This is a genomic window from Mycobacterium sp. E735, from assembly GCF_001666955.1.
Taxonomy (GTDB): domain Bacteria; phylum Actinomycetota; class Actinomycetes; order Mycobacteriales; family Mycobacteriaceae; genus Mycobacterium.
Genome location: NZ_LZIX01000229.1, coordinates 1 through 55,475 on the forward strand (window position 1 = coordinate 1; position 55,475 = coordinate 55,475).

The 55,475-nt window shown below is 68.7% G+C and carries 60 protein-coding genes (1 of these 60 running past the window's edge); 33 read left to right on the forward strand and 27 right to left on the reverse strand.

The window, feature by feature from the left end:
* From A5704_RS18475 to A5704_RS18490, 4 genes are all read left to right on the forward strand, one after another.
* Window positions 1-1,379 (forward strand): glycoside hydrolase family 57 protein (locus A5704_RS18475; RefSeq protein WP_067890373.1); only part of this gene is annotated, 1,379 nt, incomplete at its 5' end.
* Window positions 1,380-1,392: 13 nt separating this feature from the next.
* Complete coding sequence (locus A5704_RS18480) at window positions 1,393-2,637, forward strand: glycosyltransferase family 4 protein (protein WP_067890376.1); 1,245 nt, start codon at window positions 1,393-1,395, stop codon at window positions 2,635-2,637.
* A gap of 9 nt (window positions 2,638-2,646) precedes the next feature.
* Entirely contained in the window at window positions 2,647-4,002 is a 1,356-nt protein-coding gene (locus A5704_RS18485) for a TIGR01777 family oxidoreductase (RefSeq protein ID WP_067890380.1), read from the forward strand.
* 66 nt (window positions 4,003-4,068) lie between these two features.
* Window positions 4,069-5,055, forward strand: a complete 987-nt coding sequence (locus A5704_RS18490) for a hypothetical protein (protein WP_067890383.1) — start codon at window positions 4,069-4,071, stop codon at window positions 5,053-5,055.
* 97 nt (window positions 5,056-5,152) lie between these two features.
* Here A5704_RS18490 and A5704_RS18495 read toward each other — a convergent pair whose 3' ends face one another.
* From A5704_RS18495 to A5704_RS18505, 3 genes are all read right to left on the reverse strand, one after another.
* Window positions 5,153-5,830, reverse strand: a complete 678-nt coding sequence (locus A5704_RS18495; RefSeq protein ID WP_067751062.1) for a phosphodiesterase — start codon at window positions 5,828-5,830, stop codon at window positions 5,153-5,155.
* 114 nt (window positions 5,831-5,944) lie between these two features.
* Window positions 5,945-6,676 carry a hypothetical protein gene (locus A5704_RS18500; RefSeq protein WP_067751066.1) on the reverse strand — a complete coding sequence of 244 codons (732 nt, stop codon included), beginning with the start codon at window positions 6,674-6,676 and terminating at the stop codon, window positions 5,945-5,947.
* 127 nt (window positions 6,677-6,803) lie between these two features.
* On the reverse strand, window positions 6,804-7,298 hold the full coding sequence (locus A5704_RS18505) for a MarR family winged helix-turn-helix transcriptional regulator (protein WP_067751072.1): 495 nt from the start codon (window positions 7,296-7,298) through the stop codon (window positions 6,804-6,806).
* Window positions 7,299-7,559: 261 nt separating this feature from the next.
* Here A5704_RS18505 and A5704_RS18510 point away from each other — a divergent pair, with 261 nt between their 5' ends.
* The 9 genes from A5704_RS18510 to A5704_RS18550 are packed head-to-tail and all read left to right on the forward strand — an operon-like array spanning window position 7,560 to window position 15,506.
* Window positions 7,560-8,741 (forward strand): polyprenyl synthetase family protein, encoded by a 1,182-nt coding sequence (locus A5704_RS18510; protein WP_067890386.1) that lies wholly within the window; start codon window positions 7,560-7,562, stop codon window positions 8,739-8,741.
* A gap of 27 nt (window positions 8,742-8,768) precedes the next feature.
* Window positions 8,769-10,301 (forward strand): phytoene desaturase family protein, encoded by a 1,533-nt coding sequence (gene crtI / locus A5704_RS18515; RefSeq protein WP_067890388.1) that lies wholly within the window; start codon window positions 8,769-8,771, stop codon window positions 10,299-10,301.
* A complete protein-coding gene (locus A5704_RS18520) occupies window positions 10,298-11,254 on the forward strand; it encodes a phytoene/squalene synthase family protein (RefSeq protein ID WP_067751087.1) in 957 nt (318 codons plus the stop codon). The genes crtI and A5704_RS18520 overlap by 4 nt, the downstream gene beginning before the upstream one ends.
* Window positions 11,251-11,574, forward strand: a complete 324-nt coding sequence (locus tag A5704_RS18525) for a lycopene cyclase domain-containing protein (RefSeq protein ID WP_067751090.1) — start codon at window positions 11,251-11,253, stop codon at window positions 11,572-11,574. The genes A5704_RS18520 and A5704_RS18525 overlap by 4 nt, the downstream gene beginning before the upstream one ends.
* Complete coding sequence (locus A5704_RS18530; protein ID WP_067751093.1) at window positions 11,571-11,882, forward strand: lycopene cyclase domain-containing protein; 312 nt, start codon at window positions 11,571-11,573, stop codon at window positions 11,880-11,882. Before A5704_RS18525 ends, A5704_RS18530 begins: the two co-directional genes overlap by 4 nt.
* The gene (locus tag A5704_RS18535) at window positions 11,869-12,594 is read left to right on the forward strand and encodes a class I SAM-dependent methyltransferase (protein WP_067751096.1); all 726 of its coding nucleotides are present in this window, start codon (window positions 11,869-11,871) and stop codon (window positions 12,592-12,594) included. The genes A5704_RS18530 and A5704_RS18535 overlap by 14 nt, the downstream gene beginning before the upstream one ends.
* A complete protein-coding gene (locus tag A5704_RS18540; protein ID WP_067751101.1) occupies window positions 12,591-14,126 on the forward strand; it encodes an FAD-dependent oxidoreductase in 1,536 nt (511 codons plus the stop codon). The genes A5704_RS18535 and A5704_RS18540 overlap by 4 nt, the downstream gene beginning before the upstream one ends.
* The gene (locus A5704_RS18545) at window positions 14,123-15,133 is read left to right on the forward strand and encodes a DUF5914 domain-containing protein (RefSeq protein WP_067751104.1); all 1,011 of its coding nucleotides are present in this window, start codon (window positions 14,123-14,125) and stop codon (window positions 15,131-15,133) included. Before A5704_RS18540 ends, A5704_RS18545 begins: the two co-directional genes overlap by 4 nt.
* 13 nt (window positions 15,134-15,146) lie before the next feature.
* Window positions 15,147-15,506: a DUF2784 domain-containing protein gene (locus tag A5704_RS18550; protein WP_231969175.1), complete on the forward strand. Its 360-nt coding sequence runs from the start codon at window positions 15,147-15,149 to the stop codon at window positions 15,504-15,506.
* Here A5704_RS18550 and A5704_RS18555 read toward each other — a convergent pair.
* The gene (locus tag A5704_RS18555) at window positions 15,496-15,744 is read right to left on the reverse strand and encodes a hypothetical protein (RefSeq protein ID WP_067751107.1); all 249 of its coding nucleotides are present in this window, start codon (window positions 15,742-15,744) and stop codon (window positions 15,496-15,498) included. The two genes, A5704_RS18550 and A5704_RS18555, sit on opposite strands and share 11 nt — an antisense overlap.
* A 102-nt stretch (window positions 15,745-15,846) precedes the next feature.
* On the opposite strand from A5704_RS18555, the gene A5704_RS18560 reads away from it, so the two are divergent.
* The 6 genes from A5704_RS18560 (at window position 15,847) to A5704_RS18585 (ending at window position 19,517) form a co-directional block, all read left to right on the forward strand.
* On the forward strand, window positions 15,847-16,140 hold the full coding sequence (locus tag A5704_RS18560) for a lipopolysaccharide assembly LapA domain-containing protein (protein WP_067751110.1): 294 nt from the start codon (window positions 15,847-15,849) through the stop codon (window positions 16,138-16,140).
* Window positions 16,141-16,315: 175 nt separating this feature from the next.
* Window positions 16,316-16,738 carry a hypothetical protein gene (locus A5704_RS18565; RefSeq protein ID WP_067751113.1) on the forward strand — a complete coding sequence of 141 codons (423 nt, stop codon included), beginning with the start codon at window positions 16,316-16,318 and terminating at the stop codon, window positions 16,736-16,738.
* Between the two features lie 4 nt (window positions 16,739-16,742).
* Window positions 16,743-18,227: a DUF2867 domain-containing protein gene (locus tag A5704_RS18570; protein ID WP_067751272.1), complete on the forward strand. Its 1,485-nt coding sequence runs from the start codon at window positions 16,743-16,745 to the stop codon at window positions 18,225-18,227.
* Window positions 18,228-18,239: 12 nt separating this feature from the next.
* Complete coding sequence (locus A5704_RS18575) at window positions 18,240-18,455, forward strand: DUF2945 domain-containing protein (protein WP_067751116.1); 216 nt, start codon at window positions 18,240-18,242, stop codon at window positions 18,453-18,455.
* 3 nt (window positions 18,456-18,458) lie between these two features.
* Complete coding sequence (locus A5704_RS18580; protein WP_067751119.1) at window positions 18,459-18,794, forward strand: DUF3140 domain-containing protein; 336 nt, start codon at window positions 18,459-18,461, stop codon at window positions 18,792-18,794.
* A 141-nt stretch (window positions 18,795-18,935) separates the two neighbouring features.
* On the forward strand, window positions 18,936-19,517 hold the full coding sequence (locus A5704_RS18585; protein WP_067890390.1) for a MarR family winged helix-turn-helix transcriptional regulator: 582 nt from the start codon (window positions 18,936-18,938) through the stop codon (window positions 19,515-19,517).
* On the opposite strand, the gene A5704_RS18590 is transcribed toward A5704_RS18585, so the two are convergent.
* Together A5704_RS18590 and fni are read right to left on the reverse strand one after the other, a co-directional pair.
* Window positions 19,514-20,764, reverse strand: coding sequence for a glycosyltransferase (locus A5704_RS18590; protein ID WP_067890392.1), 1,251 nt, complete (start codon window positions 20,762-20,764; stop codon window positions 19,514-19,516). The two genes, A5704_RS18585 and A5704_RS18590, sit on opposite strands and share 4 nt — an antisense overlap.
* 11 nt (window positions 20,765-20,775) lie before the next feature.
* Complete coding sequence (fni, locus tag A5704_RS18595; RefSeq protein ID WP_197508506.1) at window positions 20,776-21,801, reverse strand: type 2 isopentenyl-diphosphate Delta-isomerase; 1,026 nt, start codon at window positions 21,799-21,801, stop codon at window positions 20,776-20,778.
* Window positions 21,802-21,959: 158 nt separating this feature from the next.
* On the opposite strand from fni, the gene A5704_RS18600 reads away from it, so the two are divergent.
* The 4 genes from A5704_RS18600 (at window position 21,960) to A5704_RS18615 (ending at window position 26,552) form a co-directional block, all read left to right on the forward strand.
* A complete protein-coding gene (locus tag A5704_RS18600) occupies window positions 21,960-24,059 on the forward strand; it encodes an MMPL family transporter (RefSeq protein WP_067890400.1) in 2,100 nt (699 codons plus the stop codon).
* The gene (locus tag A5704_RS18605) at window positions 24,056-24,535 is read left to right on the forward strand and encodes a TspO/MBR family protein (protein WP_067751149.1); all 480 of its coding nucleotides are present in this window, start codon (window positions 24,056-24,058) and stop codon (window positions 24,533-24,535) included. The genes A5704_RS18600 and A5704_RS18605 overlap by 4 nt, the downstream gene beginning before the upstream one ends.
* 3 nt (window positions 24,536-24,538) lie before the next feature.
* A complete protein-coding gene (locus tag A5704_RS18610) occupies window positions 24,539-25,867 on the forward strand; it encodes a deoxyribodipyrimidine photo-lyase (protein ID WP_067783215.1) in 1,329 nt (442 codons plus the stop codon).
* Between the two features lie 133 nt (window positions 25,868-26,000).
* Window positions 26,001-26,552, forward strand: coding sequence for a DUF4333 domain-containing protein (locus tag A5704_RS18615; RefSeq protein WP_067751161.1), 552 nt, complete (start codon window positions 26,001-26,003; stop codon window positions 26,550-26,552).
* Window positions 26,553-26,589: 37 nt separating this feature from the next.
* Here A5704_RS18615 and A5704_RS18620 read toward each other — a convergent pair whose 3' ends face one another.
* Window positions 26,590-27,327 carry an acyltransferase gene (locus A5704_RS18620; protein WP_067751167.1) on the reverse strand — a complete coding sequence of 246 codons (738 nt, stop codon included), beginning with the start codon at window positions 27,325-27,327 and terminating at the stop codon, window positions 26,590-26,592.
* A 102-nt stretch (window positions 27,328-27,429) separates the two neighbouring features.
* Between A5704_RS18620 and A5704_RS18625 the strand changes: the two genes are divergently transcribed.
* Together A5704_RS18625 and A5704_RS18630 are read left to right on the forward strand one after the other, a co-directional pair.
* Window positions 27,430-28,788: a PQQ-binding-like beta-propeller repeat protein gene (locus A5704_RS18625; protein WP_369827070.1), complete on the forward strand. Its 1,359-nt coding sequence runs from the start codon at window positions 27,430-27,432 to the stop codon at window positions 28,786-28,788.
* Between the two features lie 18 nt (window positions 28,789-28,806).
* Window positions 28,807-29,193 (forward strand): DUF6264 family protein, encoded by a 387-nt coding sequence (locus tag A5704_RS18630; RefSeq protein WP_067890403.1) that lies wholly within the window; start codon window positions 28,807-28,809, stop codon window positions 29,191-29,193.
* A 99-nt stretch (window positions 29,194-29,292) separates the two neighbouring features.
* On the opposite strand, the gene A5704_RS18635 is transcribed toward A5704_RS18630, so the two are convergent.
* The 8 genes from A5704_RS18635 to ctaD all read right to left on the reverse strand — a co-directional run bounded on the left by A5704_RS18635 (window position 29,293) and on the right by ctaD (window position 37,874).
* A complete protein-coding gene (locus A5704_RS18635) occupies window positions 29,293-29,976 on the reverse strand; it encodes an esterase (RefSeq protein WP_067783209.1) in 684 nt (227 codons plus the stop codon).
* Window positions 29,977-30,046: 70 nt separating this feature from the next.
* The gene (locus A5704_RS18640; RefSeq protein ID WP_082950398.1) at window positions 30,047-31,288 is read right to left on the reverse strand and encodes an SAM-dependent methyltransferase; all 1,242 of its coding nucleotides are present in this window, start codon (window positions 31,286-31,288) and stop codon (window positions 30,047-30,049) included.
* A complete protein-coding gene (locus tag A5704_RS18645) occupies window positions 31,246-32,220 on the reverse strand; it encodes a class I SAM-dependent methyltransferase (RefSeq protein ID WP_067751187.1) in 975 nt (324 codons plus the stop codon). The genes A5704_RS18640 and A5704_RS18645 overlap by 43 nt, the downstream gene beginning before the upstream one ends.
* A 10-nt stretch (window positions 32,221-32,230) precedes the next feature.
* Entirely contained in the window at window positions 32,231-32,995 is a 765-nt protein-coding gene (locus tag A5704_RS18650; RefSeq protein ID WP_156669996.1) for an enoyl-CoA hydratase, read from the reverse strand.
* Window positions 32,992-33,825: an NUDIX hydrolase gene (locus A5704_RS18655; RefSeq protein WP_067751202.1), complete on the reverse strand. Its 834-nt coding sequence runs from the start codon at window positions 33,823-33,825 to the stop codon at window positions 32,992-32,994. Before A5704_RS18655 ends, A5704_RS18650 begins: the two co-directional genes overlap by 4 nt.
* Window positions 33,822-34,697 carry an ABC transporter ATP-binding protein gene (locus A5704_RS18660; protein WP_369807400.1) on the reverse strand — a complete coding sequence of 292 codons (876 nt, stop codon included), beginning with the start codon at window positions 34,695-34,697 and terminating at the stop codon, window positions 33,822-33,824. Before A5704_RS18660 ends, A5704_RS18655 begins: the two co-directional genes overlap by 4 nt.
* Before the next feature lie 162 nt (window positions 34,698-34,859).
* A complete protein-coding gene (gene serB, locus A5704_RS18665; protein ID WP_067751206.1) occupies window positions 34,860-36,098 on the reverse strand; it encodes a phosphoserine phosphatase SerB in 1,239 nt (412 codons plus the stop codon).
* Between the two features lie 15 nt (window positions 36,099-36,113).
* Complete coding sequence (gene ctaD / locus A5704_RS18670; protein WP_067751283.1) at window positions 36,114-37,874, reverse strand: cytochrome c oxidase subunit I; 1,761 nt, start codon at window positions 37,872-37,874, stop codon at window positions 36,114-36,116.
* A 204-nt stretch (window positions 37,875-38,078) separates the two neighbouring features.
* Between ctaD and A5704_RS18675 the strand changes: the two genes are divergently transcribed.
* Together A5704_RS18675 and A5704_RS18680 are read left to right on the forward strand one after the other, a co-directional pair.
* Window positions 38,079-39,155, forward strand: a complete 1,077-nt coding sequence (locus A5704_RS18675) for an iron-siderophore ABC transporter substrate-binding protein (RefSeq protein ID WP_197499118.1) — start codon at window positions 38,079-38,081, stop codon at window positions 39,153-39,155.
* Between the two features lie 78 nt (window positions 39,156-39,233).
* The gene (locus A5704_RS18680; RefSeq protein ID WP_067751216.1) at window positions 39,234-40,274 is read left to right on the forward strand and encodes an NAD(P)-dependent alcohol dehydrogenase; all 1,041 of its coding nucleotides are present in this window, start codon (window positions 39,234-39,236) and stop codon (window positions 40,272-40,274) included.
* Here A5704_RS18680 and A5704_RS18685 read toward each other — a convergent pair.
* The gene (locus A5704_RS18685) at window positions 40,269-40,706 is read right to left on the reverse strand and encodes a DUF3349 domain-containing protein (RefSeq protein WP_067751288.1); all 438 of its coding nucleotides are present in this window, start codon (window positions 40,704-40,706) and stop codon (window positions 40,269-40,271) included. The genes A5704_RS18680 and A5704_RS18685 overlap by 6 nt on opposite strands.
* A gap of 156 nt (window positions 40,707-40,862) precedes the next feature.
* On the opposite strand from A5704_RS18685, the gene A5704_RS18690 reads away from it, so the two are divergent.
* Window positions 40,863-41,441: a restriction endonuclease gene (locus tag A5704_RS18690; RefSeq protein WP_067890407.1), complete on the forward strand. Its 579-nt coding sequence runs from the start codon at window positions 40,863-40,865 to the stop codon at window positions 41,439-41,441.
* A 58-nt stretch (window positions 41,442-41,499) separates the two neighbouring features.
* Here A5704_RS18690 and nrdF read toward each other — a convergent pair whose 3' ends face one another.
* Window positions 41,500-42,474, reverse strand: a complete 975-nt coding sequence (nrdF, locus tag A5704_RS18695) for a class 1b ribonucleoside-diphosphate reductase subunit beta (RefSeq protein ID WP_197501105.1) — start codon at window positions 42,472-42,474, stop codon at window positions 41,500-41,502.
* Window positions 42,475-42,687: 213 nt separating this feature from the next.
* Here nrdF and A5704_RS18700 point away from each other — a divergent pair, with 213 nt between their 5' ends.
* Window positions 42,688-43,131 carry an SRPBCC family protein gene (locus A5704_RS18700; protein WP_067756558.1) on the forward strand — a complete coding sequence of 148 codons (444 nt, stop codon included), beginning with the start codon at window positions 42,688-42,690 and terminating at the stop codon, window positions 43,129-43,131.
* On the forward strand, window positions 43,118-43,654 hold the full coding sequence (locus A5704_RS18705; RefSeq protein ID WP_067756561.1) for a TetR/AcrR family transcriptional regulator: 537 nt from the start codon (window positions 43,118-43,120) through the stop codon (window positions 43,652-43,654). The genes A5704_RS18700 and A5704_RS18705 overlap by 14 nt, the downstream gene beginning before the upstream one ends.
* Before the next feature lies 1 nt (window position 43,655).
* Here the strand turns inward: A5704_RS18705 and A5704_RS18710 are convergent, their stop codons facing one another.
* A complete protein-coding gene (locus A5704_RS18710) occupies window positions 43,656-44,228 on the reverse strand; it encodes a TetR/AcrR family transcriptional regulator (protein ID WP_067756571.1) in 573 nt (190 codons plus the stop codon).
* Between the two features lie 103 nt (window positions 44,229-44,331).
* Between A5704_RS18710 and A5704_RS18715 the strand changes: the two genes are divergently transcribed.
* Complete coding sequence (locus A5704_RS18715; RefSeq protein ID WP_067756633.1) at window positions 44,332-45,252, forward strand: SDR family NAD(P)-dependent oxidoreductase; 921 nt, start codon at window positions 44,332-44,334, stop codon at window positions 45,250-45,252.
* Window positions 45,253-45,273: 21 nt separating this feature from the next.
* Here A5704_RS18715 and A5704_RS18720 read toward each other — a convergent pair whose 3' ends face one another.
* From A5704_RS18720 to A5704_RS18750, 7 genes are all read right to left on the reverse strand, one after another.
* Window positions 45,274-45,732, reverse strand: coding sequence for a universal stress protein (locus A5704_RS18720; protein ID WP_067756574.1), 459 nt, complete (start codon window positions 45,730-45,732; stop codon window positions 45,274-45,276).
* 60 nt (window positions 45,733-45,792) lie between these two features.
* Window positions 45,793-47,337, reverse strand: coding sequence for an NAD(P)/FAD-dependent oxidoreductase (locus A5704_RS18725; protein ID WP_067756577.1), 1,545 nt, complete (start codon window positions 47,335-47,337; stop codon window positions 45,793-45,795).
* A 97-nt stretch (window positions 47,338-47,434) separates the two neighbouring features.
* A complete protein-coding gene (locus tag A5704_RS18730) occupies window positions 47,435-48,178 on the reverse strand; it encodes a TetR/AcrR family transcriptional regulator (protein ID WP_156737701.1) in 744 nt (247 codons plus the stop codon).
* Between the two features lie 79 nt (window positions 48,179-48,257).
* A complete protein-coding gene (gene nrdE, locus A5704_RS18735) occupies window positions 48,258-50,423 on the reverse strand; it encodes a class 1b ribonucleoside-diphosphate reductase subunit alpha (RefSeq protein ID WP_067756580.1) in 2,166 nt (721 codons plus the stop codon).
* Window positions 50,393-50,836, reverse strand: coding sequence for a class Ib ribonucleoside-diphosphate reductase assembly flavoprotein NrdI (gene nrdI, locus A5704_RS18740; RefSeq protein WP_231969176.1), 444 nt, complete (start codon window positions 50,834-50,836; stop codon window positions 50,393-50,395). The genes nrdE and nrdI overlap by 31 nt, the downstream gene beginning before the upstream one ends.
* Before the next feature lie 88 nt (window positions 50,837-50,924).
* Window positions 50,925-51,164, reverse strand: a complete 240-nt coding sequence (locus A5704_RS18745) for a redoxin NrdH (RefSeq protein WP_067274703.1) — start codon at window positions 51,162-51,164, stop codon at window positions 50,925-50,927.
* A gap of 527 nt (window positions 51,165-51,691) precedes the next feature.
* Window positions 51,692-52,252 (reverse strand): NAD(P)H-dependent oxidoreductase, encoded by a 561-nt coding sequence (locus A5704_RS18750; RefSeq protein ID WP_231969177.1) that lies wholly within the window; start codon window positions 52,250-52,252, stop codon window positions 51,692-51,694.
* An 89-nt stretch (window positions 52,253-52,341) separates the two neighbouring features.
* Between A5704_RS18750 and A5704_RS18755 the strand changes: the two genes are divergently transcribed.
* Window positions 52,342-52,956 (forward strand): TetR/AcrR family transcriptional regulator, encoded by a 615-nt coding sequence (locus A5704_RS18755; protein ID WP_067890413.1) that lies wholly within the window; start codon window positions 52,342-52,344, stop codon window positions 52,954-52,956.
* Window positions 52,957-52,960: 4 nt separating this feature from the next.
* On the forward strand, window positions 52,961-54,007 hold the full coding sequence (locus tag A5704_RS18760) for a DNA polymerase IV (RefSeq protein ID WP_067890417.1): 1,047 nt from the start codon (window positions 52,961-52,963) through the stop codon (window positions 54,005-54,007).
* On the opposite strand, the gene A5704_RS18765 is transcribed toward A5704_RS18760, so the two are convergent.
* Window positions 53,942-54,865, reverse strand: coding sequence for an SDR family oxidoreductase (locus A5704_RS18765; RefSeq protein ID WP_067890420.1), 924 nt, complete (start codon window positions 54,863-54,865; stop codon window positions 53,942-53,944). The genes A5704_RS18760 and A5704_RS18765 overlap by 66 nt on opposite strands.
* Before the next feature lie 27 nt (window positions 54,866-54,892).
* Window positions 54,893-55,475, reverse strand: the 3' portion of a protein-coding gene (locus A5704_RS18770; protein WP_067756598.1) for a TetR/AcrR family transcriptional regulator. It continues 53 nt past the right edge of the window; 583 of the gene's 636 nt are visible here — the last part of the coding sequence; the start codon falls outside the window, past its right edge; it ends in the stop codon at window positions 54,893-54,895.

Here is a 55,475-nt window from a genome sequence, read left to right on the forward strand (position 1 = left end):
ACGCGCAGCTCGACGACCCGTACTGCCTGGACGGCATGCACCATTGGCTCGCCAACTGGCGGCTGCGGGCCGCCGAGGCGGCCAGCGTCCGGTCCGCCGCGCGCTCGAAGTCGGCCGAATACCAATCTTGCACGCCGGAAGCGTTGCGCGCCTTGGGGATTCGGGAATGCGCCGAGGCGGACGGGGCGCTGGAAGATTTCGCCACCCGATGGCGGCACGGCGCCAGCCCGCTGCTGCGCGGCCTGCTCGACGCCGGCACCGTGGAGTTGCTCGGCGGCCCGCTGGCCCACCCCTTCCAGCCGCTGCTCGCGCCGCGGCTGCGCGAGTTCGCCCTGCGCGAGGGGCTGGCCGACGCGCAGTCGCGGCTGGGGACGCGAAAAGGGCAGGGCCCCAGCGGGATCTGGGCGCCCGAATGTGCCTATGCCCCGGGCATGGAGCACGACTACGCCGCCGCCGGTGTCACCCACTTCATGGTCGACGGCCCGTCGCTGCACGGCGACACCGCGCTGGGCCGGCCCGTCGGCGACACCGACGTCGTCGCGTTCGGACGCGACCTGCAGGTCAGCTACCGGGTGTGGTCACCCAAGTCCGGCTACCCCGGGCACGCCGCCTACCGCGACTTCCACACCTACGACCACCTCACCGGGCTGAAGCCGGCACGGGTGACCGGCCGCAACGTGGCGTCGGAGGCCAAGGCCCCCTATGACCCCGAGCGCGCCGACCACGCCGTCGACGTCCACGTCGCCGACTTCGTCGAGGTGGTCCGCAACCGGCTGACCAGCGAATCCGACCGCATCGGGCGCCCCGCGCACGTGGTCGCCGCCTTCGACACCGAACTTTTCGGCCACTGGTGGTACGAGGGGCCGACGTGGCTGCAGCGGCTGCTGCGCGCCCTGCCCGCCGCCGGAGTGCGGGTGGGGACGCTGAACGACGCCATCGACGGCGGATTCGTCGGGCGCCCGGTCGCGTTGCCGCCCAGTTCGTGGGGTTCGGGCAAGGACTGGCAGGTCTGGGCGGGCGAGAAGGTGGCCGACCTGGTCCAGCTCAACAACGAAGTGGTCGACACGGCGCTGAGCACAGTGGATAAGGCGCTCGCGCAACGGGCCTCGCTGGATGGGCCGCTGCCCCGCGACCACGTCGCCGACCAGATCCTGCGCGAGACCCTGCTCACCGTGTCCAGCGACTGGCCGTTCATGGTGAGCAAGGACTCGGCCGCCGACTACGCTCGCTACCGCGCCCACCTGCACGCCCACGCGACCCGCGAGATCGCCGGGGCGCTCGCGTCCGGGCGCCGGGACGCCGCTGGGCGCCTGGCCGAAGGCTGGAACCGCGCCGACGGTCTGTTCGGCGCCCTGGACGCGCGCAGGCTGCCCCGATGAGCTTGGCGGCCGCGTGAAGATCCTGATGGTCTCGTGGGAGTACCCGCCGGTGGTGATCGGCGGGCTCGGCCGGCACGTGCATCACCTGTCGACGGCGCTGGCCGCGGCCGGGCACGAGGTCGTCGTGCTGTCCCGCCGCCCCACGGGCACCGACCCCAGCACGCACCCGTCGTCCGACGAGGTGGTCGACGGAGTCCGGGTGATCGCCGCAGCCCAAGACCCGCACGAGTTCTCGTTCAGCACCGACATGATGGCGTGGACGCTGGCCATGGGCCATTCCATGACGCGCGAGGGCCTGTCGTTGAAGAAGCGGGGCACGAACCGGCCGTGGCGTCCCGACGTCGTGCACGCGCACGACTGGCTGGTGGCCCATCCGGCGATCACGCTCGCGCAGTTCTACGACGTGCCAATGGTTTCCACCATCCACGCCACCGAGGCCGGACGGCACTCCGGCTGGGTGTCCGGCGCTATCAGTCGTCAGGTGCACGCCGTGGAGTCGTGGTTGGTGCGCGAATCCGATTCGCTGATCACCTGTTCGGCGTCGATGTCCGACGAGATCACCGAACTGTTCGGGCCCGGCCTGGCCGCAATCACGGTCATCCGCAACGGAATCGACGCCGCGCGCTGGCCGTTCGCCGAGCGCCGGCCGCGCACCGGTCCCGCCGAACTGCTCTTCCTCGGGCGGCTGGAATACGAAAAGGGTGTGCATGACGTCATCGCCGCCCTGCCCCGCATCCGGCGCGCCCACCCCGGGACCACCCTGACCATCGCCGGGGAGGGCACGCAGCAGGAGTGGCTCGTCGAGCAGGCCCGAAAACATCGGGTGCTCAAGGCAACTCGGTTCGTCGGCCACCTCGGCCATGCCGAGCTGCTCGCGGTGCTGCACCGGGCCGACGCCGCGGTGCTGCCCAGCCACTACGAGCCGTTCGGGATCGTCGCGCTGGAAGCCGCCGCGGCGGGGACGCCGCTCGTCACGTCGAACATCGGGGGCCTGGGCGAGGCGGTGATCAACGGCCAGACCGGGGTCTCCTGCCCACCCCGCGACGTCGCTCGGCTCGCCTCGGCCGTGCGGGTCGTGCTCGACGATCCATTCGCCGCGCAGCAGCGCGCCCGCGCCGCCCGCGAACGGCTCACCTCGGCCTTCGACTGGAAGACCGTGGCCCGGGAGACCGCGCAGGTATATCTCGCCGCCAAGCGCGGCGAGCGGCAGCCCCAGCCGCGCATGCCCATCGTGGAGCACGCGCTGCCCAACCGCTAGCCTGCAGCGATGGGGCTGGAATTTTCGAGCGTGGTCGACGCGCCGATCGGCGACGTGTTCGCCTGGCACGCCAGGCCGGGCGCGTTCGCCCGGCTCTCACCGCCGTGGCAACCCATGCGCCTGGTCTCCGAGGCCGCCTCACTCAAGGACGGGCGGGCGACGCTGGCGCTACCGGGCGGCCTGCGCTGGGTCGCCGTCCACCAGCCGGCAGACTACGACCCGCCGCGGCGCTTCGTGGACGCCATCGGCGGCGACGGCCTGGCCACGCTGCCCACCCGAATCGCCGTGCGCTGGCGGCACACCCATGACTTCGAGGCCGTCGGCGACGGCCGCACCCGGGTCATCGACCGGGTGGACACACCGGTGCCCGGGTCGCTGCTGCGGCCCATGTTCACCTACCGGCACCGTCAGCTCGCCGACGATCTGGCCGCCCACCGGCTGGCCGCCGACAACGGGCTGGCTCCGCTGACCGTCGCGGTCACCGGTGCGTCCGGGCTGGTGGGTTCGGCGTTGACGGCGTTTCTGAGCACGGGCGGCCATCGCGTCATCCGGTTGGTGCGCCGCCCTGCGCGCGGAGACGACGAGCGCGAGTGGGATCCCGACGACCCCGACCCGGGACTGTTCGATCGCGTGGACGCCGTCATCCATCTGGCGGGGGCCTCGATCGCCGGCCGGTTCACCGACAAACATCGACATGCCATCCGCGACAGCAGGATTGGCCCTACCCGCCGCCTCGCCGAGGCGCTCGGCCGCGCCACCGACCGCCCGGCGGTGCTCATCTCGGCGTCGGCGATCGGATATTACGGATCCGACCGGGGCGACGAGGTCCTCACCGAGGACAGCGACCGGGGCGGCGGTTTCCTCGCCGACGTGGTCGCCGACTGGGAGGCCGCAACCGAGCCCGCCGAGCAGTCCGGGGTGCGCGTGGTACGGGTGCGCACCGGGATCGTGCAATCCCCGCGCGGGGGCACGCTGAAGCTGATGCGCCCGTTGTTCAGCGCCGGGTTGGGCGGGCGACTGGGCGACGGCCGGCAATGGTTGTCGTGGATCGGGATCGACGACCTGGTCGACATCTACCACCGCGCTCTATGGGACCGGGCGCTGTCGGGAGCCGTGAACGCCGTTGCCCCGCAGCCGGTTCGCAACAGCGAGTACACGACGACGCTGGCGCGCGTCGTGCACCGGCCCGCGGTGTTGCCGGTGCCGTCGCTGGGGCCGCGGGTGCTGCTCGGCGAGCAGGGCGCACGCGAATTGGCGTGCGCCAGCCAGCGGGTTCTTCCGCACAAGCTGAGCGCGCAAGGGCACCGGTTCCGCCAACCCGACCTCGATCAGGCGCTCCGCCACCTGCTCGGGCACGCCCGCTGAATCGCACATAGCGGGATTCGGGGCCGATGAGGCCCCATTTAATTAACTTAATGGTTCAATCCCTTAATGAAGTTCGGTGCGCCGGCCTGGCGTGCCCGTCGGACCAGCGCGACCGTGATCGGCATCGTCGCGCTGGCCGCGATCGCGTTCGCCCCGTGCCCGGCCCGGGCCGAAGCCACGGAGGCCGACAGCACGACCGACGTCACCTGCGCAAGCGCAACGCAGGCGGTACCCACGACGTGGTATTTCCCCAGCACGCCCCCGCTCGGGCTGGTCTGGTTGCAGCACGGCTTCGTGGAAGGCAAGAAGGTGTGGTCCGCGTTCGGCCCCGAGCTCGCGGGCAGCGGTTACCTGGTGGTGGCCACCACCCTGTCCACCCTCAACATCTTCGGCTGCACCGTGGAGCACCTGATCGACAACAGAGGGTTCCTGGACAACATCGCGGAAGTCTTCGCGCACAAAGACGACCCGCGCGGCGCGTTGGCGACGTCGTTCGCGACGGCGGCCGAGAAGGCCGGCCGCCCCGTCGCGCCGCTACCCGACAACATGGTGTTCGTCGGCCACTCGGCGGGCTCCGAGGCCGTCGAATACGTCGCCGAGCGCCTGCACAGCTCCTACCCGGCCGCCTTCACCCAGCTGCGCGGCGTGGTCAGCGAGGACGGCGTCAAGTCGTTCCTCGGCTCCAATACCGACGACGCGCTCGCGGGCCTCGCGGGTACGACGCTGCCGATCTACGCCACGGCGTCGCCGCATCTGCTGTGCAACTTCTTTCAACGCGGCACCAAGGCGATCGAGCGGTACTTCCCGGACCGCACGTTTCACGGGGTGAAAATCACGACCGGCGCCCACGGCGACGCACTCGGCCCGTCGTCGCCGGGTTACGAGAACCTTGTGTGTGGGCGCCCGAAGGCCGACAACGTCGCCGCGGTCTGGGGTCTGACCCGGGGCTGGATCGCCGACATGATCGCGGGAACGACCACACCCGATTTCTACCCTGGCGGAAGCTATTACACCGATCTCTTGACGGCCGGGACCATCACCACGCTGCCGTGACGAGTCTGCGCACCGGTCGAGCGGTGAGCGATCCGTCCGGCCGACGCGTCGCGGGTGACCACCTCGACGAACGACCGTGAATCCACTGCCCGGTCTCCTATTCCGCGTCCCTGCCATGCCGGCTTCGCCGGTAGGCGCGGGCGCGCAGATCGGCGAGCCAGCGCGGGCGCAGGCTCACGCCGGGTGGCGTGTTGATCACGGGATCGAATGACACGTCGGCCGCCGGTTCGGGATCGACGGCCCCGGTCAGCGTGAGCCGGCCCAGCGGCGTGAAATCCCCACTGCCACAGGCTTGGTCGAGCGAGACCTCGATGCTGTCGTGCTCGAGGCGGTCGCGCACGCCGTCCAGCGACAGGCCGGGACCGTCGATCTTGCTGACGATCCGGGCCCTGAGCCACCAATTGGCTCCCCGGTAGTGCAGCGGCATCAGGGTGGTCAGCGTCTGATCGCTCCACGAGATGGCAGGGCGCAGCGCGAGTGCCCGGGACAGCAGCCCCGAGCCCGAGGAGACGACCAGGATGTCCCACGGCCCGGTCCCCTGCGGCGGTGTGACCCGGAAAGCCAGGCCGATGAAGTCAGGCAAGGCCCCGGGCGTGCCACTGGCCTTCGACACCCGGGCGACAACCTCGGACGACGAAATGGGCAGCCCCTGGCCGGCCGGGGCGACCCGTTCGATGAAGCCCTCCGCCAGAACCCCGATCGGATGAAACAACCGTTTGCCCCGGATGGCGGAGCCCCACTGGAAGGGCAGTGCGACAAGATCGGAAACGCTCACCGGCGGCGGGTTCCCCTTTCCCCGCGTCGGAAACGCGCCGGTGCGACGTCGATTCCCCAGGGCTCCGCCCGGGCGTTTGGGTTTCAGCGGCGCGTCGGCAGATGCCGGACCGGTTTACGCGGGCACCCGCAGGCCGACCATGTGCGGTTCCCCGGGTGGTTGCGGCTGCTGGTTTTGCGCCCGGCCGTCGATGTAGACCTGCTGCATGACCGCCTGCCACGACTCCATCTCGGGCACCGATCCCCACATCCCTTCGAAAAGCCCGACGATCACGGCCGCGTTGTCGTCGGTCAGGGCATAGACCGGTCCACCGAAGTCACGACTGTCGACGGCCACGTCGGCGATGATGAACCGCCCTTCGCTGACGGAGGTGATCGATCCGCACCGCTGGCCGACCGATCGACGAAACTGGCACACCGGCAGCCCCGGCTGCGCACGCAGGCCCGGGGAAGACTTCAGTTGCCGGCCGGTCGGCAACTGGTCCGAGGCGGTCACGTCGGGGCCGAGCGCGATGACTTCGTACTCGACGGGCGACATCGCGCGACTCGCCGCCACGTCGTCGGCGGCCTGGCGACGGGCGAGCACGACCTTGCCCACCGGGTTTCCGTCGTGGTCGGTGACGTCCGACTCCCCGTTACCGCATTGACCGCTGGTCACCGCGACCCGCAGCCGGGGCTCGACCAACCCCACCATGCACACGGCCCCGCCTTGGCGGATCTCCATACCGGGAAAGGCCGTGACGGCCGGGGTGGCCGTCGCGGGGGCCGGGTAGCCGACCACCGTTATCGCAATCGTGAAGGCGAAGGCGATCGCCACGCGAGTGTTTCGCCCGCTGGCCATTTCCATTGGGCCCCACCACCCCTCATGTCCGTCCGAGGGATTTTTGTCGGACACTTGAGTTGAGTCGCGTATACCCGCGGGCAACGGCGCCAAACGGCCCCAAGCGCCCGGGCGGACGCGGCGAAGTCGCCGATCACTCCTGGGGCACTGCGAGTTCGCCCTGGAATCGTTGCATGGCGTCGATGACCGCACCGAGCACACGATGCGCTGCCATCAGGTCGGCGTCGGGTAACTCTTCGAGGGCGACCCGGCTGTGGGCATCGAGCGGACTGAAGAACGACCGGGCGGTGGCCAGGCCGGATTCCCCGTGGCGCAGGATGACCTTGCGGCGGTCATCGGGGTGGGAATCGCGCCGGATGTGGCCCGAGTCGATCAACCGGTCCACCAGGTAGGTGATCGCCGAACCGGACAGCCCCATCCGATGACTGAGGTCGCCCGAGGTCATCGGCCGCCCCGCGGCTTCTGCCACCATGATGTACATCAATGCACGGAAGTCATTGGGCCGCAGACGATGTAACATCGCGAATTGCCGACCGATCTGGTCGGATTCGGTCGATATCTCCCGCAGATCGGCCGAGATCAGCGACTCCAGCACATCGCGGCGCAGGCGCTGCTCTTCAGCTTCCATAACAAAGTGAGCATATCCCTGAACCGGCACACAGTTCAGTTCGTTAATGGTTAATTGATTGAAATGGACCTCCGGCGACGATGGCACAGGGGACGAGACGTGACCACGACTGGCGAACCGAGGACAATTTCAGTAAGTTAATGTTTAAGTTATTGAAGGTGATGGGTAAGTCGTCCGAGGTTGGGACGGGCTGATCGGAGCGGGATCGCGGCGACGGCATGGGCCGGTTTCTTCGCGTCCGAACAGCGGAGATGGCGGCGCGTGTTTGAGCCGTCCCGACCTGGGAATGCCAAGCCGTCCAGGAGGGAGCGCGTGGCCAAGATGGGTGCTTTGTCGTTGACACCCGCCACCGAGTCGCCGGCAGCTGCGGCGGACTGGCCGGGCACCGCCCCCTTCGACGAGTGGCGCTCGAGCGTGCGGAACGGCGTGCTCGCCGTCCTCTGCGACTTCGTCGAACCCCGGCGCTCCCAGTTGGACGACACCCGCGTCGACGCCGCCGGCGACATCCTGATGGCGTTCGCGTCTGGCGGCAAGTGTCTGCGGTCGACCTTCATGTACTTGGGGTGGCTCTGCGGTGCCGCGCCCGACCGGGCGGCGCTGCGGGCGGCGGCCAGTTTCGAGCTGCTGCACGTATTCGCGCTGCTGCAGGACGACGTCATGGACGGTTCGGCCGAACGGCGGGGGCGCCCGTCGGCACACCTGCAATTTTCCCAATGGCACCGCGCGCGCGGGCTGTCCGGCTCGTCGGCGCGGTTCGGCGAATCGGCCGCCATCCTGCTGGGTGACCTCTGCCTGATCTGGTCGGAGCAGATGCTGCGCGAGAGCGGTGTCGATGCCCGTCGGTTGCAGCGCGCCTGGCCGCGCTACGACACGATGCGCACCGAGCTTGCGGTGGGCCAGTTCGCCGACCTGGTGAGCGATGTCCGGCGCATGCCTACCCTGGATGCCGTGCTGGACGTGGCCCGCCGCAAGTCGGGCAACTACACCGTGCGGCGGCCGTTGGAGATCGGCGCGGCGATGTCCGATTGCGACGATCGGACGCTGAGCCGACTCGGCCGGTACGGCGCCGCCATCGGGGAAGCCTTTCAGCTTCGCGACGACGTGCTCGGCGTCTTCGGCTCGCCGGCGATCACCGGGAAGCCGGCCGCCGGAGACCTGTTGGAGCGCAAGGCAACCAGCCTCGTGGTGACCGCTCACCAGCTCGCCGATGCGTCCACCCGGGCCGAACTGAACGAACTGATGAACGGCCACGCCCTCGACGGTGAAGCGCTCGATCGATGCAAAAAGCTGATCGTGGGGACGGGGGCGGTCCAGCTGATCGAGCAGATGATCAGCGACCGGGTCGCGGCCGCGCGCGAACACCTCGACGACGCCTCGATCGACGGACCCGTTCGCACCGCGCTGGAGGAAATGGCGACCGCCTGCACGGATCGCGCCGAATGAGCGACGCAAGTTTGGGAGCATGCTGACATGCGGACCATCGAAGGACGCAGCGAGCGCGTCGTGGTGATCGGGGCCGGCCTGGCCGGTCTGTCCGCCGCGCTGCATCTGGCCGGCCGTGGACGCGCGGTCACGGTGGTGGAACGCCACCCCTGGCCGGGGGGGCGCGCCGGCCGCCTCGACGTCGACGGCTATCGAATCGACACGGGGCCGACGGTGCTCACGATGCCGGACATCATCGACGAGACTTTCGCGGCCGCCGGCCAGAGCCGGTCGGGCCGGCTGGAATTGCTGCCGCTTGACCCGGCCTACCGGGCGGTGTTCGCCGACGGCAGCGCGCTCGACGTGCACACCGACCCCGACCGGATGACCACCGCCATTGCAGAGTTCGCCGGATCCGGGCAGGCAGCGGGCTACCGGCGGCTGCGCGAGTGGCTGCAGCGGTTGTACCGGATCGAATTCGACGGGTTCATCGCCGCCAACTTCGACTCCCCGCTGTCGTTGCTCACGCCGCAGTTGGCGCGGCTGACGGCGATCGGCGGCTTCCGCAAGTGGGATCGCGTGGTGAAGCGGCATATCAGCGACCCCCGGCTGCAACGGGTCTTCACGTTCCAATCCCTGTACGCGGGCGTGGCGCCGCGGAACGCCCTGGCCGTGTACGCGGTCATCGCCTACATGGACACCGTCGCGGGCGTGTTCTTCCCGCGCGGCGGGGTTCGCGCGCTTCCCGACGCACTGGCCGCGGCCGCCGCCGATGCGGGGGTCGAATTCCGTTACAACGCCACGGTTACCGGGCTCGACCGCGCCGCCGGACGGGTCAGGGCCGTGCTGACGGATCGCCTGGACCCCATCGCGTGCGACGCGGTGGTGCTGACCACCGAACTGCCCCAGACCTATGAACTGTTGGGCCGCACACCGCGCCGCCCCGTGCGGCTGCGGCCGGCGCCTTCGGCGGTCGTGGCCCACCTGGGCTCCCGCCGCGTCGCCTCCGACGCGGCCCATCACACGATCCTGTTCGGCGATTCCTGGGATCAGACCTTCACCGACATCATCCGCGACGGCCGCGTGATGCGGGATCCCTCGCTGCTGGTCACCCGCCCGACGGCGAGCGACCCCGCCCTGGCCCCGGACGGGCACGACCTGCTGTACGTGCTCGCCCCCGCGCCGAACCTGGATCGCGGGCCCATCGACTGGGACACCGTCGGGGCGCGTTATGTCGACACCCTGATCGACGAGGTCGCGGCGCGGCTACTGCCCGGGTTGGCCGAGGACGCAACGGTATTGGACACCGTCACGCCCGCGGACTGGGCGCGTCAGGGCATGGCGGCGGGCAGCCCCTTCGCGCTGGCCCACACCTTCGGGCAGACGGGCCCCTTCCGGCCGGCCAACATGGTGCGCGGCGTCGAAAACGCGGTGCTGGCCGGCTCGTCAACCGTGCCCGGCGTCGGCGTCCCCACCACGCTGATCTCGGGTCGGCTAGCCGCCGACCGCGTCACCGGCCCCAGCGCCGGCCGAGCCAACCGGATGACGACGCACCACGACATGAGGGCCGGGCTGACATGATTCGCAGCGAATTGGACGCGGCCGGGATCGACGATCCGCGCCTGCGCGAGGGTTATCGGCGCTGCCGCGAACTCAACGCCGCGCACGGCCGCACCTTCTTCTTGGCCACCCGCCTGCTGGCACCCGACCAACGTCCGGCCGTGCACGCCCTCTACGGTTTCGCGCGCTATGCCGACGACATCCTCGACGACCTCGACCCCGGGCTGAGCGCCGACGTCCGCGGCATGCGGTTGCAGCAACTCGCCGACCAATTCTTCTCCGGCGGAGACCATCTCGACGACCCCGTGCTCGCCGCGGTCACCCACACCGCCCGCCGCTACCGCATCGGCACCGAGCTGTTCGACGACTTCCTGGCGTCGATGCGGATGGACCTGACGGTCACCGATTATCCCGACCGCGGTGCGCTCAACCTATACATGCGTGGATCCGCCGAAGCCATTGGCCTGCAGGTTCTTCCGGTCCTGGGCACCGTGGCGCCGGTCGAGGAGACCGCGCCCTACGCCGCGGCGCTGGGTAGGGCGTTTCAGCTCACCAACTTCCTGCGCGACGTCGACGAAGATCTGTTGCGGCAGCGGGTCTACCTGCCGGCCGACGAGCTCGCCGCACACGGTGTGGATCGCGAGCTGCTGACCTGGTGTCACCGCAAGCGCCGCACCGACCCGCGGGTGCGCGAAGCGCTCGCCGCCCAGCACGAGATCACCCGCGAGACTTACCGATTCGCGGCCGCCGGCATCGGCATGCTGAGCCCGCGGTCGCGACCGTGCGTGGCGACCGCGGCGGCGCTGTACTCCGAAATCCTGGACCGCATCGAAGAGAGCGATTTCGCGGTGTTCAATCACCGGGCCACGGTCGGCAGAGCCCGACGGCTGCAGGTCGCCGGCATCGGGCTGATACGGTCGTGGCGGGCGCGCAGTAGTTCGCCCGGCGTTGCCGATGCCCCGGGGGCCGCATGACCGATCGCTGGCAGTATCTTCTGGTCCTCGCCGCATGCCTGGCGATCACCGCGCCCCTGGAGTTCTTCGGCCCCGGCGTCTACCGGCAATGGCGGCGGCTGGTGAAGGCCGTTCTGCCCGTGGCCGTGGCGTTTTTGGTCTGGGACGAGATCGCCATCGCCGCGCACGTGTGGACGTACAACGGCGAATACATCACCGGCCTGGACATCCCGTTCCGGGTGCCGATCGAAGAGGTGCTGTTCTTCATCGTCATTCCGATCTGCGCGCTGCTCACCTACAACGCCGTGAGCACCATCCTGGGCAGGGTCAACCGGCGGTGAGCGGCCTGGGTTATACCGTTCCGGCCGTCGCATCGGTATTCGCCGTGTGCGCACTGGAATTGGCGGTGTTGCGCACCGGGCTCTTCCGACGGCCGGCGTACTGGCTGTCGATGCTGATCATTCTCGGGTTCCAGGTTCCGGTCGACGGATGGCTGACCAAGCTCAGTTCCCCCATCGTCAGCTACGACCCCCGCCACATCACCGGCCTGCGCGTCCCTTTCGACATCCCGGTCGAGGATTTCTTGTTCGGCTTCGCACTCGCCACCGCGGTGCTGCTGGGATGGGAACGCCAACGTGCGCGTCGGTGAAGCCGGCCCGACCCCCGGCGAACTGTCGGCCGCCTTCGACGCCGGAGCGGCGGCGTACGACGGGCTGGTGGGTGCCAGCCCCGGCTATCACAACCAATTGCTTCTCTCCGCCCGCCGCATGCGAATACGTGACCGCGGCAAGGGCTTACGCCTGCTCGACGCCGGCTGTGGCACGGGCGCGTCGACGGCCGCGCTGCTGGCCGTCGCCCCGGAGGCCGAGATCGTCGCCGTCGACGCGTCGCGGGGCATGCTCGACGCTGCGGCCGCGAAGGCCTGGCCCCGGTCGGTGCGATTCGTGCACACCCCCGTCGAGCAACTGGCCGAGCACGGGATCACCGGGCCGTTCGACGGAATTCTGGCCGCCTACCTGATCCGCAACCTCGCCGACCGGGACGGCCAATTGCGGAAACTCCGGGCCCTTCTGCGACCCGGTGCCACACTCGCGGTGCACGAGTACTCGGTGCGCGACTCCCCCGCCGCCACCGGAATCTGGCACGCCGTGTGCTGGGGCATCATCATTCCCGCCGGATGGTGGCGCACCCGCGACGCGGCGCTGTACCGCTACCTGTGGCGCAGCGTGCTCGAGTTCGACGGCGCGGCCCGATTCCGGGACCGCCTCGCCGACGCGGGCTTCACCGCCGTGCACAGCGAAACGATGCCGGGCTGGGAGGCCAACATCGTGCACACCTTCCTGGCGGACGCGCCGCTATGACGGCCCTCGGCACCGATCGCCGGCGCGAAACATTCGCCGCACCAACCGGATTCCCGGATGCCGGAGCGCTGGCGTCACGACCCCGAGTGGTCGTCGTGGGCGGCGGCATCGCGGGGCTGGCCGCTGCCACCGGCCTGGCCGAACGCGGCGTCGCCGTCGAAGTGATCGAGCGCGAACACTACCTCGGCGGCCGGGTCGGCGGCTGGACCGAACGCGAAAACGGGACCGACCTCGCCATGAATCGGGGCTTCCACGCGTTCTTTCGGCAGTACTACAACCTGCGCGCCCTGCTCCGCCGCATCGAACCGCAACTGCGGATGCTCACACCCGTCGACGACTATCCGCTCATCGACGGCGCGGGGCGGCGCGACACATTCCGGGGGCTACCACGCACCCCACCCTGGAACGCGGTGGCCTTCGCCGCCCGCAGCCCGACCTTCCGGCTTCGCGACTTCCTGCAGATCGACGCTCGCGCGGCCGCGCCGCTGGCCGCGGTGTCGGTGCCCGGGATCTACGAGCGCCTCGACCACTTCGATGCCGCGACGTTCCTCAAGAGCATCCGATTCCCCGAAGCAGCAAGGCATCTGGCGTTCGAGGTGTTCTCCCGCAGCTTCTTCGCCGACCCTTCGAAGCTGTCCGCGGCCGAGTTGGCGGCGATGTTTCACATCTACTTCCTCGGCTCGTCCGAAGGCCTGATCTTCGATGTGCCCACGTCGAACTACGACACCGCCCTCTGGCAGCCGCTGCGCCGATACCTCGAGGCGCGGGGCGTCGGGTTTCGCCTCGGCACCAGCGCCGCTCGCATCGAGGCCGGCTCGGCGGAGCCGTTTCGGGTGTGGACGGATTCGGGTGAGCGCCTGGACGCGGACGCCGTCGTGCTGGCCACCGATGTGGCCGGCCTGCAGCGTGTCGTGGGTGCATCGACCGGGCTGGCCACGGACGACTGGCGCGCACAGATCGCGCGGCTGCGGACGGCGCCGCCCTTCGCGGTCCACCGGCTGTGGCTCGATCGCCCCGTCGAGGCGCAGCGGCAGGCGTTTTTGGGCACGGCCGGCCACGAGCCACTGGACAACATCAGCGTGCTGGAGCGCTACGAACGCCAGGCCGCCGAGTGGTCGCGTGCGCACCACGGTTCTGTCGTCGAACTGCATTCCTACGCCCTCGACGCCGCGCCGTCCCGCGCGGCGGCGCTGCGGCAGCTGCGCAAGGTGTACCCGGAAACCGCGGCGGCGCAGGTCGTTTGCGAGCGACTGCTGCACCGCAGCGATTGCCCGCTGTTTGCGCCCGGCTCCTATGCGGACCGCCCGGCGGTGGTCAGCCCCCAGCCGGGCCTGCTGTTGGCCGGCGACGCCGTCCGCATCGACTTGCCGGTCGCGCTGATGGAGCGCGCCGCCACGACCGGTTGGTGCGCCGCGAACCATTTGCTGAGAAGATGGGGACTGGCCGGGCACCCGTTGGTCACCGTACCCACCCGAGGCCGGTCAGCCCTGTTGCGATGGCTCGCCACCCGCGAAGGATCCACTCAACGATGAATATTCGCGAACAGCTCCAGCACCTATGGCCGGGCGTGCGGACCAAAGATTGGCCGCTGCAAGTGATTCCGCGCACCCCGTGGGCCGACCAGCGCCCGACCTACCGCGAGGCGCAGCCCGCCATCATCGACGGCGCGCTGAAACGGGCCCAGGGCAGGCCCACCGGGAACTGGTTCGCGTTCGCCGGCAGCGCCGATGTTCGCCCCGGGCGGCCGTTCGGCGCCCGGATCGCCGGGGTTGACATCGTCGCCTGGCGCGATGACGAGCGCCGGCTCCGCGTCGGTCCGCGCGGTTGCCCCCACCTGGGGGCGGATCTGGCCACCGGGACGGTGCACGACGGCACGCTGATCTGCCGATGGCACGGACTTGCCCTGGACGGCCGGGCGCGCGAATTCGGCTGGAGCCCGTTGCCCGGCCACGACGACGGTGTCCTGGTGTGGGTTCGGCTCGACAAGGCGGGCGGCGAAGAGCCGTCGGCCGAACCGGTGATACCGGCCCGGCCGACCGGCGACACTCTGGCCGCCGTCGCCCGGATGGCGGGCGTGTGCGAGCCCGCCGACATCATCGCCAACCGGCTGGATCCCTGGCACGGTGCCTGGTTCCACCCCTATTCGTTCACCCGGCTCGAAGTGCTCACCACCCCAACCGAAACCGTCGATCGCTTCTTGGTGGCGGTGACCTTCAGGATGGGCCGCCTCGGCGTTCCGGTCGTCGCGGAATTCAGCTGCCCGGAGGCCCGCACGATCGTCATGCGCATCGTGGACGGCGAGGGAACCGGCAGTACTGTCGAAACCCACGCCACGCCAATCGGATCGGGCCCCGACGGCCTCCCCCGCACCGCCGTGCTGGAAGCCACCATCGCCCATTCGGACCGGCCGGGGTTCGCGCGCGCGTCGCGGGCCGCCCCCGTGGTCGCCCCTCTTATGCGCTTCGCGGCCAACAGGCTCTGGCGCGACGACCTCGCCTACGCCGAGCGCCGCTACCAGGTACGCGCCGGCCTCGGCTGACGGGGAAATCGCCGTGCGGAAAGGGTATGTCGCCGCCGTCGTCCTGACCGTTGCCGTGCACCTCGCCTACCTGGCCTACGTGCCGGTCGGCGGCTTCCTCGCGCTGCGCTGGCCGCGCACCATCGTGCTGCACCGGGCGGCCGTCGTCTGGGGCGTCGCCGTTGTCGCGCTCAAGCTGCCCTGCCCGTTGACGTCGGCGGAATCGTGGGCGCGTCGCCGCGCCGGGATGGATCCCCTGCCCACCACCGGGTTCGTCGACCGCTATGTCGCGGGCCTGCTGGTGCCGTCCGGCCGCGTCGGTGTCGCGCAGGCATTCGCGTTTCTATGGGCCGCCATCTCCTGGGGCCTGTTCGAGCGGCGCGTCAGCCGCTGAGGCCGGGCTGTGCCGCGGGACCGCCGGCGGCCGCCGAATCCGTGACGGGCGGCGCCGCTTCGTGCTGAGGCCGACGGGATTTGCGCTGCCACAACGCCCACGTGGCAACCGAAACCGCGACGGCCGAGAGGATCAAGGTCGGCCAGAGGGCCAGCTGCGCCAGCCACAAGTCGCGCTGCAGGCGCACCACGGTGCGCCGGCCACGCCAGACGCGCCTCGGCATCTCTTTGACAGTCATCGCAGCTCTCATACCCCGGAGCGGGCGAATCAAACGCCACCGCGCGAGAGGATTTCGCGCTTCAACGGGTTTGGCTCACCGCGCTGGGGGCTAGTCACCAGCATGAGCACTGAATCGCGCGATCCCGCCGAGCCGTCATCGCGATCGTTCACCCGGCTAGCGGCCGCATGGTGGGCCCTCGTGGTCGGCCTGCTGATCCTGATCGTGCTGCTCATCTTCGTCGCGCAGAACACGGACTCGATAACCGTGCACTTCCTCGCTTTCCACTGGAACCTGCCGGTCGGAGTTGGCTACCTGCTGTCGGCGGTGGCCGGCGCCACAACGACGGTGCTCGTCGGCGCCGCCCGGATGATCCAACTGCGCAGGGCGGCCAAAAAGCAGCTCAAGGCGCTTTGATTCTCGCGGCGCGCAAAACCCTTCCTCAGCAAAGCGTTCCCCAATGCGGCCTGCTGGCGCGTCCGCAGTCTGACCACTAATTTAAATATTAATTAAATTAAGCGGCTAGACCCCCTCGCGGCGATTCGGTTCAGGTTTCACCGGGAATGCCACAGCGACAGGGCGGGAGGAACTCATGGGCCACAACGGAACAAGTGATGCGGTCGCGCAGGCGGTGGGCAAAGTCACCGAGGCTCTGGAGACCGTCGAGCGCGCCCGCGGACACCTATATTCGTTCCATCAGCTGACCGGGCGCGCCGACCTGCAACTCGACGACGCGGTGGCCCGGCTGAACGAGATCGGACACGCCGAGCTGGCCCAGCACATCAGCCGGGAACTCGTCGGGCGCAACGTGTTACCGGGTCGGTGGACCTTCCAGGTGGTCGACGACTACGACGACGGCTACTACCGCTGTTTCCGCGAGATCGAGCGGCTGGTGCGCGACCGGCTCACCGAAGGACGTCGCCATGTCCACGAAGCGCAGCTCAAGGAACGCCGGCGCACGGCGGGACATCCCGCCCACACCGCCACCCCCGACGACCACTCGGCGAAGGAGTGAATTGATGCATTGCGTCGTGTTCGGCGCCACGGGATACCTGGGGACGCGGCTCATCCCGCAGCTGCTCGCGAGCGGGCACTCCGTGCGCGTGCTGGCGCGCGACCCGGCCAAGCTCGACGACGTTGCATGGCGGGCAGATGTCGAGGTCGTTCAGGGCGACGTCATCGACGCCGGCGCCGTGCGGCGGGCACTCGACGGTCAGCAGGTCCTGTACTACCTCGTGCATTCGCTGATGCGCTCCGATTTCGTCGACTTCGACCAGCGCGCCGCACGCAACGTGGCGGAGTGCGCAAACCAGGCGGGCCTGTCGCGCATCGTCTACGTCGGCGGCATCACGCCCGACGGGCAGCGGCTCTCCGACCATCTGGCCTCACGCGCCCAAGTGGGGCTGCTCCTGCGGGTTTCGGGCGTGCCGACCGTCGAGTTGCGCGCGGCCGCCATCATCGGGGCGGGCTCGGCCAGCTTTGAAATGCTGCGGTACCTCACCGAGCGCCTGCCGCTGATCGTCGCCCCACGCTGGCTGAGGACCTGCGTCCAACCCATCGCCGTGCGCGACGCGCTTTACTACCTGCTGCACGCGGCCGAGTTGCCCTGCGACGTGAACCGGCCTTTCGACATCGGCGGACCCGACCGCTTCACCTACACGGAGATGATCCGCAAATACGCCGTGATCGCGGGCCTGCCCCGGCGGCCCGCGGTCCCGGTGCCGCTGTTGAGCCCGCGGCTGTCGGCGCCGTTCGTGGACCTGCTCACCCCACTCCCCCGTCAGCTGGCCGTTTCGTTGATGGAGTCGCTGGAAAACGACGTGGTGTGCGCCAATCACGACATCGCCCGCTACATCCCCGATCCCGAGGGCGGGCTGACGCACTACGAAGAGGCCGTCGAACTTGCCCTGGCGCACGTGCGCGAACAGGACCTGCGCACCCGGTGGTCCCGCGCCGACACCAACGGTGCGCCTTCCCGACCGCTGCCGACCGACCCGCAATGGTCGGGCGGATCGCTGTACGAGGATGTGCGTCAACGCAATAGCCGCACGGACGCCGAGACGCTCTGGCGTGCCATCCAAACCGCCGTCGCCGAGCGCAACTGGTCGGCGTTCCCCCTGGAATGGCCCTTGCGCGGATGGATCAACGGCACGCTCGGGGCCCTCCGGCCGCGGCGCCGGACGCTCGACGGGCAGAAGTTGCACGAGGGCGAGGCCCTGGACTGGTGGCGGGTGGAGCGCATCGACACCCCTCGGCTGCTGCGATTGCGCGCCGACCTCCCCCTGCCCGGGCGCCTGTGGCTCGAGCTGTCGGCGAGCGCTGACGACAACGGCGGCTCCCGGTACCACCAACGGGCCCTCTTCCAGCCCTACGGGCTTGCGGGGCAACTTTTTTGGAACACGTCGGCACCGTATCGCGACGTGGTGTTCGGCGGCATTGCGCGCGACGTCACGGCCACGGCACGCGGCGGCGTGACCCGGGAGGCGGCTCCGTCGCACTGTTGAAAGGAGAGCGAGATGACCGACAAGGAATTCCACAAGGGCGACAAGGTCGAGTGGAAGAGCCACGGCAGCACCGTTCGCGGGACGGTGGAGGCCGAAATCACCTCCGACGCCGAAGCCGCCGGACGCACCGTGCGGGCGTCCAAGGACGAGCCTCAGTACCGGGTGCGCAGCGACAAGACGGGTGCTGACGCGGTGCACAAGCCGGGCGCGCTACGCCGAGCGGACTGATCGATGGCCGACGAGGACGAGAAAGCCACCTGGGACCGCTTCGAGAAGACGGTCAACATGACCGCTCGCGAGCTGGAAAAATGGCTCGCCACCGAGGAATCACAGCGCGTGGGACAGAGGCAGGGCGGCGACGAGTCGACCGGGCACGCCAGTGGGCGCCGCATTGTCGCGATACTCAAGACCAAACGGAGCGACCTCGGGCCCGACGAGTACGCGCACATGCGCAAGGTCGTCGGCTACGCCAATCGCCACCTGGCCCAACGCCCCCAGGGCGACATCCGCGAAAGCGCATGGCGGTACTCCCTGATGAACTGGGGGCACGACCCGACGAAGTCCTGAGCGCGCACGGCGGTCCCCTCGGCGTCCGCGTGTTCGCCGACCAATCCGGTGCAAATGCGAGACACTTATCGGGGTTCGCGGCGCGCGTGTGGCGGTCGCCGATACGCTGGTCGGCGAATCTCGCAAGAAGGACACCGATAAGTGACCAAGCGCGGCGCCGCAGACCGGCGAATGGACCGAGCCGAACTCGAGAAGTTGATGTCGGCCGACATGCGCGCACTCACGGCGCAATCGGACCGCATCGGCCGACACTTCGCCCGCCAGAACGACGTCGGTGGCACCGACTTACACGCCTTGTTGCACATCATGGTCGCCGAGACGGCCGGAACGCCGCTGACGCCGGCGCAGTTGCGGCAGCGCCTGGACGTGTCGCCCGCCGCCATCACGTACCTGGTGGACCGGATGATCGACTCCGGCCACCTGCGGCGCGAGCCGGATCCCGACGACCGGCGCAAGACGCTGCTGCGCTACGAGGAATCGGGCATGGCGCTGGCCCGCTCGTTCTTCACCCCCCTCGGCGCGCACCTGCACGAGGCCCTCGCCGACGTGCCCGACCGCGATCTGACCGTCGCACACCGAGTTTTCCAGGCGATGATGGCGGCGATGTCCACCTTCGAAGCGCAACTCGCCACCCCAGGCTCCGAACCCCCGGAGACGGACGGAAAGCGCGGCCCCAGCAGGGCCCGCCGCCGTCCGGTGCACACCGGCGACAAACCCGCCTAGGACACCGGCCGACGGGCCGCGGAGCCAAGCACCCGCTGCTCGATCAGCTCGGCCCCGCGCCGCACCCCGCCCGTTGCGGCGAATCCGGCGGCCACCCGGCGGGCGCCGTCCGTCATCGTGGTCGCCTCGCGCACCTTCGCCCTCAGCCGCGCCGGCGTGAGGCTTTTGGCCGCCAGCCGGGTGCCGCAGCGAGCGACCTCCACACGCCGGGCGACTTCCGCCTGGTCGCGCGCGAACGGCACGACGCAGACGGGCACGCCGCGGTCGAGGGCCTTCAGCGTCGTGCCCATCCCGCCGTGGGTGATGGCGCAGCTGGCCCGCCGCAACAGGGCCGCGTGCGGGACGAAGCGGCAGACGGTCGCATTCGCCGGCCTGGGGAGGTTCGGCGGGATGCCGGCCGGAAACGTCGCCACCACGTGGACGGGCTCGTCGGCCAGCGCCCGCAACGCGATCCGTCCGAGGGCGGCGTCGGGCTGCCTGATCGATGACGTGTTCACCAGCACCACCGGCCGGTTGATGTCAGCGACCCACTCCGGTGTGGTTGCCTGCGCGGGTTCGAACACGCACGCGCCGATGTGGTGAACCAAACCGGCCCATCCCGGGTGGGGATACTCGAAGGGCTCGCCGCCGACGGCCAGCAACAGCGGTGCCCGCCGCACGAAGTCGTCGACCGACACGACCGGCGACAGCCCCAGCCCGGCGCGAATCTCGTTGACCCGCGGCAGCATTGGGCGGTCGAAAAGATACCGGACGATCGGCCGCACCGAGGCGTCGCGCAGTTCGCCGAGAATGCCCGGCAGTGGGCGCAGCCCGGGACCGAACGGCGGCACGCCGCGAGACCGCAGGTAGGGCGTGAACGGCGAGAACACCAGCCACGGCGTATCGCCTGCCTCCGCGGCCGACATGGCCCCCCAGCAGTTCGCGTCGACAATGACCGCATCCGGCCGGACGGCGGACACGGCCCGTCGCAAATCCTCGACTTCGAGTGCCGCGCGCCGGCACAACACATCGATGGTCAGCTTCAGCACTCCCAGTGCGTTTCGGGCGCGCCAGTCCTCACCGACGATCGACTCGATCGCGGGATCGACCGGCTCGGCGTGGACGCCGACCGCGCGCATCATCGCGACGCCACCCGCCATGGTGCGTGCATGCACCTCATGACCGCGGCCGGCGAGTTCGGTCAGCAGGGCGCCGGCCGGCAACAGGTGGCCCAGGGCCGGCGATCCATAGGCCAGTATCACCGCCATGTCGCACCCAGCTATGGGACGGGAGTCAGGTCGACCGCGCGCAGGGCGGAAAGGGTTGCTGCGCCACAGCCGTGCAGGCAGACGCGAAGTTCATCGATGAACGGCTGCAGCCAATCGACAACGGCCGCAGTGGAATCGATCGCGGCCGGCAGCAAAGGTCGTGCCACCGCCACGACATCGGCTCCCAATGCGAGCGCCTTGGCCGCGTCCATGCCGGTGCGGATCCCGCCGGAAGCCACCAGCGGGATGTCCGGCAGCACCTCACGCACCTCCACGATCGCCCGCGCCGTCGGGATGCCCCAGTCGGCCAGGTGGGGATAACGCAGCTCGCCGTAGCGGACGAACTGCTCAACCCGCGACCACGAGGTGCCACCGGCGCCCGCGACGTCTATGCCGGCGACCGGCAAATTCCCCTCGACCCCAACCAATTCCGCGGCGGCCGTCCCGCCGATGCCGTGACCGACCTCCTTGAGCAGCACCGGGCATTCTATCGCGTCGGCAGCGTCCCGCAGCCGGGCCAACGAGCCGGAGAAGTCGGTGTCACCGTTGCGCTGGATCGCCTCCTGCAACGGATTAGTGTGCACCGCAAGCGCATCGGCGCCCACCCGCTCCAAAGCCTTTGCCAGGTCGGGCACGGCGGCCTTCGTCAGTTGGGCCAGGCCGATGTTGCCGAACAGCAAGACATCCGGAGCCACGTCGCGGACGTTGAAGCTGGCCGCGGCCCGTTCGCCCAGCGCGCTGTCCAGCATGATCCGCTGGGAGCCGAGCATCATCCCGATGCCGAGTTGCTGAGCGGCCGCGGCCAGATTCCTGTTGATGGTCCCCGACAACTCGGCACCGCCGGTCATCGCGCCGATCAGGACCGGGAAGCGCAGGTCCGCGCCGAAGAATTCGGTCGACAGGTCGATGTCGTCGAGGCTCGTCTGGGTCAGGGCGTTGTACGGCAACTGGTACCGCTCCAGCCCGGTGGTGACGTGCTCGTAGTTGACCGGCTCCGCGAGGCAGACGTCGATGTGCCGCCGCTTGCGGTTGGTCATCGGCGCCCGATCTGCCGTCAAGGCAGGCACCCCGGCGCGACAACGCCGCGCCCGCTCGCATCCATAATGTCCATAGTGCCCCTTGTTGCGTACCGGCAATGTGCAACGGTGCGTAATTTCAGTTGATTAATGTTTAACACACTGAAAGACTTCACATCGTGGTGTGGGATGGCGTGGCCGCGGCCGTGACGGGACGGCGCTCGTGGTTGCTCGCGCTTGCCGCCGTCCTCCTCGGTGGCGTTTTCATGGCGCTGGTCGGCGCCAACGCGGCGGCGGGGCAGGCGCCGCTGTCGGTGCCGACCGGCTCGGACTCGGCGAAAGTCGACGCCATGGCCCGCCAGTTCCCCGGGGGAGACCGGGTCCCGCTGATCCTGGTGGTCAGCCGCGCCGATGGCGCCGCGCTTGATCCCGCCGAAGTCACCGCCGCCCAAGCCGCTCGGGAGCGGATGCAGGCCGCCGCCCCGCCGGGCGGGGCCACCCCAGCGACGCCAGCGCGGGTGTCGGCCGACGGCAAGGCGGCCATCTCGGTGGTGCCGGTCAGCGCCGACCTCTCGGGGCTCGCCCTGACCGATGCGGTCGCCAAGCTGCGCAAGGCCGCCGCCACCGGCCTGCCGGAGCAGCTGGCGGCCCACGTCACCGGCGGCCCGGCGTTCGGCGCCGACATCGCCGGCGCCTTCACCAATGCCAACGTCACCCTGCTCGCCGTGACGGCATCGGTGGTCGCGTTGCTGCTGATCGCGACCTACCGCTCCCCCGTGCTGTGGCTGGTGCCGCTGCTGGTGGTCGGCTTCGCCGACCGGGTCGCGGCGGCGGTGGGCACCGCGGTGGCGCCGCTGACCGGGCTGAGCTTTGACGGGGCCACGTCCGGGATCACCAGCGTGCTGGTCTTCGGGGCGGGCACCAACTACGCGCTGCTGCTGATTTCCCGATACCGGCAGGAGCTTCGGCGCCATCGCGACCATCGAGATGCGCTGCGCCGCGCCGTGCGGATGGCCGGTCCGGCGATCGTCGCCAGCAACGCCACGGTGGTGCTGGCATTGCTCACGTTGCTGTTCGCCTCGACCCCGAGCACCCGCAGCCTGGGCGCGCTTGCGGCCTGCGGGCTGGTGGTCGCGGCGGTGTCCGCCCTGGTGATACTCCCGCCCCTGCTGGCGCTGAGCGGACGGCGATTGTTCTGGCCTTTCATCCCCCGGCCCGAAGGCACCGCCACCGCGGATTCGACGTCCTGGCAACGCATCGGCGAATGGGTGAACCGGCGCCCGGCGCTGGTCGCGGCCGTCGCGATCGCGGGCCTGGTGGCGCTGGCCACCGGCCTGCTCGGCACACGAATCGGCTTGTCGCAGACCGAGCAGTTCCGCGTCCACGCGGATTCGGTGTCCGGTTATGACATCGTCGCGGCGCATTTTCCGGCCGGCCTGGCGAACCCCACGCTCGTCATCGCCCCCACCGACTCGCCGGTCGCGCAGGCCATCGGGGCGACCCCCGGCGTGGTGTCGGCGAACGAATCGGGCCGCTCCCCGTCGGGCCTGACGAAATGGTCGGTGGTGATCGACGCCCCACCGTCCTCCGACAGGGCATTCGAAATCATTGCCGCACTTCGTGATACGACGAAGTCGGCAAGCCCGTCCGCGCTGGTGGGTGGGGCGGACGCGCAGGCGCTCGACATCCGCGACGCGGCCACCCATGACCGGCATCTGCTGATTCCGGCGATACTCGCGGTCATCCTGGTCGTGCTCTATGCCCTGCTGCGGTCCGCGCTCGCCCCTCCCACACTGCTGACGGCGACGATCCTCGGGGCGCTCGCCGCGCTCGGCATGGGCGGCTGGGCCAGCAGCCACATCTTCGGCTTCCCGGCGCTGGACAACAGCACACCCCTGTTCGCCTTCCTGTTCCTGGCCGCACTCGGCGTGGACTACACCATCTTTCTCGTCACCCGCGCCCGCGAAGAGTCCGCGGAACGTGGCGCACGCGCCGGCATGGTCGCAGCGGTGTCGGCCACCGGCGGCGTCATCACCAGTGCGGGAATAGTTTTGGCCGCCGTCTTCTGCGTGCTCGGCGTGCTGCCGCTGATCGTGCTGACCCAGTTGGGCATCATCGTCGGCCTGGGCATCCTGCTGGACACGTTCGTGGTCCGCACACTGGTTATTCCCGCGCTGTTCGCCCTCCTCGGCGACCGCATCTGGTGGCCCTCGGCCCCCAGACCCGCCAAAGCCACTGCAGCACAGGCAGAAAACCAACCGGAACGGAGCATCCCTTGAAAACGTCAACCCTCGCCGCCACCAGCCTCGCCGTCGCCGCCGCCGCGGTGACCGGCAGCGTCGCCAACGCCAAGGCCGCTCCGTCCTGGTATGCGCGGCTGCGCAAGCCGCCGTACCAGCCCCCCAACGTGGCCTTTCCGGTGGCATGGACCTCCCTCTACACCGACATCGCGGTCACATCGGCGGAGGCCATCGACCGGTTGCGGGCGGCGGGACGGGAGGACGAGGCGCGCCGCTACGCCGCGGCGCTCGGCGTGAACCTGGTTCTCAACGCCGGATGGAGTTGGCTCTTCTTCGGTTTCCACAAACTGGGCGCGTCGGCGGTCGGCGCCGCCGTGCTGACGGCCAGCAGCGCAGACCTCGCACGGCGGGCGGCGCAGGCCGACGCGCGGGCCGGCCTGGCCCTGTCGGCGTACCCGCTGTGGTGTTCCTTCGCGACCGTCCTGGCCACCCACGTTTGGCGACTGAACCGCTGAATCATGCCGACGCTTTTGTGGTTTCGTCGCGACCTGCGGTTGGGTGACCATCCCGCGCTCAACGCCGCGGCCGACGACGGCGAGGTGCTCGCCTGCTTCGTGCTGGACCCGAAACTCGAGGCGTCCTCGGGCCGGCGCCGGCTGCAGTTTCTCGGTGACTCGCTGCGGCGATTGCACGACGACCTGGACGGCCGGCTGTTGGTGACCCGCGGGCGGCCCGACGAGGTGATCCCGCGCATCGCCAAGGAGATCGCCGCATCGGCGGTGCACATCTCCGACGATTTCGCGCCGTACGGCAAGCGCCGTGACGAAAAGGTCCGTGCGGCACTGGATTCGGTCCCACTGGTGGCCACGGGTTCGCCGTATCTGGTCTCGCCGGGCCGCGTCGCGAAGAAGGACGGCTCGCCCTACCAAGTCTTCACACCGTTCCTGCGTCAATGGCGCGAGTCCGGCTGGCGGCCGCCGGCGAAATCGGGTGCCGCGTCGGCCCGCTGGCTCGATCCGGCGCGACTGCGGATCGACCGGGCCGAGATCCCCGATCCCGGCGCCACGCTCGATCTCGAAGCGGGCGAGACCGCGGCGCGCAAGCAATGGAAGTCGTTTGTCGACAACGGGTTACAGCGTTACGCCGAAGAGCGGAACCGCCCCGACCTACCCGGCACCAGCCGCATGTCGGCATACCTGAAGTTCGGCAGCATCCACCCCCGAACCATGGTCGCCAACCTCGATCTCCGTCACGGCGGGGCCCAGGCGTACCTGCGCGAGTTGGCGTTTCGCGATTTCTACGCCGACGTGTTACACCACTGGCCGGCCAGCGCCTGGCACAACTGGAACCGTCAATTCGACGGCATCCCCACCGACAGCGGCGCCGAGGCGAAACGCCGCTTCGAAACCTGGAAGGCCGGCGAGACCGGCTTCCCGATGGTGGACGCGGGAATGCGTCAGCTTCGGGAGACCGGATACATGCACAACCGGGTGCGGATGATCGTCGCCTCCTTCCTGGTGAAAGACCTGCACCTGCCGTGGCAGTGGGGCGCCGAGTGGTTCTTGGATCAATTGGTCGATGGCGACATGGCGAACAACCAGCACGGCTGGCAGTGGTGCGCGGGCTGCGGCACCGACGCCGCGCCGTACTTCCGGGTGTTCAACCCGACCACCCAGGGCGAGAAGTTCGATCCGTCCGGGGATTACATCCGGCGGTGGGTGCCCGAGTTGCGCTCCGTGGACGACGCGCACCTGCGCAAGGGCCGACGGCCGGCGGGCTACCCCGCCGAGATCGTCGACCACGGCGCCGAGCGCGCCGAGGCGCTGCGGCGTTATCAGAGCATCTGACCCGCGGGCTAGGACGCGGGCGCGGCACGGAATTGTCGCGTGCGTGAATGTTTGCTCAATCGCCCGCCCCGAAGCTGGTTGGCATGCAATTATCAGCCGATTCACAGTTGTCAAGCCGCTCGGGAGGCGCTACATGACACCCTTCATCGTTCGGACGTTGCTGGCCTCCGGTGCCGCCGCGGGCTTGCTGGCCGGCGTGACCGCCTGTTCGTGTTCCGTCGGTTCGTCGCACTCGGTCAGCAAGAGCGATGTCGCCGGTCAGATCACCTCGAAGTTGACCGACGCCGCCGGCAACAAGCCCGACTCGGTGAACTGTCCGAACGACCTGCCGGCGAAGGTTGGGGCGCAACTCAATTGCGAGATGAAGGTCAAGAACCAGACGTTCAACGTCAACGTGACCGTGACGAGCGTGGACGGCAAGGACGTCAAGTTCGACATGGTCGAGACGGTCGACAAGAACCAGGTCGCCAGCATCATCAGTAACAAGCTGGCCCAGCAGGTGGGCAGAAAGCCCGACTCGGTGACCTGCCCCGACAACCTGAAGGGCGTTCAGGGCGCGACGCTGCGGTGCCAACTCGTCGACGGCACCGACAAATACGGCATCGCGGTGACCGTCACCAACGTCGACGCCGGCGACGTCAACTTCGACTTCAAGGTCGATGACCACCCGGAACCGGCGTCCTAGCGGCGAAGCCGGGCACTGCGGGGTCACCGCCGTCTGATCAGCGAGCGGCCTTCTTGCGCTCGATGTCGGCCAGCGCGGCCGCCAGTTCGGCCCGCTGGGCCGCCGAGCTCTCCCAGGCGAGCTGGCGATTCTTGACCACCTTGGCCGGCGCGCCGACCGCGATGGAGTAGTCGGGGATCACGCCGCGGACCACCGCGTGTGACCCCAGCACGCAGCCGCGCCCGACCGCGGTGCCGCGCAGCACCGTCACCTTCACACCCACCCAGGTGTCGGGCCCGATCCGCACCGGTGACTTCACGATGCCCTGATCCTTGATCGGCAGGGTGATGTCGTCCATCCGGTGGTCGAAGTCGCAGACGTAGCACCAGTCCGCCATCAGCACCGAGTCGCCGAGCTCGATGTCGAGGTAGGCGTTGATGACGTTGTCGCGGCCCAGCACCACCTTGTCGCCGAACCGCAGCGAGCCTTCGTGGGCCCGAATGGTGTTCTTGTCGCCGATGTGCACCCACCGGCCGATCTCCAGCTGCGCCAGTTCGGGCGTGGCATGAATCTCCACGCCCTTGCCCAGGAACACCATCCCGCGGGTGATGATGTGCGGGTTGGCCAGCTTGAACTTCAGCAGCCGCCAGTAGCGCACCAGGTACCACGGTGTGTATGCGCGGTTGCGCAGCACCCATCGCAGCGAGGCCATCGTGAGGAACTTGGCCTGGCGCGGGTCCCGCAGGTTCGATCCCCGCCAGCGGCGGTGGACCGGTGCGCCCCACATGCTCGTCATGGCCGGACAGCCTAGCGCGCGCTTGCGGCGGCCGAGAACGGCGGGCAATCCGCCGGAGCCGAGTCCGCACGGGTTACCCTCACCTGTACTCACTGGCCGCTCATGCCGAACGCCGTGGAAAAGGATCTGGGATTCGAGGTGCTTGACCGACATCTCCCGCGTGGGCTTCGGCGTTGGTCATCCGCGCTGCTGGCGGCCGGGATCACGGTTGGACTCGGCGGGTGCGCCAACACCGACTCCTGGGTGGAGGCGTCAGCGTCGGCTGGCTGGCCCGCGCAATACGCCGACGCCGCCAACAGCGGCTACACCGGCACCGACGGCGCCTCCAAGCTTTCGTTGCGGTGGACGCGCTCGGTCAAGGGCAGCCTGGCGGCGGGTCCGGCGCTGAGCGCGCGCGGTTACCTGGCGCTCAACGCGCAGACCCCGGCCGGATGCTCGCTGATGGAATGGGAGAACGACAACAACGGCCGGCAGCGCTGGTGCGTGCGGCTGTTCCAGGGCGGGGGCTTTGCGGGCCCGCTCTTCGACGGGTTCGACAACCTCTACGTCGGCCAGCCCGGCGCCTTCCTTTCCTTTCCGGTGACGCAGTGGACGCGGTGGCGGCAGCCGGTGATCGGAATGCCAACCACCCCAAGGTTTCTCGGGCACGGGCAGCTGCTGGTCGCGACGCACCTGGGCCAAGTGCTGGTTTTCGAGGCCCACCGCGGCGCGGTGGTCGGCAGCCCGATGGATTTGGTGGACGGCGTCGATCCCACCGACGCGACGCGCGGGTTGGCCGATTGCGCGCCGGCCCGGCAGGGCTGCCCGGTGGCCGCCGCGCCCGCCTTCTCGGCGGCCAGCCAGATGGCGGTGCTGGGCGTCTGGCAGCCCGGCGCCCCGGCCGCGGGGCTGGTTGGGCTCAAATACCACGCCGGGCAGACGCCGCTGGTGTCCCGCGAGTGGACGAGCGACGCCGTCGGCGCCGGCGTCATCGCCAGCCCGGTGTTGTCCGCCGACGGGGCGACCGTTTATGTCAACGGTCGGGACCAGCGACTGTGGGCGTTGCGCGCCGCCGACGGAAAGGTGAAATGGTCGGCGCCGCTGGGGTTTCTGGCGCAGACACCGCCCGCGGTCACCCCGGCGGGCCTGATCGTGTCGGGCGGCGGCCCGGACACCCGGTTGGTGGCGTTCAAGGACGCGGGGGACCACGCGGATCAGGCGTGGCGCCGCGATGACGTCGTCCCGCTGTCGTCGTCGAGCCTGGCCGGCGCCGGCGTCGGCTACACCGTCGTCAGCGCACCCACGACGAACGGCGCACCCGGCATGTCGCTGCTGGTGTTCGACCCCGGCAACGGCCACACGCAGGGCAGTTACCCGCTTCCGGCCGCCACCGGCTATCCGGTCGGTGTGTCTGTCGGCACCGATCGCCGCGTGGCGGCCGCCACCAGCGACGGCCAGGTGTACGGTTTCGCGCCGGCGTGACCGGGACATACTGAGCCCATGTCCGACGACAACGAGATGCAGTCCGCGGTCGCCGCGTACTCGAGACGGAGCGAGCGCAGCCTCGCGGTGGACCGCACCGCGACCGTGGCGCTGCTCGCCGCGCAGGCTTTTCTGGTCGCGGTCACGATAGGCCTGCTCAGCGTCTACGTCATGGCCACCGACTCCTGCGGCTACCAAAAGTGCGGCGACCCGGCGTGGATCAATCGCGCCATGGTCCTGGGCATCGGCGGCGGCGGCGTTATCTTCGCCGCCGCCCTGTTCGTGGCGGTCCGCCGCCTCGCCCGGCGCCGGACCGCCTTCTTCGTGCCGATCATCGGTTGTCTGGCGCAGGTCGCGCTGGCCGCCGGCGCCGTGGCCATGGAGTTTCAGGCCGGCCCCGTCTAGGCGACGACCCGCCTCGCCCGGCCACACCGCGCTCGCGATCGCCGCTCGCCCGATGGCGGCGACCCGCCTCGCCCGGCCACACCGCGCTTGCGATCGCCGCTAAAGGGCCAGCGGGGGGATCGCGCTACGCGGCACCGAGGCCTGGACCGGCCCGGCGAAGGCCGGCAGCATCTCGCCGGGCGCGAAGTAGAAGATCAGGTCGTCGTCGGTGATGGCGAAGTTCTGGTAATGCGTCGAATCGTGTCCCGTCGACGGCAAAATGGCTGCGCCCAAAGGGGTCTGACGTTCCAGGTCCCGCTGCACGATCGGGAAGATGCTGTCCAGCGGCGTGGTGCCCGGCGCGAACAGATTGTCGAAGACGATGGGCTGCTTGGTCCCCAGGTTGTAGTTGAAGGCCTTGTACCAGATCGAGGGGTGCGCCCCGCCGAGATCTTGAAAGAACTTGAGCACCACACTGCGGGTGTTGTGCGGCGGCTGACCCGAGGCGCGTTGCTCGGTGGTGGCTTCCAATTGGTAGGGCTGATCCCGCGACCCGGAACTCTGTGCGACGTTGACGAAGCCGTCCCGGTTCTGCCCGACGTAATCGGCGAGCGCTTGCTCGTCGGGATAGTCGGCGGGGAACACGATGTTCAGCGTGTAGTTGGGGCCGGTCGCGCGCACGCGACACATCTGGCCGTCCTCGACGGTGCCGCCCACGGTGGCGCACGACGGTGGGGCGGCGGCCGCCGGCCAGCCCCACAGGGCCGCCGATGCGAGCACGGCGACCGCTATCAGATAACGCATTCTTCAGTGTCCTTGCAGGTTAGGCGGGGGCTGGGCGCCTGGCAGAGCGATCGCACCAGCCTACCGGGCGCTATCGCGACGGACGGCAGACGAAGGCCGTCGCGCGGCCGGCCCCCCGGGAGCCGATGCGGGTGATGACCACCGATAAGGCCCGGCCGCCGCGCAGCCGCATCCGTCGCCGCAGGGCGTCGGGGTCCACCCGCACACCGCGAACCAGGACCTCCAACGTCCCGCAGTCCAGCGCGGACAGCGCCTGGCGCAGCCGCCGCTCGTCGAACGCCAACTGCTCGAGCACCTCGAACCCCCGGACCGCCGACGGCAACTCATCCCCCGACAGGTAGGCGATGTCGGGGTCGAGTTGCCACAGCCGGTGCCGCGCGCCGTAGTGGCGCACCAGCCCGGCGCGGACCACCGCCCCATCGGGGTCGACGATCCACCGCCCGGCCGGCCGCGCGGGGCAGTCGTCTGGGTCGGCGTCGGTGATCTGCTCGCCGCGATCGAGGACGCTGGCGCGGCGCAGGACGCCGCGCCGGGCCAGTCCGGGAGACCAGAGGCACGCTTCGCGCACAGCGCCGCGGTAGGACGTCACCTCGATTTCGCCGCGGAAGCCGATCCGCTCCAGATCATCGAAATCTATTCCGGGAGAGCACTTTACGACAAGGTCGCGGTCCCGGTAGGTGTCGATCAGGGCGCCGAGCGCCGGCCGGTAATCGTCGAGACGGAAGCGGCGCCGCCCCCCGAGGCGCCGCGCGGGGTCCGCCAGGACGACGGCGTCACGGGTCACCGGAGCCAGCGCGTCGGCGCGGCAGAGCGGGGCCGACTCGCCGAGGTTGTGCCGGGCCATCGCCAGTCGCACCGCGTCGAGGTCGCTGCCGAGCGCCCGCACCCCGAGGGCGCGCAGGGCGGCCACCTCGGTGCCGATCGAGCAGGTGGCGTCGTGCACGACGGATCCGGTCTCGGCGAGCCGCCTGGACCGGTGCAGCGCCACCGGCGCGGCGGTGGCTTGCTGCAGCGCCTCGTCGGTGAACAGCCAGCTCGACGCCGGGTTTCCGGCGCCCAGCCCGCCCAGTTTCTCGGCGGCGCGCCGGCGCAGCAACGTCGTCTCCACCAACACCGCGGCCCGGTCCCCGAATCGGGCGCGCGCCGCGGCGACGTCGGCCACCCGGGTCGCGTCGGTCAGCTCGAGCTCTCCGACCGCCGCCAGGGCGGCGGCACCGGATTCCGATCGCAGGTAACGGACGTCCTCGACGGTGAAGGTGAGGCCGTCACTCAGGAGGGCTTGACCCCGGTGATCATCACGTTGTAGAACCAGCCCTTCGGCGCCACGTGCCGCCACACATTGGCGTCCAGCCAACTCAGCGTCTTCCAGCTGTTGAACGCGAACTTCGCCCAGCCCCAGCCGAGCCGTCCGGGCGGCACCGCACATTCGAACGTCCGCAGCGGCCAGCCCAGCATGGCAGCGGTGAATTCCACTGTGGCCGTTTGCACTTCGGCGGCGCCGGCGTTGCCCGCCATCCGCTCCAGGTCGCCCGGGTCGAAGGTGTGCAGGTCCACGACCGCCTCCAGCGCCGCGGCCCGGGAGGACTCGTCGAGTTCGGCCTGTGGCCGCCGCCAGCCGTCGAGGCCCGGCAGCTTGGTGACGTTGGTCGCGACGCGCCAGGTCAGGGTGGACAGCGTGCGGGCGTAGGTGTCCCCGACGGTGGTCGGCTCGCCGGCGAACACGAACCGCCCGCCCGGGCGCAGCACCCGGACGACCTCCCGAAGCGCCAGCTCGACATCGGGGATGTGGTGCAGCACCGCGTGCCCGACGACCAAGTCAAAGGTGTTGTCCTCGTATGGGATTCCCTCGGCGTCGGCGACCCGGCCGTCGATGTCCAGACCCAGCGCCTGCCCGTTGCGGGTGGCGACCTTTACCATCCCGGGTGACAGATCGGTGACCGATCCACGCCGGGCCACCCCGGACTGGATCAGGTTGAGCAGGAAAAACCCGGTGCCGCAGCCCAATTCGAGGGCGCGGTCGTAGGGCAGCTCGCGCTGCACCTCGGCGGGGACGATGGCGTCGAAGCAGTCCCGGGCGTAGTCCACGCAGCGCTGGTCATACGAGATCGACCACTTCTCGTCGTAGGACTCGGCCTCCCAGTCGTGGTAGAGCACCTGGGCCAGCTTGCTGTCGTGCCGGGCCGCCTCCACCTCTTCGGCCGTGGCATGCGGGTTGGGAACGGCATCGGTCGAACTCGTCGTCATGCAGGGCAGCCTAACGGGCCCCGGGTTCGGAGTCCTCGCCACCGGTCTGACCAGCGGCGAACACGTCGACGTAGCGTCGCCGCTCGGCGGCGACCCGGTCGGCCGGACCCAGCTCGAACACGTCGTTGATGCCCGCTTTCGCCGCGGCCAGCGCGTCTCGCGGGCCGTCGAGGAAGCGGCGAGCCCACCCCGCGGCGGCGTCGTAGACGTCATCGGGGGCCACCATCTCGTCGATCAGGCCCAGCGTCAGCGCCTCCTCGGCATCGAAGAACCGGCCGCTGAACACCAGCTCCTTGGCCCGGCTCGCCCCCGCCGCGCGGGTCAGGCGCGCCATGCCGTCGCCGCCCGGAATGAGGCCGGCCAGGATCTCGGTGGCGCCGAACTTCACGTTGTCGCCGCTGACGCGCCAATCCGCGGCCAGCGCCAGGGTGAGCCCGGCGCCCAGCGCGTAGCCCGTGATCGCGGCCACGGTCGGCTTGGGGATGGCCGCCACGGCGTCGATGGCCCGCTGCCGCGCCCGGGCCGCCGTCTCGGCCTCCGGCGCGCTCAGCGTCCGCAGCTCGGGCATGTCGTCGCCGGCGGAAAATATCTCGTGGCCGCCGAACAGGATTACGGCGGCCACGTCGTCACGCTCCCCCAGCTCGCCTGCCGCGGCCACGATCTCCCGGTAAACCTGGCGGGTCATGGCGTTCGTCGGCGGCCGCGACAGCAGCAGCATGGCCAGGCCGGCGTCCCGGGAGCCGTCGCTGACCACGGTGCTGACGAACTCGCTCAATGCCGCCATCCCATCCCGCCGGCCTCGCGCGCCTGGTGGTAGCGGTCGGAGTCGAAGAACTCGAACACCCAGTTGTCGCCCTGAATCTCCAGGTGCGGCTGCACCGTGACGATCTGCCGTTCGACCGCCAGCACTTCCGCGACGGTCCGGCCCGCCAGCGAATCCAGCTGGGTCCACGTCGGCGGCAGCAGGAAACAGCGCCCGGCGGAGAAGTCCTCGATGGCGGCCTGGGGCGTCGTCCAGCCGGCCCGATCGGATTCGGTGTTCTCGCCGTCGGCGCGCTGCCCGGCCGGCAGGGCCCCGACGAAGAAGTAGGTGTCGTACCGGCGGGTGCGCTCGGCTTCGGGGGTGACCCAGTTGGCCCACGGCCGCAGCAGGTCCGAGCGCAGCTCCAGGTTCTCGCGGCGCAGGAAGTCCGCGAACGACAGCGTCCCGTCGGCGAGTTCGCGGCGGGCGTCGGCGTACACCGAGGCGTCGCCCACGATCCCATCCGGGTCGCCCGCCGGCCCGGCGAACAGCACCCCCGACTCCTCGAAAGTCTCCCGGGCAGCGGCGCACACCAGCGCCTCGGCCAGGTCGGGTTCGATGCCGAAGCGCTCCGCCCACCACTGCGGCGGTGGGCCGGCCCAGGCGATATCGGCGTTGCGGTCGCGATCGTCGACGCCGCCGCCGGGGAACACCATCGTGCCCGCGGCGAACTCCATCTTGGCGTGGCGGCGCATCAGGAAGACGGCTAGCCCGGTTTCCAATCCGTCCGGATCGTCGCGGATCAGCATCACGGTCGCCGCCGGCCTCGGGACGAGCGGGGCCTCTTCGGTCGGTGACGTCATAGCGGCCTCCGGTGGGCTGCGCGGGAGCGGACGCGGCGGGCGAAATAGCGGCCGTCGGCGACGTCGAGCGCGATCGACTGGCCGAAGGCGGTGGACAGGTTCTCGGCGGTGAGCACGTCGGTCAGCAACCCGGCCGCGACCACCCTTCCCTCGGACAGCAGCATGCAGTGGCTGAAGCCGGGCGGGATCTCCTCGACGTGGTGGGTGACCAGCACCAGAGCCGGGGCCTCGGGATCGGCCGCCAGGTCGGCCAGCCGCGCCACCAGCTCCTCGCGGCCACCCAGGTCCAGCCCGGCGGCGGGTTCGTCGAGCAACAACAGCTCCGGGTCGGTCATCAGCGCGCGGGCGATCAATACCCGCTTGCGCTCGCCCTCAGACAATGTTCCGTAGCTACGGTCCGCGAGGTGCTCGGCGCCCAGGCTCTCCAGCATGTCGACGGCCCGGCGGTAGTCGACGTCCTCGTAACGCTCGCGCCACCGGCCCAGCACCGCGTAACCGGCTGAGACGACCAGGTCGCGCACTACCTCGTCGGTGGGCACTCGCTGCGCCAGGGCCGAGGAGCTGAGGCCGATCCGGGAGCGCAGCTCCGACACGTCCACCCGGCCCAGCCGCTCGCCGAGCACGAAGGCGACTCCCGACGACGGGTGCTCGGCCGCGGCCGCGATCCGCAGCAGCGACGTCTTGCCGGCCCCGTTGGGGCCCACGATGACCCAGCGCTCGTCGAGCTCGACCGCCCAATCCACCGGTCCGACGAGGCTGTGACCGCCGCGGCGCAGCGACACATTCCTGAAATCGATCAGCAGATCGGGGTCGGCTGCCTCGATCGTTTGGTCGGCTCCACCCTCGGATTCTTGCGAATCCTCGGATTTCACCTCCCGGCTTCCGTTTTCGGGCACTCGCTCATCGTGCCGTACCGCGGCCGTCCGACACCTGCCGGGTCGCCGCTCCGGCGGCCAGACGGAAAATCGCACGAAAGTGGCTGAGATCATGCGATTTTCTGACTGCTCGCGGCGACGCCGAGTTTGATGCGACCGCTACGCCTCGGGCGGGATCTCCACCCGGCGGACCTCGCCCGTCACCGCATCGGCGGCCTCGATTTCGCCGCGCGTCACGCCCAGCAGAAACAGCACCGTGTCAAGGTAGGGGTGGCTCAGCGAGGCGTCGGCCACCTCACGCAGTGCCGGCTTGGCGTTGAACGCCACACCCAGCCCGGCCGCGGCCAGCATGTCGATGTCGTTGGCGCCGTCGCCCACGGCTACCGTCTGCGCCATCGGCACCCCGGCCCGCTCCGCGAAGTCGCGCAACGCCGTAGCCTTGCCGGCGCGGTCGACGATCGGTCCGACGACCCGCCCGGTGAGCTTGCCGTCGACGATCTCCAGCTCGTTGGCGGCCACGTAGTCCAGCATCAGCTCCTCGGCCAACGGCTCGATGATCCCCCGGAAGCCACCGGAAACCACACCGCAGTGAAAACCCAAGCGCCGCAACGTCCGCAGCGTGGTCCGGGCGCCGGGCATCAGCTCCAGTTGCTCGGCGACCTCGTCGATCACGCTGGCGGGCAGGCCCGCCAGGGTTGCCACTCGCTGTTCGAGCGACTGCGCGAAGTCCAGCTCCCCCCGCATGGCCGCCTCGGTGATGGCGGCGACCTTGCCCTCGGCGCCCGCGCGGGCGGCCAGCATCTCGATGACCTCGCCCTGCACCAGCGTCGAGTCCACGTCGAACACGATCAGCCGCTTGGCCCGCCGCTCCAGGGTGTAATCCTCGACCGCCACGTCCACCCGCTCCTCGGCCGACACCTGGTTCAGCGTCGTCCGCAGCGCGGCGTCGGATCCCGGCGGCACCGAGACCCGCAGCTCGAGGCCGGTCACCGGGTAGTCGGAGACACCGCGGATGAGGTCGATGTTCACCCCCAGGCCGGCCACCGCCCGGGCCACCGCGCCGAACGCGCCGGCGGTGATGGGCCGGCCCAGCACGAAGATGGTGTGGGTCGAGGGGTCCCGGATGATCGGCACGTCGTCACTGCGCTCGATGCTGACGTCAAGGCCCACCCCGCGGATGGCCGACTCGACGTCACTGCGCAGGTCGGGGCCGTCGGCGACGTCGGCCGGACAGCACACCAGCACGCCCAGGGTCAGGCGATGCCGAATCACCACCTGTTCGACGTTGAGCAGCTCGACGCCGTGCCGGGAGAGCGCCTCAAACAGGGCCGACGTGACGCCCGGTTGATCCACTCCGGTGACGGTGATCAGCACCGACACCTTCGGTGGTGCATTCACCTGCGGCTACCGCCGCTACTGGTCAGGAGTCGAGCGATCGGCTTCGGTCCGCGGACCGAACCCCTTCGGGGATTCCAGCGCCGTGGCGTGGCGTCCCACGTGCGCCTCGGCGCGCAGCCGCTCCACCATGTGCGGGTAGTGCAGCTCGAAAGCCGGGCGCTCCGAACGGATTCGGGGCAACTCGGTGAAGTTGTGCCGAGGCGGCGGGCAGCTGGTCGCCCACTCCAGGGAGTTGCCGTAACCCCACGGGTCGTCGACGGTCACGACCTCGCCGTAGCGCCAGCTCTTGAAGACGTTCCAGACGAACGGGAACATCGACGCGCCCAGGATGAACGCACCGACCGTCGAGACGATGTTGTACGGCTGGAAGCCGTCCGAGGGCAGGTAGTCGGCGTAGCGACGCGGCATACCCATGTCACCCAGCCAGTGCTGCACCAGGAACGTGGTGTGGAAGCCGATGAACGTCAACCAGAAGTGCAGCTTGCCCAGCCGCTCGTCGAGCAGTCGGCCGGTCATCTTCGGGAACCAGAAGTAAACGCCGGCGAACGTGGCGAACACGATCGTGCCGAACAGCACGTAGTGGAAGTGCGCGACAACGAAGTAGGTGTCGGTGACGTGGAAGTCCAGCGGAGGGCTGGCCAGCATGACGCCGGTCAGGCCGCCCAGCAGGAAGGTCACCAGGAAGCCCACCGAGAACAGCATCGGGGTCTCGAAGGTGATCTGCCCCTTCCACATCGTGCCGATCCAGTTGAAGAACTTGATCCCGGTCGGCACCGCGATCAGATACGTCATGAACGAAAAGAACGGCAGCAGAACGGCTCCGGTGGCGAACATGTGGTGCGCCCACACCGCGACCGACAGCGCCGCGATCGAGAGCGTCGCGTAAACCAACGTGGTGTAGCCGAAGACGGGCTTGCGCGAGAACACCGGGATGATCTCGGTGATGATCCCGAAGAACGGCAGCGCGATGATGTACACCTCGGGATGGCCGAAGAACCAGAACAGGTGCTGCCACAGCAGGACCCCGCCGTTGGCCGCGTCGTAGACGTGGGCCCCCAGATGTCGATCGGCGGCCAGCCCGAACAGCGCGGCGGTCAGGATCGGGAACGCGATCAGGATCAGGATCGACGTCACCATGATGTTCCAGGTGAAGATCGGCATCCGGAACATCGTCATACCGGGCGCGCGCATGCACACCACGGTGGTGATCATGTTGACCGCGCCCAGGATGGTGCCCAGACCGGCGACGATCAGGCCGGTGATCCACAGGTCGCCGCCGGCGCCCGGAGAGTGGACGGCGTCGGAGAGCGGCGTGTAGGCCGTCCAGCCGAAGTCGGCCGCGCCACCGGGGACGATGAAGCCGGCCGACGCGGTCAGACCGCCGAAGAGGAAGAGCCAGAACGAGAAGGCGTTCAGCCGCGGGAACGCCACGTCGGGCGCGCCGATCTGCAGCGGCAGGACCAGGTTGGCGAACCCGAACACGACCGGCGTCGCATACAGCAGCAGCATGATCGTGCCGTGCATGGTGAACAGCTGGTTGTACTGCTCATTGGACAGGAACTGCAGCCCCGGAGCGGCCAGCTCGGTGCGCATCAACAGGGCCATCAGTCCGCCGATGAAGAAGAAGACGAAGCAGGTGACCGTGTACATGATGCCGATCATCTTGTGATCGGTGGTCGTGATCAGTTTGTAGACGAGGTTCCCTTTGGGACCGGTCCGGTCCGGGTACGGGCGAACGGCCTCGAGTTCTCCCAAGGGGGGCGCTTCGGCTGTCAACAGCTTCTCCAAACAGTTAGGACAGGGGCCCAAAAAACAGAGCTGACACGAATCTTAACCGTCGATCATGCCGACGTCAGGGCTGGTCCTACAAACTGTCGTAAACAGCTCGGCGGTGCGGCGTGTCGTTTCGGCCTGGCGGGCGCGGAGCCCGCGGATGTTAGCGTCTGACGCGTGCTTTTCGGCGTGACCAGAACCGCTTTCCTGCCGTCGGTCGCCGCGCTGGCGACGGCGGTCGCCGTCACGTGCGGCGGCTGCGGATCCGGCAAGCCCGCCACCTCGGCGACGACCCCCGCCCTGGTCACCCCCACCACGCAGATCGCCGGCGCCGGGGTGCTCGGCAACGACCGCCGGCCGGACGATTCGTGCGCGCGGGACGCCGCCGCGGCGGATCCCGGGCCGAAGACGCGACAGGCCCACAACGCGGCCGGCGTCACACCGGACGTGGTGCAGGTCCCGGCGGAGCCGCAGCGCATCGTGGTGCTCTCCGGCGACCAGCTGGACGCCCTGTGTGCGCTCGGCCTGCAGTCGCGGGTGGTCGCCGCCGCCCTGCCGGACGGCTCCCCGAGCCAGCCCGCCTACCTGGGCGCCGCGGTGCGCGGCGTGCCCGGCGTCGGGACCCGCAGCAATCCGGACCTCGCCGGGATCGCGGCACAACACCCCGACCTCATCCTGGGATCGCAGGGGTTGACGCCCAAGTTGTATCCGCAGCTCGCCGCGATCGCCCCCACGGTGTTCACCGCGGCGCCCGGCGCCGCGTGGCAGGACAACCTGCGTGGCGTGGGCGGCGCGACGTCGCGCGGCGGCGCGGTGGACGCGCTGCTCAACGGCTTTTCGCAGCGGGCGAGCGACATCGGCGCCAGGCATGACGCCTCCCATTTCCAGGCGTCCGTCGTGCAGCTGACCACCGACAAGATCCGCGTCTACGGCACCAACAACTTCCCGGCCAGCGTCCTCGGCGCGGTCGGGGTCGACCGGCCGGCCGCCCAACGGTTCACCGACAAGCCGTACATCGAGATCGGCGCCACCGATGACGACCTGGCCAAGAACCCGGACCTGTCCGCCGCCGACGCCGACGTCGTCTACGTGTCGTGTGCGTCACCGGCGGCCGCCCAGCGCGCCGCCACCGTGCTGGACAGCAATCCATGGCGCAAGCTGTCCGCCAATCACGACAACCGCGTCTACGTCGTCAACGACGAGGTCTGGCAGACCGGCGAGGGCCTGATCGCCGCCCGCGGCATCGTCGACGACCTGCGGCTGGTGAACGCCCCGATCAACTAGGGGCCACCGCCAAGTGGCCGCAAAATATTACCTTAGCTAAACTTCTTCAGGACGCATCGAAATCGAAGAGGGATAGCAATGAGCACTGTTTCGGCTTACGCCGCCGCGTCGGCAACCGAACCGTTGACCAAGACCACCATCACCCGCCGCGACCCCGGCCCGCACGACGTGGCGATAGACATCAAATTCGCCGGCATCTGCCACTCGGACATCCACACCGTCAGGGGCGAGTGGGGCGAGCCGCACTACCCGCTGGTCGTCGGCCACGAGATCGCCGGCGTAGTGACCGCCGTCGGCCCCGAAGTCACCAAGCACAAGGTCGGCGACCGCGTCGGCGTGGGCTGCATGGTGGGCTCGTGCCGCGAATGCCGCAGCTGCCGGGCCGGGCTCGAGCAGTACTGCGAACGGGGCATGATCGGCACCTACAACGCCATCGACCGGGACGGCACCGTCACGCAGGGCGGCTACAGCCAGGCGATCGTCGTCGACGAAAACTACGTCCTGCACATCCCCGACTCTCTGCCGCTGGACAAGGCGGCGCCGCTGCTGTGCGCCGGCATCACGCTGTTCTCGCCGCTGCGCCACTGGAAGGCCGGCGAGGGCACCCGGCTGGCGATCATCGGCCTGGGCGGGCTGGGACACATGGGCGTCAAACTGGGGGCCGCGATGGGCGCCCACGTGACCGTGTTGTCGCAGTCGCTGAAGAAGATGGAGGACGGGCTGCGCCTGGGCGCCAGCGAGTACTACGCCACCGCCGATCGCGAAACGTTCCGTAAGTTGCGCGGCAGCTTCGACCTGATCCTCAACACCGTCTCGGCCAACCTGAACCTGGCCGACTATCTGAAGCTGCTCGGCGTCGACGGCACCCTCGTCGAACTCGGCATCCCCGAACACCCCATGGAGGTGCCGGCGTTCGCACTCGCGTTGGCGCGCCGCAGCCTCTCCGGGTCGAACATCGGCGGGATCGCCGAAACCCAGGAGATGCTGGACTTCTGCGCCGAACACGATGTGACGCCCGAAATCGAGCTGATCGAGCCGGATTACATCAACGAGGCGTACGAGCGCGTGCTGGCGAGCGACGTTCGCTACCGCTTCGTCATCGACATCTCGAAGCTATGACGCGACCTCTGACGGCGTGCCGGGTGCGCAGTCACGGGCGATGACCTCGGCCGCCTCAGCGTGCTCGTCGTCGGGAACGACCTCGCTGACGTCGATGCCGGCCAGCGGCCATCCGGCGGCGGCCAACGTGGCGGCCACCCGGATGACATTTTCCTTGCCGGCGTCGAACTGCGTCATGTCCGAGATGAATTCGGCGATCTCGTCGCGATCGATCGGATGATCGATCGTCTCCGGTGACCCTTCCTTGGCGGTGATGTGGCGCACCACCTCGCGAATCTGGTCTTCGGTGAGCGGTGTGCTGCGGAGCAGGGCCATCAGTGGCACGCGGTCCGGGCCGGGAACGCCGTTCGGGTAGCCGACCTGCAGCCAGCGAATGACTGAACGGCAGAAGTGGTGGCGGTGATCCTTCTCAGCGGAGGCGGGTTTCGTCACCAGAACAGTGTCGGGCAGGGGCAGCACCGGCGCTAGCGAGCCGTCCCGGGATCCCCACTATTCACAAGCCGTTCATGGCCCGAACATCTGCACGTCGGGCACGGCGCCTGCGGTTCAAGACCAGGTTTTGTCGGCGGCCCTCCCTACGATCGAGTCGTGCTCACCGCACTCGTCGTGCTTCCACTCGCCTGCGGGCTGTTCGTCGGCGTGGTCGAGCACAGTCCCGGGATGGGGTTCCAGGCCTTCTACCTGATGGTGCTGCTCGAGGCGCTCGTCGGCTGGTCAACCAAGCGCCGATGGCCGCGCGGCGGGCGCGCCGACGCCACCCTGCGGGCGATCGACGCCATGGACGGCGTCGAGTTCGAGGGCTACGTGGCCGCCCGCCTGCGTCGGGCGGGCTGGCGGGTGACCTTGACCCCGCCGGTCGGGGACTACGGCGTCGACCTGATCGCCGAACAGGACGGCCACTCGGTGGCGGTCCAGTGCAAGCGCTACGGCAAATCGGTGGGTGTCGCGGCCGTCCAGCAGGTGGTTTCCGGCGCCCGCCACCATGGGTGCGCGCGGAGCATCGTGGTCAGCAATCAGGAATTCACCAGGGCCGCAAAGCAATTGGCGCACACCCATGGCTGCCAGCTGATCGGCCGCAAGGTTCTGCAGGCGTGGGTGCCGCCACCCGCGGGCAGCGCGAAGAACGTGGCGGGAAGAAAATCGGCCCAGCCGGTGTCTGAACAGTAGATCGGGCCGGCCCCAGTCCCTCCCCCCCGACGGTGCGGCCGGCCCGATTCTCAATCTTCTAGAAGTCCCAGTCCTCGTCCTCGGTGACGACGGCCTTGCCGATCACGTAGGACGAGCCCGACCCGGAGAAGAAGTCGTGGTTCTCGTCGGCGTTGGGCGACAGCGCCGACAGGATCGCCGGGTTCACGTCGGTCTCGTCCCGCGGGAACAACGCCTCGTAGCCCAGGTTCATCAGCGCCTTGTTGGCGTTGTAGCGCAGGAACTTCTTGACGTCCTCGGTCAGCCCCACCTCGTCGTAGAGGTCCTGGGTGTACTCAACCTCGTTGTCGTAGAGCTCGAACAGCAGCTCGTAGGTGTAGTCCTTGAGCTCGGCCCGCTTGGCCTCGTCGACCAGCGCCAGCCCACGCTGGTACTTGTAGCCGATGTAGTAGCCGTGCACGGCCTCGTCGCGGATGATCAGCCGGATCATGTCGGCGGTGTTGGTCAGCTTGGCCCGGCTCGACCAGTACATCGGCAGGTAGAAGCCGGAGTAGAACAGGAAGCTTTCGAGCAGCGTCGAGGCCACCTTGCGCTTGAGCGGCTCGTCGCCCTTGTAGTACTGCATGACGATCTCGGCCTTGCGCTGCAGGTTGGGGTTCTCCTCCGACCAGCGGAACGCGTCATCGATCTCGGCGGTCGAGCACAGCGTGGAAAAGATGTTGCTGTAGCTGCGGGCGTGCACCGACTCCATGAAGGCGATGTTGGTGTAGACGGCCTCCTCGTGCGGGGTCAGCGCGTCGGGGATGAGGCTGACCGCCCCGACGGTGCCCTGGATGGTGTCCAGCAGCGTCAACCCGGTGAACACCCGCATGGTCAGTTGCTTCTCGCCGGCCGTCAGCGTCGCCCACGACGGCAGGTCGTTGGACACCGGCACCTTCTCGGGCAACCAGAAGTTTCCGGTCAGCCGGTCCCAGACCTCGGCGTCCTTCTCGTCCTGCAGCCGGTTCCAGTTGATCGCCGAAACGCGGTCAATCAGCTTCATGTTTTCGGTCACCAGAACCCCACTTCACACGCCGTTTTGCCTGAGGGACGTCAGGCTCCAAACACTACCCCTGGGGTACGACAACGGGGTGGAACACAAGAAGTTGTGTTTTGCGTGTCGTGCCCGGGCGCCGCGTTCGATGTCACTTCCTCAAGTATTGCGCGATTGCCGGGCCATGCGAGGAGACGCTACCCAAGCGGCCGGTCTCGATGTACCATTTGGTACATGCTTACCGAAGACAGCATTGAGATCGACGCGCCACCGCAGCGGGTGTGGGATGTCTTCAGCGACGTCCAGCGCTGGCCCGAATGGACCGCCTCCGTGACGTCGCTGGTCGGCCGGGACGGGCCCGCGCTCGCAGTCGGCAGACGCTTCGCGATCAAGCAGCCCGGCATGGCGAAGCTGATCTGGAAGGTCACCGAGATCCACCCGGGCTCATCGTGGACGTGGGTCCAGCGCTCCCCCGGTGTGCTGGTGAGCGCCCGGCACGATGTCACCGCGCTGCCCGGCGGCCGCACCCTGGTACGTCAGCAACTGGATCAGCGCGGTGTGCTCGGCGCACTGGTCGGACGGCTGATGACCACCAAGACCAAGCGATTCCTCAAATTGGAGGCGCAAGGACTCAAGGCCCGGTCTGAGCAACTCAGCCGCGCCGATGGCGCGCACTGAAGATTCCGAACGGCGCCGGCAGCTGCTCGACGCACTCGTCACCGAGTTCGCGGCGGGCGGCGTGGGCGACCGATCGTTGCGGGACGTAGCCGCCGCGGTGGGCACCAGCCATCGAATGCTGCTGCACCACTTCGGGTCTCGCGAGGACATGCTGTTGGCTGTCGTCGAGGAAGTGGAGCGCCGCCAGATGGGCGCCCTGGCCGACCTACCCCGGACACCGGCCGAGGGCTTCGCCGCCATGTGGGCCGACGTCCGCCGACCCGAGCTTCGCCAAGCCGAACGCCTCTTCTTCGAGTGCTATGCCCGCGCCGCCCAGGGCGAAAGACCATTCGACCGAATGGTTCCCGGCGCGGTCGACGGGTGGCTCACGGAAATCGGGGCGCTGGACGGCGATTCGGACCCCGCGCTGGCCCGGCTCGGGCTCGCCGTGATCCGCGGCCTGCTGCTCGATCTCGCCGCCACCGACGACGACGCCGGCGTCGACGCCGCCGCGCAAGCTTTCGCCAGCCTGCTGCGCCGCTGAGCTACTCGGCTTTCGGCAGCACCGAGATGAGTGTGTCCACAAGCTCTTCGGCGTTGGTGTGCCACTTGTCCAAGTCCATGTGACCGCTCAAATCCAATCCCGTGATCCCGTGGGCACTGGTCAAGAGCAACGCCCCATAACGCCGGGCGTGCTCAGGACCCGTGATCCGGCCAATGATGTCGAGAAACAGATCCTGCGCGCGTTCGGCCACCCGCATCGCCTCCGTCGGATCTCCCGGCGGCGGGGTGAACATCAGCCGGTACAGATGCGGTCGCGCGCGGCCCAACTCGATCAGCGCGAGCAGACCCGAGCGCAGGGACTCCTCGGGCGGATCGTCGCTATCGACCAATGCCTGTAGCAAGTCACCCAATTCGCTCAGGGCGTCAGTGGCCAGGACCGCAAGCAGCGATTCCTTGTCGGCGAAGTGGCGATACGCCGCCGAGCGGGAAACCCCGGCCCGGGCGCCTACCTCGCGCAACGTGACGGCCTCGACGCCGCCGAGGTCGAGAAGCGCGCCGGCCGCCTCGAGCAGCGAGCGGCGCGTTGCCGCAGCCGTCTCCGCTCGTGTCGCCATCCGCCGAGCATAAGCGGAGACTTCAGTTGACACTGTCAACTGAACCAGTTAGGTTCAGTTGACAGTGTCAACTCAAAGGCTCGGATGCCGAATGGAGACCGTGATGACTTCCCCGCATTCCACCGACCGCAATCAGCTGATCGTCGTGACCGGCGCATCCACCGGCATGGGTGCCGCTACCGCGAGATTGTTGGCCCGCAATGGTTTTCATGTGCTCGCCGGTGTGCGTCGCGACGTCGACGCGGACGCGCTGCGGGCCGAGCGCATCGAACCGCACATCTTGGACATCACCGTCGAGTCGGACGTCGTCGCGATGGCCGATCGTGTCGCGAATGATCCACTGCGCCGCCCCCTTCGCGCGCTGGTCAACAACGCCGGGATCGCGATCAACGCGCCGGTCGAGACGCTGCCGATTGCGCAGTGGCGCAAGCAGTTCGAGGTCAACCTGTTCGGACACATCGCGATGACTCAGGCGCTGCTGCCGGCCCTGTTGGACGGCAAGGGCACCGTCGTGAACATAAGTTCCGTCGGCGGGAAGGTCGTCTTGCCGACGTACGGCGCATACGCCGGTTCGAAGTTCGCGCTCGAGGCGGTCAGCGACGCCCTGCGCCGCGAGGTCGGAGGTCTCGGGGTCAAGGTCGTCGTCGTCGAACCCGGCGCGGTCAAGACCGAAATGGCCGAGCGGGGAATCGCCACCGCGGAGGCCCTGATGGCCGACATGTCCCCTGCCCAGCTCGCACGCTACGACGCGCTCGCAGCGGCCGTCACCGCCCAAGCCCGATCGTTCGGCGAGGACGGCGTCCCGGCCGAACACGCCGCCGAGGTGATCGTGAAGGCGGCGACCGCGTCTCGCCCCCGGACCCGCTACACCATCGGGCGCGACGCCGCGATCCTCACGCGGGTCAGCCGTGTCGTGTCCGACCGGGTGCTGGATCGCATCGTGCGCCTTAGCCTTCGCTCATTCGCGAAGGGGTCGGAGTCAAGCGAACGGCGCAGCGCCGCAACCACCTCGGCCGGCGCCTAGCCGGTCGGACGGGTTCGCCGATCAGCCGGAGGTGTGGACGATCAGGACGTCGGTCTTGGCCCTGCGGGAGACTTCTGACGGGACCGATCCCAGTAGCCGCCCCGCGACGCTGCTGAGGCCGACGTTGCCGACAACCAGCAGGTCGGCATCGACCTCCTCGGCGAGCTGCACCAGCGCGTTGATGGGGGGACCGACGATGGCCCTCTCCTCCACGTTCTTGGCCCCGGCCTGGTGCGCCCGCTCCCTGGCGTTCTGCAAAATCGCGTAGAACGGGGCGTGTCCCAGCGTCCGGTAGTCCTGACCGTGGTCACTCCCCGGCGGGATGGCGTAGCGGCCGCGTTCCTCGGGAACCGGGAGATGCGCCGTCGCGACGATCAATGTCGCGCCGTGATCCGCGGCCGTCGCGGCGGCGCGCTCCACCGCACGGAGCGACGACTCCGAGCCATCGGTGCCGACCACAACGATCTGATAAGCGCACATTCCTCACTGAGTGTAGGCCCTGGACGCGCTCCCCGGCAGTCGTCGCGCGACCACCGCGGCTCAGCCCTGTGCGGCCGCCGCGACGCGCTTGGCGCCCGACCCGTTGCCGAAGAACTCGTACTCCTCGGGCTTGACCGAGCGCGTCTCCCGCCAGTACTCCCAGGTGTAGCCGCCCCACAGCACTGTGTTCTTGCCGTGCTCGTCGAGGTACCAGCTGGCGCAGCCACCGCTGTTCCACACCGACGGTCCCAGCCGGCGCTGCAACTCGTCGTTGAAGGCGTCCTGGGCGGCGCGCGTGGGCGCGAGTGCCTGCACGCCCAGCTTGTCGCAGGTCTTGATCGCGCTGGCGACGTAGCGGATCTGGGACTCGATCATGAACACCACCGAGTTGTGCCCCAGGCCGGTGTTCGGTCCCAGCAGGAAGAACAGGTTGGGCATGTCGGCGACGGTGATGCCGCGGTGGGCGGCGATGCCCTCCCGGTTCCAGCGGTCCACCAGGTCCTCACCGTTGTGGCCCTTGATCTGCACGTAGGTGTAGGAGTCGGTGACGTGGAACCCGGTGCCGTAGACGATCACGTCGACGTCGCGCTCCGTGCCGTCGGCGGTGACGATCCCGGTGGGCGTGATCCGCGCGATGTGGTCGGTGATGAGCTCGGTCTTCGGGTCGGCGACCGCGCGATAGTACGTGGAGGAGTTCAGGATTCGCTTACAACCGATGCGATAGTGCGGGGTCAGTTTGCGGCGCAGTTCGCGGTCCTTGACCGACCGGCGGATGTTGTATTTGACGTAGGCCTCGATGAACTTCAGCGCGTTGGGACGCTTGGTCATGCCGATCGCCAGCGCCTCCTGGCCCCAGTAGATCGCGAGACGCGTCATTGCCCGCAGGCCGGGGACGTTCGCCATGGCCCGGCGCAGCGCCACCGGAATCTCGGGGTTGGAGCGCGGCACCACCCACGGCGGGGTGCGTTGGTAGAGCTGAAGTTCGGCGACCTGCCCGACGATCTCCGGCACGATCTGGATCGCGCTGGCGCCGGTGCCGATCATCGCCACCCGCTTACCGGTCAGGTCGACGCTGTGATCCCACTCCGCGGAATGGAAAGCGGGACCGCGGAATTCGTCGCGCCCCTCGATGTCGGGCAGGGACGGGATGTGCAGCGCGCCCGCGCCCGAGATCAGGAACTGCCCGACGAATTCGCGGCCGTCCTCGGTGAAGACGTGCCAGCGTTGCTCGTCGTCGTCCCAGTGCGCCCGATCGACAAGCGAATTGAACTCGATGTAGCGGCGCAGGCCGTATTTCTCGGTGACGCCCTTGAGGTAGTCCCAGATCTCGGGCTGGTAGGAGAACGGGTTGCGCCAGTCGGGCTTGGGCTCGAACGAGAACGAGTACAGGTGCGAGGGGATGTCGCAGGCGCACCCGGGGTAGCTGTTGTCGCGCCAGGTGCCGCCGACGTCGCCGAACTTTTCCAGAATGACGAAGTCCACACCCTGCTGCTGCAGCCGGATCGCCATTCCCAGGCCGGAGAACCCGGTCCCGATGATGATGGCGCGGGTGTGCACGGGCTGGTGTGCGGATGTCGGTTCGGCGTGTGTCACAACGTCGGTCACGGTGGATCGATCTCCCTGCTAGAAATACCCGGTACCCAGGGTATCGAATGGCACGAGTGTCGACGATCGCTGCGGCGATGTCAACGTGCTTAGGACCTCAGCTGGCCGCGGGGTTGCTGGGCACCACGCTGTGCACCGGCTGATCCGGGTTCATCGCGATGCCGAGCACCTCCGCGGTGCCGACGATGACCCCGACCATGATCGTCGTCAGGTGCGCGACGAACTGGTCGCGCGGCATGCGCCGCGCGCTTTGCGGGTCGGGGCCCAGCCACCATTCGGTGGCCGAGGCGGCCGAGCCGAAGGCCGCGTGCGCGGCCAGCTCGAACGCCGCATGGTCGAGTTCCATTTCGCGCAGCTCGTTGTCGAAGAGATCCGCCATCTCCAGCGTGATGCCGCGGCCCTCGTTGAGGGTCTGCGGGCTGGCGGCCGAGCGGCCCTGGATGAAGACCCGCAGCACGTTGGGGTGCAGATCGACGAGGTTGACGTACTCGTCGACCGCGCGCCGGATCACCTCACGCGCCGAGTCGGTTTTCAGGTCGATGGCCGGGAAGATCGCCGCCCAGAGCATGTCGCGCAGCCGTTCCCCGATGGCCTGGAACAGGTCGGACTTGTCGTGGAAATGACGGTAGATCTTCGGCTTGGCCGTGCCGGCCTCCTCGGCGATCTCCCGCACGCTCAGCTCGGGGCCCAGGCGGTCGATGGCGCGAAAGGCCGCATCCACGATCTCGCCGCGCACCTTCTTGCGGTGTTCGCGCCAACGCTCGCTGCGCGCGTCGACCTTCGCCCCGGGCGGCTTGACGCTGGGGTGGGGTGGTCGGGAGGGTCGAGGCATTCTCACCACGTCATGCACCATACCCCCCGGGCCGGCCGTCGAGCCCCTGACCTGGGCAGACCAGGCGGCCGGAGCCCCGACCCGGCGGTCAGAGCATGCAGGACACGCAGCCCTCGACCTCGGTTCCCTCCAAGGCCATCTGCCGCAGCCGGATGTAGTAGAGCGTCTTGATTCCCTTGCGCCAGGCGTAGATCTGCGCCTTGTTCACGTCGCGGGTGGTGGCGGTGTCCTTGAAGAACAGCGTCAGGCTCAGCCCCTGGTCGACGTGCTGGGTGGCGGCGGCGTAGGTGTCGATGACCTTCTCGTAGCCGATCTCGTAGGCGTCCTGGAAGTACTCCAGGTTGTCGTTGGTCATGTAGGGCGCCGGGTAATAGACGCGGCCGATCTTGCCTTCCTTGCGGATCTCCACCTTGCTGGCGATCGGGTGGATCGAGCTGGTCGAGTGGTTGATGTAGGAGATCGACCCTGTCGGCGGGACGGCCTGCAGGTTCTGGTTGTAGATGCCGTGCGCCTGCACCGACTCCTTCAGCCGCTTCCAGTCGTCCTGGGTGGGGATGCGAATGTCCGCGTCGGCGAACAGCTGACGCACCTTGTCGGTCTGCGGCTCCCACACCTGCTCGGTGTACTTGTCGAAGAACTCGCCCGAGGCGTACTTCGACCGCTCGAAACCGCCGAACGCCGTGCCCCGTTCGATGGCGATGCGGTTCGACGCCCGCAGCGCGTGGTAGAGCACCGTGTAGAAGTAGATGTTGGTGAAGTCGATGCCTTCCTCGGAGCCGTAGAAGATCCGCTCCCGGGCGAGGTAGCCGTGCAGGTTCATCTGCCCCAGCCCGATCGCGTGAGACTCGTTGTTGCCCTGCTCGATCGACGGCACCGACGTGATGTGCGTCTGGTCGCTCACCGCGGTCAGCGCTCGGATCGCCACCTCGATCGTCTGCGCGAAGTCCGGCGAATCCATCGCCTTGGCGATGTTCAGCGAGCCGAGGTTGCACGAAATGTCTTTGCCCACCTTGGAATACGACAGATCGTCGTTGAACTCAGACGGCGTGGACACCTGCAGGATCTCCGAGCACAGGTTCGAGTGGGTGATCTTGCCCTCGATCGGGTTGGCCCGGTTCACCGTGTCCTCGAACATGATGTAGGGGTAACCGGACTCGAACTGCAGCTCGGCCAGCGTCTGGAAGAATTCCCGCGCCTTGATCTTCGTCTTGCGGATGCGCGCGTCGTCGACCATCTCGTAGTACTTCTCGGTCACCGAGATGTCGGCAAACGGCACGCCGTAGACCCGCTCGACGTCGTACGGCGAGAACAGGTACATGTCCTCGTTCTTCTTGGCCAGCTCGAAGGTGATGTCGGGGATCACCACGCCGAGGCTGAGCGTCTTGATCCGGATCTTCTCGTCGGCGTTCTCCCGCTTGGTGTCCAGGAAACGGTAGATGTCGGGGTGATGCGCATGCAGGTACACCGCGCCGGCGCCCTGGCGCGCACCCAGCTGATTGGCGTAGGAGAACGAGTCCTCGAGCAACTTCATGATCGGGATGACGCCCGAGGACTGGTTCTCGATGTTCTTGATCGGCGCGCCGTGCTCGCGAATGTTGGTCAGCAGCAACGCAACCCCGCCGCCACGCTTGGACAGCTGCAGCGCGGAGTTGATCGATCGCCCGATCGACTCCATGTTGTCCTCGATGCGCAGCAGAAAGCAGCTCACCGGCTCGCCGCGCTGCTTCTTGCCCGAGTTCAAAAACGTCGGGGTGGCCGGCTGAAACCGGCCGTCGATGATCTCGTCCACCAGCTTCTCGGCCAGGGCCGTGTCACCGGCCGCAAGGGTGAGCGAGACCATGACGACGCGGTCCTCGAAGCGCTCCAGGTAGCGCTTCCCGTCGAACGTCTTCAGCGTGTAGGAGGTGTAGTACTTGAACGCGCCCAGGAACGTCGGGAAGCGGAACTTCTTGGCGTAGGCGCGGTCCAGCAGCGACTTGACGAAGTTGCGCGAGTACTGGTCGAGAACCTCACGCTCGTAATAGTTCTCGCGGATCAGGTAGTCGATCTTCTCGTCCTGATTGTGGAAGAAGACGGTGTTCTGGTTGACGTGCTGCAAGAAGTACTCGCGCGCGGCCAACACGTCCTTGTCGAACTGAATCTTGCCGTCCGCGTCGTACAGATTCAGCATCGCGTTCAGCGCGTGGTAGTCCGTCTCACCGGGCAACGCGTGCGCGCCGGACGTTACAGGCTCTGCAGTGACGGTTGGTGGCACGTCTGTTCCTTCCAGAATTCTTCCAAGCCCGCGCGGACGGCTTCCACGTCGTCCGGGGTTCCCATCAGTTCGAAGCGGTAGAGGTACGGAACGCCGCATTTGCGGGAGATCACGTTGCCCGCATAGGCGAATTCGGCACCGAAGTTGTTGTTGCCCGCGGCGATGACACCGCGGATCAACGACCGGTTCTGCTCGTTGTTCAGGAATGCGATGACCTGCTTGGGGACATAGCCACCGGCATTGAGGTCCGGGGTGGCCCGGCCGCCGCCGTAGGTGGGCAGGATCAGCACGTACGGCTCGTCGACCTCGATGCGCCCATGCAGCGGTATCCGTGTGGCGGGAACACCCAGCTTCTCCACGAAGCGATGGGTGTTCTCCGACACCGAGGAGAAATAGACCAGTGGCGATCGCAAGCGCGGCGCACCCGGGCGAAGCGGGTCGCCACTCATCCAGCCTGGGTTGCGCGAGTGCACCGCAACCTCCTTCTTACCTAACGTCCGGCTAAGCGCTGAGAGCCGATTCCGCGAGCGCCTTGATGCGGTCCGGCCGGAAGCCCGACCAGTGGTCGTTGCCCGCCACCACCACGGGGGCCTGCAGATAACCCAATGCCATCACGTAGTCACGCGCCTCGTTGTCGAGCGTGATGTCGACCTTCTCGTAGCCGACGCCCTGCTTGTCCAGGGCCTTGAACGTGGCGCTGCACTGCACGCATGCCGGCTTGGTGTACACGGTGATGCTCATGGAAGCCGCTCCTTTGCGGAAGGTGGGACTTGTAACGGACTGGCAACTACTCGGGTACTGCAACAAACGCTGTCTTCGCTGTGTTTCAGCGGCCCGTCAAGCCCCCACGTTCCCGTCCTGCGGCCGTCGGGGTCGAATGACCTGTGTGCCGATTTCGGGTGGTGAACCAGGGCCCGGTCGGCCTGGTGAACCTGGGATCTGCCGGTGCTCGAAACACTACACCTAGTGGCTGACAAGATGTCGAGATACAACATGTTCGGAATAACAATTCTGAAATTCGCTGGTCGTAAGGCGTCCCCGGCGGACACGCCCGGCGTGTCGCAGGTCACAATCTTCCTCGAAGCCGCGCATGCGAATCGTTGTATCACCGACCACCGACAAGCCCCGTCAACGCGGACCGATGCCGCCCCGGGCCAGGCCGTCCGGGCGACCACTAGCAAAGCCGCCAGCGAGGGCTGGCGGCTTCGGCTATCCGATTGCGGCAACCCTGCTGGTCGCCCGGCGATCGGCTTGTTGACTTCTGCCAATCAGGCGACTTCGGCGGCCAGCTTCCCCAGGGCATCGCGCACGTTGTCCGAGAGCTCGCCGTGCTCCGCGGGGGCCTTGCCCTCGAGCGTTTTGAACGGCACCGAGAGCTTGATCGACTCGACCACGCGGGCGCCGGCGATGCCGAACGACTTACGGGTTTCGTCGTGGGCCCATACGCCGCCGTACTGGCCGAAGGACCCCCCGATGACCGCCAGCGGCTTGCCCTTCAGCGCGCCGTTGCCGAACGGGCGGGACAGCCAGTCGATCGCGTTCTTGATGACGGCCGGGATGCTGCCGTTGTATTCCGGCGTGACCACCAGGGCGGCGTCGGCGTCGGCCGCCGTGGTGCGCAGCGCGGCCACCGGGGCCAGCGGCGGCGCGTCAGTGTTCATCGCGTCGTCGATCTCCTCGTTGTAGAACGGCAGCTCCGCCAGCCCTTCGAACACCGTCACGCTGACGCCTTCGGGGGCGATGTCGGCCGCCAGTTCGGCGATCTGACGATTGATCGACGCCGTGCGCAGGCTCCCCACTAACGCCAAGACCTTGATGTTGTCTGCCACCGTTCTGTATCCCTTCATTCGTTGGTCTCCATCCTCGCACACAACCGGACTACAGTCCGGTTCTATTCCCGCCGCGTTAAAGTACAGGGATGAGCAGTGTCGAGCGGTTGGGCGAACTGCCCGTCTACCAACTCCAGGCGGCCCAGCCGGAGCGGGGCGACGCGGCACGCAACCGCGCCCTCCTGTTGGACGCGGCCCGCAGGCTGATCGCCGAACGCGGCGCGGACGCGGTCACCATGGACGACGTCGCGGCCGCCGCCGGCGTCGGCAAGGGCACGTTGTTTCGCCGGTTCGGCAGCCGCGCCGGCCTGATGATGGTGCTGCTCGACGAGGACGAGCGAGCCAGCCAGCAGGCCTTCCTGTTCGGCCCGCCTCCCCTGGGACCCGACGCCCCACCGATAGACCGACTGGTGGCGTTCGGCCGGGAGCGCATCGGTTTCGCGCACGCCCATCGCGAACTGCTGTCGGAGGCCCACCGCGATCCGCAAACTCGCTACAGCGCGCCCGTCCTCGTGCACCACACCCACATCCGGGTGTTGCTCGAGGCGGCACACTCCACCGGCGACCTCGACGCTCAGACCGATGCCCTGCTGGCCCTCCTCCACGTGAACTATGTCGAGCACCAGCTCAACGAGCGCGGCCACACCCTGGAGACGTTGGGCGACGCATGGGAAAGCGTGGCGCGCAAGCTTTGTGGGCGATAGCGGAATGACCGGGCCGCCGGCACCGCTCTGGGTCCTGCACGTCGACCTCGATCAGTTTCTGGCGTCGGTCGAGTTGCGCCGCCATCCCGAGCTGGTCGGGCTGCCGGTCATCGTCGGCGGCAGCGGCGACCCGACCGAACCGCGCAAGGTGGTCACCTGCGCCTCCTATGAGGCCCGGGAATTCGGCGTCCGCGCCGGCATGCCGTTGCGGACGGCCGCGCGCCGCTGCCCCGAGGCGACGTTCCTGCCGTCGGATGCCGCCGCCTACGACGCGGCCTCCGAACAGGTGATGGCGTTGCTGCGCGACCTGGGGCACCCGGTCGAGGTGTGGGGTTGGGACGAGGCGTACGTCGGGGTGGCGGGGGCCGACCCGATCGGGGTCGCCGAAGAGATCCGGACCGTCATCGCGTCGGAAACCGGGCTGTCGTGTTCGGTGGGGATCAGCGACAACAAGCAGCGCGCCAAGGTCGCGACCGGCTTCGCCAAACCGGCGGGCATCTTCACGCTCACCGACGCGAACTGGATGACCGTGATGGCGGACCGTCCGGTCGACGCCTTGTGGGGCGTGGGCCCGAAGACGACGAAAAAGCTTGCGGCGCTGGGGATAACGACGGTCTGGGAGCTCGCACACAGCGATGCCGAGTTGTTGACGTCCGCGTTCGGCCCACGCACCGGACTGTGGCTGCTCCTGCTGGCCAAGGGTGGCGGTGACGCGCAAGTCAGCGCCGAGCCGTGGGTCCCGCGCTCGCGCAGCCACGTCGTCACCTTCCCGCGCGACCTCACCGACCGCTCCGAAATGGATTCTGCCGTAACGCAATTGGCCGAACAGGCGTTGGCGGACGTCCTCGCCTCCGGCCGCATCGTGACCCGCGTCGCGGTCACCGTGCGAACCGCGACGTTCTACACCCGCACCAAGATCCGCAAGCTGGAAGCACCGACCACCGGTCGCGACACCATCGTGGCGGCGGCGCTGCGCGTGCTGGACCTATTCGAGCTCGACCGCCCGGTTCGGCTGCTCGGGGTGCGCCTCGAACTGGCCATGGGAGACTAGCGGTGCGGGGGCGGGCCGCAGCGCGCGGGTGAACACCACATTGACCTGACGCATGGCCACGCTGTAGGGCCACCAGGCCAGTCGTTTGAACGCGTACAGCGCCCGGATGTCCGGCGACGTATAGATCAGGTAGCGGTTTTTGGCGACGCCCGCCAAGATCTTCGCGGCCGCCTTCTCCGGCGAGACGGCGTGGCCGCTGAAGCGGTTCACCCAGCGCGCGACCTTGGGGTCTTCGCGGTCCACGCCGGCGATCTCGACGGTTTGGACCAGCGGGGTGTTGACCGCGCCCGGCACCACGACCGACACGCCGATGCGGTGCCGGGCCAGGTCGAAGCGCAGCACCTCCGACAGCCCGCGCAGTCCGTATTTGCTTGCGCTGTAAGCGGCATGCCACGGTAGCGCAACCAAACCGGCCGCCGACGACACGTTGACCAGGTGCCCGCCGTTGCGGGCCGCCACCATCGGCGGGACGAACGTCTCGATGACGTGGATCGGACCCATCAGGTTGATCGCGATCATCTTGCTCCACTGATCGTGGCTCAGCCGGTCGACGGTGCCCCAGGCGGAGACTCCGGCGATGTTGAGCACGACGTCCATGCTCGGGTGGTCGCGATGGATGTCGGCGGCGAACGACGCCACCGCGTCGTAGTCCGCGATGTCGAGGGCCCGGTGCGCGGGCACTTCCGCGCCCAGGGCGCGCGCGTCGACCACGGTCTGCTCGAGCCCGTCGCGGTCCCGGTCGGTCAGATAGAGCTCGGCGCCGTCGGCGGCCAGCCGCAACGCGGTGGCACGGCCGATGCCGCTGGCCGCGCCGGTGACCAGACACCGTTTGCCTGCGAAGTACCCCTGCTGCCCCATTGCGGTGACGATACCGGCGGTAGCGCCCTACGGACGCCCGCCCCAGAGCGCGTGCAGCCACAACCGCTCGAGCACGTGCACGCGGCGGTCGAGATCGCTGTCGCGGCCGGCCAGGATCGGATCGCCGGTCAGCATCAGCGCGGTGGTACCGGCCAGGGTGCGGATCAGGGTGGGCAGGTCGTCGCTGATCGGGTGGGCGGTCCCCGCCTTCATCTCGGCCTCCACGATCGCGACGATCTGGCCCAGCACGGCGTCGAACTGCCGATCCATCAGGTTGCGGATCTCGACGTCGGTGTTGCGCGCCTCGTTGCAGGCGGTCATCACCGGGTCGTTGTGCGCGTAGACGGCCGCCGCGCTGCCGACCATGCGTTTGGCGAACTGCTCGGGGGACTCCCCCGGCTCCCGCGGCGCGAAATCCTGGGTGAGTTCTTCGAGTTCCTCGGCGGCCTCGGCCATCAACTGGGCGAGAACGGCGTACTTGGAATCGAAATAGAAGTAGAAGCCGGACCGCGCCACCCCCGCCCGCACACTGATGCTGCTGACCGACAGCTCAGCGAATGGCTTCTCCTGCAGCAGTTCCCGCACCGCCTGCAGGATCGCCTGGCGCTGC

What these genes read in the sequence shown, in the direction of transcription:
- A5704_RS18680 (WP_067751216.1), top strand. Translation starts at nt 39,234, where the DNA reads ATGAGCACTGTTTCGGCTTACGCCGCCGCGTCGGCAACCGAACCGTTG.
- A5704_RS18705 (WP_067756561.1), top strand. Translation starts at nt 43,118, where the DNA reads ATGGCGCGCACTGAAGATTCCGAACGGCGCCGGCAGCTGCTCGACGCA.
- A5704_RS18715 (WP_067756633.1), top strand. Translation starts at nt 44,332, where the DNA reads ATGACTTCCCCGCATTCCACCGACCGCAATCAGCTGATCGTCGTGACC.
- A5704_RS18700 (WP_067756558.1), top strand. Translation starts at nt 42,688, where the DNA reads ATGCTTACCGAAGACAGCATTGAGATCGACGCGCCACCGCAGCGGGTG.
- A5704_RS18580 (WP_067751119.1), top strand. Translation starts at nt 18,459, where the DNA reads ATGGCCGACGAGGACGAGAAAGCCACCTGGGACCGCTTCGAGAAGACG.
- A5704_RS18570 (WP_067751272.1), top strand. Translation starts at nt 16,743, where the DNA reads ATGCATTGCGTCGTGTTCGGCGCCACGGGATACCTGGGGACGCGGCTC.
- A5704_RS18575 (WP_067751116.1), top strand. Translation starts at nt 18,240, where the DNA reads ATGACCGACAAGGAATTCCACAAGGGCGACAAGGTCGAGTGGAAGAGC.
- A5704_RS18720 (WP_067756574.1), bottom strand. Translation starts at nt 45,732, where the DNA reads ATGTGCGCTTATCAGATCGTTGTGGTCGGCACCGATGGCTCGGAGTCG.
- A5704_RS18565 (WP_067751113.1), top strand. Translation starts at nt 16,316, where the DNA reads ATGGGCCACAACGGAACAAGTGATGCGGTCGCGCAGGCGGTGGGCAAA.
- A5704_RS18630 (WP_067890403.1), top strand. Translation starts at nt 28,807, where the DNA reads ATGTCCGACGACAACGAGATGCAGTCCGCGGTCGCCGCGTACTCGAGA.
- A5704_RS18755 (WP_067890413.1), top strand. Translation starts at nt 52,342, where the DNA reads ATGAGCAGTGTCGAGCGGTTGGGCGAACTGCCCGTCTACCAACTCCAG.
- A5704_RS18520 (WP_067751087.1), top strand. Translation starts at nt 10,298, where the DNA reads ATGATTCGCAGCGAATTGGACGCGGCCGGGATCGACGATCCGCGCCTG.
- A5704_RS18505 (WP_067751072.1), bottom strand. Translation starts at nt 7,298, where the DNA reads ATGGAAGCTGAAGAGCAGCGCCTGCGCCGCGATGTGCTGGAGTCGCTG.
- A5704_RS18765 (WP_067890420.1), bottom strand. Translation starts at nt 54,865, where the DNA reads ATGGGGCAGCAGGGGTACTTCGCAGGCAAACGGTGTCTGGTCACCGGC.
- A5704_RS18545 (WP_067751104.1), top strand. Translation starts at nt 14,123, where the DNA reads ATGAATATTCGCGAACAGCTCCAGCACCTATGGCCGGGCGTGCGGACC.
- A5704_RS18590 (WP_067890392.1), bottom strand. Translation starts at nt 20,764, where the DNA reads ATGGCGGTGATACTGGCCTATGGATCGCCGGCCCTGGGCCACCTGTTG.
- A5704_RS18635 (WP_067783209.1), bottom strand. Translation starts at nt 29,976, where the DNA reads ATGCGTTATCTGATAGCGGTCGCCGTGCTCGCATCGGCGGCCCTGTGG.
- crtI (WP_067890388.1), top strand. Translation starts at nt 8,769, where the DNA reads ATGCGGACCATCGAAGGACGCAGCGAGCGCGTCGTGGTGATCGGGGCC.
- A5704_RS18540 (WP_067751101.1), top strand. Translation starts at nt 12,591, where the DNA reads ATGACGGCCCTCGGCACCGATCGCCGGCGCGAAACATTCGCCGCACCA.
- A5704_RS18655 (WP_067751202.1), bottom strand. Translation starts at nt 33,825, where the DNA reads ATGACGTCACCGACCGAAGAGGCCCCGCTCGTCCCGAGGCCGGCGGCG.
- A5704_RS18485 (WP_067890380.1), top strand. Translation starts at nt 2,647, where the DNA reads ATGGGGCTGGAATTTTCGAGCGTGGTCGACGCGCCGATCGGCGACGTG.
- A5704_RS18610 (WP_067783215.1), top strand. Translation starts at nt 24,539, where the DNA reads ATGCCGACGCTTTTGTGGTTTCGTCGCGACCTGCGGTTGGGTGACCAT.
- A5704_RS18560 (WP_067751110.1), top strand. Translation starts at nt 15,847, where the DNA reads ATGAGCACTGAATCGCGCGATCCCGCCGAGCCGTCATCGCGATCGTTC.
- A5704_RS18645 (WP_067751187.1), bottom strand. Translation starts at nt 32,220, where the DNA reads ATGACGACGAGTTCGACCGATGCCGTTCCCAACCCGCATGCCACGGCC.
- A5704_RS18500 (WP_067751066.1), bottom strand. Translation starts at nt 6,676, where the DNA reads ATGGAAATGGCCAGCGGGCGAAACACTCGCGTGGCGATCGCCTTCGCC.
- A5704_RS18615 (WP_067751161.1), top strand. Translation starts at nt 26,001, where the DNA reads ATGACACCCTTCATCGTTCGGACGTTGCTGGCCTCCGGTGCCGCCGCG.
- fni (WP_197508506.1), bottom strand. Translation starts at nt 21,801, where the DNA reads ATGACCAACCGCAAGCGGCGGCACATCGACGTCTGCCTCGCGGAGCCG.
- A5704_RS18525 (WP_067751090.1), top strand. Translation starts at nt 11,251, where the DNA reads ATGACCGATCGCTGGCAGTATCTTCTGGTCCTCGCCGCATGCCTGGCG.
- A5704_RS18620 (WP_067751167.1), bottom strand. Translation starts at nt 27,327, where the DNA reads ATGACGAGCATGTGGGGCGCACCGGTCCACCGCCGCTGGCGGGGATCG.
- A5704_RS18490 (WP_067890383.1), top strand. Translation starts at nt 4,069, where the DNA reads ATGAAGTTCGGTGCGCCGGCCTGGCGTGCCCGTCGGACCAGCGCGACC.
- A5704_RS18625 (WP_369827070.1), top strand. Translation starts at nt 27,430, where the DNA reads ATGCCGAACGCCGTGGAAAAGGATCTGGGATTCGAGGTGCTTGACCGA.
- A5704_RS18760 (WP_067890417.1), top strand. Translation starts at nt 52,961, where the DNA reads ATGACCGGGCCGCCGGCACCGCTCTGGGTCCTGCACGTCGACCTCGAT.
- A5704_RS18710 (WP_067756571.1), bottom strand. Translation starts at nt 44,228, where the DNA reads ATGGCGACACGAGCGGAGACGGCTGCGGCAACGCGCCGCTCGCTGCTC.
- A5704_RS18555 (WP_067751107.1), bottom strand. Translation starts at nt 15,744, where the DNA reads ATGACTGTCAAAGAGATGCCGAGGCGCGTCTGGCGTGGCCGGCGCACC.
- A5704_RS18745 (WP_067274703.1), bottom strand. Translation starts at nt 51,164, where the DNA reads ATGAGCATCACCGTGTACACCAAGCCGGCATGCGTGCAGTGCAGCGCC.